Consider the following 57,671-nt stretch of genomic DNA (forward strand, 5'->3'; position numbering starts at 1 on the left):
GTCTTCAGGAAGGCGTTGAACGCCTTCTCGGAGAGCATGTGCACCTCGTCGATGATATAGACCTTGTAGCGGGCCGAACTCGGCGAGTAGCGGATGCCGTCGATGATCTGGCGAACGTCCTCCACGCCCGTATGGGACGCCGCATCCATTTCGAGCACGTCCACATGGCGCGATTCCATAATGGCCGCGCAATGGCGCCCGAGGGCCGGCATATGGATGGTGGGACCGGAGGTGCTGCCGTCCGTCGGCTCGTAGTTCAAGCCGCGGGCGAGAATGCGCGCGGTGGTCGTCTTGCCGACGCCGCGCACGCCGGTGAGCATCCAGGCCTGGGGAATGCGCCCGGTGGCGAAGGCATTGGAGAGCGTGCGCACCATCGCCTCCTGCCCGATGAGATCCTCGAAGCGGAGCGGACGGTATTTGCGGGCGAGCACGCGATAGGCGGGCGACGGCGAACTCGCTGCCACCGGTGCCAAGCCCGGCAGGGCGAGGCCTTCTTGCGGTGCCTCGTCGGGCTCGGAAGGGGCCTTCGGCAGATCGGTCATCGCACCCGTTCGGTCTTCGGCCGCGCCGCGAGCGCGCGACCACGGCGACCGGCCGCCGGATTTATGGAGGAAGGTGGGAGGCTGGACGAAGACCCGCCCGATTCTCGTTAGGGCTGCTTCCTTCCGGACCTGACCCGGTTGGCGAGTGGAACGTCCAACGCCAACCTCCCACCGCCTATATCGGGGAAAGACGAGGCCGATGCAAGGCGCCCGGCGCGATAACCGCAGCTATCGCGCAACGCCCTTCTGTGATGCGGCCGGCTCGGGTAGAAGGATACGGCCCTGTCGCCGCGAGGCAGGGACTCTCAAGGACCTTGCCATGACAAACGTCACGCCGCCCTCCGACAGCACTGCCGCGCCGGAGCGCTCCGCCCGCACGGGCTTTGCGCAGAACCGCCTCGAACGCCATTCGGAGGGACGCGAGCATGCTGAGAGCGTGGCCGCCTTGCGGGCGAGCCCCGAGGCCGTGACCTTCGTGCTGGCTGGCGAGGTGCCGATCCTGAAGTCTGGAAGCGTCAGCCTGAATACGCGCTTCAGCATGGCCGAAGCGGCAGACCTGGGGGCGACCGGCGAGAGCATCTTCCTGGGCACGCTCGACGGGGTGCCGCTCTTCACGACGCAACTGCCGCGCGATGCGGCCGGGGTGGTCGAGGGCAGGCCGCATCTCCAGGCCGTTGATCTCCGATCCATTGCGACGCAGGGGCTCATTCCGGCCGACGAATTGGGCCCGCTCGGCGAGGCAAAGGCCATTCTCCACTGGCACACGCGGCATCGCTTCTGCGCCAATTGCGGCGCGCCGACGCGCGTCGAGGCGTCCGGCTGGCGACGCATCTGCGACCAATGCGGCGCGCAGCATTTTCCGCGCACGGACCCCGTGGTCATCATGCTCGCGGTCAGGGGAGAGCGCTGCCTGCTCGGGCGCCAGCCGCGCTTTGCTACGAACATGTATTCCTGCCTGGCGGGCTTCGTCGAGCCGGGCGAGACCATCGAGGATGCGGTCAGGCGCGAGATCAAGGAAGAGGCGGGGCTTGCGGTCGGCCGCGTGCGCTATCTCGCCTCGCAGCCCTGGCCCTTTCCCGCGTCGCTCATGATCGGGTGCCTGGCGGAAGGCCTGCATGAGGCGATCACCATCGACCAGCACGAACTGGAGGACGCGCGCTGGTTCACGCGGGAGGAGGTCGCCCTCATGCTCGCGGACACCCATCCGCAGGGCCTGGGCACGCCCAAGCCCTTCGCCATCGCCCATCACCTCATCCGCGCCTTCGTGAATGAGGGCGAGGGGTTCTGAGACGGGGGAATGAGAGCACCGCGGCTCGGCAGAGCAGGGCCGAGCTCAACTTTGCCCGATCTGCTCTGCTTATTTGCAGGACGTCAGACAGGGATGCGGGCCGAACCGCTCCAAGCCGCTGTCGTGGCGGGCGCGACGCGATCCGCGATCGTGCTCCTCGTCATCGAACAGCGCGAGATCCTCGGCCTGCGGCCAGACGAGGGCAAGCTCCGTGGCCCGCGTCGGCGTGTCGCCCGATCTGATGCCGCCGACGCCCGCCCCGAGCGCCCGGGCAAAGACCACGGCCGCAACGTTCCTGTGGAACACCCACAAACCGATATCGCTGATCCCGCGGCGGGCCAAGCCACGCGCCATCCGCCCCATGAGTGCGGTGCCGATCCCGCGGTATCTCAGTCGCTGGGCGACATAGATGGCGTAGACCTCACCAGCCGCGCCGAGGGCCGCATCACGTGCCGGGCCGCAGGCGCCGAAGCCGATGAGCGCACCATCGCGCTCGGCGATGAGCAGGGCTCCGTCACGCGCACTGGTCTCGAGCCAATCGCATTCGGCGCGCGCCTGATGGAGCCCGCGGAGCTCGCCGTCATCCATCAGCCCGAGATAGGTCTCGCGCCAGCTGACGTCGTAGAAGCTTGCGATATCGGCCATATCGCGCTCGTCTGCGCGTCGAATTATGAGCGTCATCGGCCTTCCCTCTCGTCATTGGCATAGCCTGACGCGAGACAAAGGCCACAAAAGGGCGACAGTGGCATGAAGGCGCGAATTCTTGCCCGCGCCTTGCTGCTTTTTAGCCGGAAACTCAGTTTGGCCGGCTTCGATGTTAACGAATTCAGATAATTCGTCAGCAAAACTTCTGGAAGTGTTAAAGCCGAGCTGGCTACTCGGCCGCTTCGCGCAGCGTTGCCCGGAAGGGGTGTGCCGGGAAGACGCCGAGGATGCGCAGCTCCTTGGAAAAGAACTCCAGCTCCTCGAGCGCGAGCTTCAAGCTTGCGTCTTCCGGATGGCCCTCCACCTCCGCGTAGAACTGGGTGGCGGAGAACTGGCCGTCGACCATGTAGCTCTCGAGCTTGGTCATGTTGACGCCGTTGGTGGCGAAGCCGCCCATGGCCTTGTAGAGCGCCGCCGGCACGTTGCGCACGCGGAACACGAAACTGGTCACCGTCGGCCCGTTGCCGGCAGTGGCCCAGGCGGCCTCGCGAGCGAGGATGACGAAGCGTGTGGTGTTGTGGCTCTCGTCCTCCACGTCCTCCATCAGGACATCGAGACCGTAGATGGACGCCGCCAAGCGCGGCGCGAGCGAGGCCAGAGCAGGGTCGTTCCATTCCGCCACCTGCCGGGCCGAGCCGGCGGTATCCGCCGCAACGACACCTTTCAGGCCGAGCTTGCGGATGATTCGCCGGCATTGGCCGAGCGCATGCACATGGCTGTGCACCGTCTTGACGGTAGCGAGTGTGGCGCCTTTGGGGGCCAGCAGCTGGAAATGGATCGGCAGGAAATATTCCCCGACGATATGCAGCCCCGAGGTCGGCAGAAGATGGTGGATGTCAGCCACCCGGCCGGCGATGGTATTGTCGATCGGGATCATGCCGAGCCCGGCCGTGCCATCGGCGATCGCCGCGAACGCATCCTCGAAGGTAGCGCAAGGCAGGGGCTGCCAGTCCGGATAAGCATCTTGGCAGGCGATGTGGGAATTGGCGCCCGGTTCGCCTTGATATGCAATCACCGCGGGCAGGGACATCACCGGCTCTCCTCAAACCATCTCGAATCGAATGCCTTGGATTTGCTCCAGGGCCTCGGATAAAATCTTCGCGCCGTCCGCGCGGCCGAAAACCGCTCTGCTGATGGCCTCGCTCTTTTGCCCTATGCGCCGCAAAGCGGCAAAAGGTAGCAAAGCGAAAGGCGCTTATACGAGTTGCCAACCCGGCTTCAAAGCAGGTAATCAAGCGCGATCGCATGTCCGCGGGCATGCACAGACCCTTATGCCGCCACCTCGTCCGCCTTGGCAGGATCGGAGCAGCCGTTTCGATGATGGATTCCTTCGAGCTCAACAAAATCGCCGGTGCTGTCCTCGGCACCCTCGTTTTCGCCATGGGCCTCGGCATCGTCGCGGACGAGATCTTCAAGTCGCATGCGCCGGCCATCCCGGGATATGACCTGCCCGCCGCACAGGAAGCTGCACCGGGCGGTGCGGCACCTGCGGCACCTCAGGTCGAGCCCATAGCCGTTCGGCTGCAGACCGCCGATCCGGCGCGCGGCGAGAAGGCAGTGGCGAAATGTGCGGCCTGCCATAACTTCGTGGAGGGCGCAGGCGCCAAGATCGGCCCCGACCTTTACAATGTCGTCGACCGCCCGAAGGGATCCTTCCCGGGCTTCAGTTATTCCTCGGCCATGAAGGAACACGCTGCGAAGGGCGAGAAGTGGACCTACGAGGAGATCGACCACTTCATCGCCAATCCGCGCGCTTACATGAAGGGCACGATCATGAGCTTCGCCGGTGTTGCGAAGCCTGAGGAGCGCGCCGACATCATCGCCTATCTGCGCACGCTCTCGCACAGTCCGGCACCGCTGCCCACGCCCTGAGGCGCCGGTCAGTCGCAGACGAGCACGCCTGCTTCCCGGGCGGCCGCGACGAACGCCTCGCGGGCCGCCTGAGTGGTCGTCGGATTGAGTTTCGCCTTGGCAAAGCCGCAGGCTTTCCACGCCCGCCAGAAGGCTTCGGGCGGGCGCCCCTGGTCGTTCAGGATGCTTGATGACGGCCAGTGCCGGCCGAGCATGGAGTAGGCCTGTTCCACGTTACAAATCGGCCCGTCCGAGATACTCACAATCACAGGTCGTGTGAAATGAAGTATGTCGGTCAAATCGCGTCCCCCTCGCGGCGAAGCCTAAGCCGGCACCGCCGTGAGGTAAAGACTGATCGGCCGATCTAGCCGAAGCTTGGACCGCGCTCGCGTTCGACGCGGTCCACCCCAAGATCGTGACCTACTGTGCCGGCGGTGCCCCGCTCTGGGACATGAGCGGCGTGATGCGCCTGAGGCTCACCCGGCGGTTGGCCAACTCCGGCCCGTCCGTCTGCACCTTGAGATACTGCTCGCCATAGCCCTGCGTGACGAGGTTTTCGGGTGGGATGTTGTAGGTCTCGGTGAGCGCCAGCGCCACCGACTCAGCGCGACGGTCCGACAGGGCGAGATTATCGGTATCCGAGCCCACCGCATCCGTATGGCCTTCCACCAGGAAGACCTCGTTCGGATTGCGTCGAATCGCAGCGTCGAGAGCACGCGCGATGGCGTCGAGCCGGCCGACCTCGGAGGGGCCGATCTCGGCAGAGCCGAAGGCGAAGTTGATGGTGTCGACGTCGACACGGCGCATCTTCTCGCGCAGCCGCTGATTGTAGCGGATCTCGTCGAGACTGTAGGCACGCTCCACCCGCTCGACCGGTGGCGCCATCAGGGTTTCCTCGATAATTTCCGGCTCCACCTCCTCCGCCTCGACGATATAGCGCTCACGCGGAATGCCGAGCACAAGCGGCGGCAAGCTCACCACAGGTGGCGGATAAAAGCCGGGGCCCCGGTCCCGCCGCGCCGGTCGGCGGCTGTTGTCGATGATGATGACATCCCGCCCATCAGTGGTGCGGCGAATGCGGCGCATCAGATTGCCGTCCTCGTCCTCCATGGTGATGATTCGGCTGCCGTCCGGCCGCACGACCGTGACGGTGCGCTCGCCGCCGCGACCCGTCACCACGTCCACGTCGCGCGCGCCGCGGCGCAAACGCCCGAGTTCGTCGTGACGGATGACCTCGCGGCCGCCCTCCCGGATGATGACCCGGTTGTCGCCCTCGCGGATGATGGTGCGCCCGTCACGCTCCTCGATGCGGCGCTGATCGCGCCAGTCCCGGCTCATGTCGCGGCCGGGCGCGCCGCCGAGATCCGGACGATCGCCTCGCTCTGAACCGGGCGGCATGCCGGGACGCAGCTGCTGCCCGCCCGTTGCCGGACCGCCGGGCGGAGGCACTGCCTGTCCCGGAAGGGGCTGACGGGGAGGGACCGGCCGTCCGGGCGGAACGGCCCCATCGGGAGCGACCTGCCGCTCCGGCGGCAGAGGCCGGCCGCTCGGCGCCGGCCGGTCGCCGCGTTCAGGGCGCGGTGGTTGCTGGAGGCCGGGCCGATCGTCCATAGACGGCATGGGCCGCCCGGGGGGACCAGAATCCGGCGCTTGCCCCGGAACCGGGCGGAGACCTTGCCCCGGCAGGGGTTGGCCGGGAACGGGCTGGCCGGGAACGCGCTGATTTGGTGAGGATTGGTCGGGCGCAGTGCGGCCGGGAGCCGGTCGCGGCGCTTCTGTCCGAGGCGGGCGGCCCGGCCCGTCCTGAGGAGCGTTTGGCCTCGGCTGGCCGCGCCGCGCATCGGGCGGCGCCTCGGGGCGTCCGGGGACCGCGCGCGGGCCGCCCGGAGCGGGTGCTACGTCGCGCGGCCCAACGGAACGCGGCATTTCCGAGCGAGACGGGCGCCCCGGCGCGTCCTCGGGAGCGTTCGGTCTCGGCTGACCTCGCCGCACATCAGGTGGGGCCTCAGGGCGTCCGGGCCCGCCGCGCGGGCCCTCGGGAAGGCCCTCGGGACGGCGCATCTGCGGCCGCGGCATGTCTTGCCGCTGCATTTCCTGGCGCTGCATCTGTTGGCGCGGCGGCTCGCCGCGCGGCATGCCGGCCGGCGGTCCCGGGCGCGGCATGTCCGGCCTCTGGGCGTCTGGACGGCCTCCCTGAGGGGGGCCACCGTCGGGCCGTCCCCGCGCGCCGGGCTGCTCCCGCTGCCCACCGTCCTGACGACCGCCCTCGGGACGACCGCCGTCGGGGCGCCGCCGACCCGGCGGACCGTCTTGCTCGTCGCTGCCGGGCCCGGCCTGGGCGAGAATGAGGAGCCGCTCATCCTGCCGGCTTGTGAGATCGAGCGGCGCTGCCGTGGCGCTCAGGATCGGCATGGTCATCACCGTGCCGGCGAGCAAAGCTAGACGGTTCATCCGCATCAGTCGTCCTTCATCTTGGCAGCCACCATTTTCAGCGGTGGAGTTCCTGGTCGATGAAGATCAACGTGCGATTATGACGATAATAAGATTTCGCATTGCAGCGTAAAATGAACGGCTATTCATATTGCAGAATTTGGGAATATTCCAAGAGCCTGCGCTATTGACCAAATCAGAATATTTTCTGGCCAAGATGTAGTTCATGGCAGCAGCCTAAACTTCGCAGTGTCTCAGAAGCCGGGACTGCCAGCCTGGCGGCGGCGGTCGCGAAAGCTGCCGGTCCAACGAAAATGCCCATGGCGCACACGCGTCATGGGCATTTTCTCGATTCGGGGACAGCGGCGGTTGGAGGCCGCCAGCCCTACTCCGCCGGCACGTAGATCGCAGCGCCCTTGGCCTTGAACTCCTCGGCCTTTTGAGCGAGCCCGGCCTGGCGTTCCTCCTCGGAACCGGCGGCCGCCATGGCGCCGGCCTCGGCGCGCAGGTCCTGCGTGATTTTCATGGAGCAGAACTTCGGCCCACACATGGAGCAGAAATGCGCCACCTTGTGCGCGTCCTTCGGCAGCGTCTCGTCATGGAAGGCGCGTGCCGTGTCCGGATCGAGCCCCAGATTGAACTGGTCCTGCCAGCGGAACTCGAAGCGCGCCCGCGACAGGGCGTCGTCCCGGAGCTTCGCTGCCGGATGGCCTTTGGCGAGGTCGGCCGCATGCGCGGCGATTCGGTAGGTAATGACGCCGGTCTTCACGTCGTCGCGGTTCGGTAGCCCGAGATGCTCCTTCGGCGTGACGTAGCAGAGCATTGCCGTGCCGAACCAGCCGATCATCGCCGCCCCGATGGCCGAGGTGATGTGATCGTAGCCCGGCGCGATGTCCGTGGTCAACGGCCCGAGCGTATAGAAGGGCGCCTCGCCGCAGACCTTGAGCTGCTTGTCCATATTGGCTTTGATCTTGTGCATCGGCACATGGCCGGGGCCCTCGATCATGACCTGGCACCCCTTGTCCCAGGCGATTTTGGTAAGTTCGCCGAGGGTATCGAGCTCGGCGAACTGCGCCGCGTCGTTCGCGTCGGCGATGGAGCCGGGGCGCAGCCCGTCGCCGAGCGAGAACGACACATCATATTTGCGCATGATGTCGCAGATCTCGTCGAAGCGCTCGTAGAGGAAACTCTCCCTGTGATGCGACAGGCACCAGCGCGCCATGATCGAGCCGCCGCGCGACACGATGCCGGTGACGCGCTTGGCCGTGAGCGGCACATAGGCGAGGCGCACGCCCGCATGGATGGTGAAATAGTCGACGCCCTGCTCAGCCTGCTCGATGAGCGTATCCTTGAAGACCTCCCAGTCGAGCTTGGCCGGGTCGCCGTCGACCTTTTCCAGCGCCTGATAGATCGGCACCGTGCCGATCGGCACCGGCGCATTGCGCATGATCCACGAGCGGATGTTGTGGATGTTGCGGCCGGTGGAGAGGTCCATGACGGTGTCGGCGCCCCAGCGGATCGCCCAGACGAGCTTCTCCACCTCGTCGGCCGCCGAGGACGTGACGGCGGAATTACCGATATTGGCGTTGATTTTCACCAGGAAGTTGCGGCCGATGATGGTCGGCTCGAGCTCCGGGTGATTGATATTGGCCGGGATGATGGCGCGCCCCCGTGCCACCTCGTCGCGCACGAATTCCGGCGTGATGAAGGCTGGAATCTCCGCGCCGAAATCCTCCCCGTCGGCGCGGCGCTCCTCGGCGCCGGCCAGCATCGCGGCGCGGCCGAGATTCTCGCGATGCGCCACATAGATCATCTCTTCGGTGATGATGCCGGCGCGCGCGCATTCGAGCTGTGTCACCGGCCGCCCGGGGGCGCCGGCGAGCACGCGGCGGTCGGCCGGGCAGGCCGGCACGAGCTTTTCGGGTGAGATATTGCCATTGTCCTCGGGCTTCACCGGACGGGCGGCAACCGCCTCGAAACCGCGAGAGGCGATCCATGAGGCGCGCACCTGCGGCAGTCCCGCGGCGAGGTCGATGACAGTATCTGGATCGGTGAAGGGGCCGGACGTATCGTAGACGCGAAAAGGCGGCTCGCCCGCGGAGGGATCGAGGGCAATTTCGCGGAACGGCACGCGGATGTCAGGCCGGTTTTCCGGGCTCGCATAGACCTTGCCGGAACCGGCGATGGCCCCGGTCGTCACTTCGGCCGGCGTCGCGCTCACCGGCTTTGCCGGGCCGGCGGGCTTTTGATGCACAGTCATGGATCTCCTCCTTTTCGGTTCAGGAGATCCGGGTGGCAGCGATATGAGGGGATTGCGTTACGCAGGTTTCCGTCCCTTCGCCGGCATGACCCGGATCAGGTCCTAAGGGTCACCGCGGTGCTCGGGCGAGCCGGCGGAATCTCAGCCCCCTCACGGGGCCCCCCTCGGAACGCTGCGATGGTGGGCAACTTTGCCGGCGAAGTCAATCGATTCCGCCATCCAGGGGAAGTTGAGCTCCCTCGCGGGCCGTGGCCAACCGGCCGGCATCCATCTGGACCTTTGCGACTTTGCAACAGTCACTGCGAAAGAGACGAAGAGACTATTTCAGAGTTGCAGAGATGACGGGCCGTCATTATGGCTTCACATCGGCGTGTGAATACTATGCTAGGTGCTCTTGGCGTGAGGGGGGTTGGTAGCACGTGTGTACGACTGCCTGCCGGCAGTCTACCTCCGGGAGCCGCAAGATGATGAATAGAGGTTTTTTGTGCAGCATCACGCTCGCTGCTATGGCCAGCGTGAGTCATTTACTGCCAGCGCAAGCCGCCGATCTGCCGATGCAGAAAGGCGCACCGGCGGACTACGTTCGTATCTGCTCAGCACAGGGCGCGGGCTTTTTCTATATCCCGGGCTCGGACGTCTGCCTGAAGATCGGCGGGCGGGTGCGTGCCGAATATCGCTATTTCGAGCCGCAGTGGAGCGCGCCGGGCAACGGGCGCTACAGTGACGCGACGGGTTTCCGCGCCCGCGGGCAGCTCGACGTGGACGCCCGCACCTCGACCGAATACGGCGTGGTCAGGGCTTTTGCGCGCTACCGCATCACGCGCAGTACCGGCGCCTACAACACGCAGCCGGGACCGCAGGGCTCCCAGGTTTCGGTCGATCTCAACCGGGCCTTCGTCCAGTTCGCCGGGCTCACGGCGGGCGTGACGGAGTCGTTCTTCGACTTCTACGCCGACACATTCAACTTCAGCGACGGCATCCTCGGTGGCTACGGCTCCTATGTCGAATCGGCGCAGGTCCTCGCCTATACCGCTTCCTTTGGCAACGGCTTCTCCGCAACGCTCTCGCTGGAAGACCGCAACCAGCGTCTCGTCAACGCGAGCTTTGCCAATGGCGGCATCGATCCGGCCGGCGAGCGCATGCCGGATGTGATCGGCGCGCTGCTCTATGACCAGTTTCAGAAGGGCTGGGGCAAGGTGCAGCTCTCGGGCGCGGTGCACCAGCTGAACTCCGGCCAGATCACCGGCTTCGGCAACCGGGTGGACGCCGTCTATGGCTATGCCGTCCAACTCGGCACCGCGATCAACCTGCCCATGCTCGCTTCCGGTGACCAGCTCTGGCTGCAGGCCGCCTACAGCGACGGCGCCCTCAGCTATCTCGGGATCAACACCAGCACGGTCCGCCTTGGCCCGGTCGCTGCAGTCTTCACGGATGGCGCGCTGGCAGGGGGCGACATCAAGACGACGCGCGGGTGGGGCGCCACCGGCGCCTTCCTGCATTACTGGACGCCGTCGGTCCGTCAAAGCGTGACGGCGAATTATACCGTGGTCGACTACGACGCCTCTGTGACCCAGCTCTTCTCCGGCTTGAGGGACACGCGGGTCCTGCAGGTCGGCTCCAACCTGATCTGGTCGCCGGTGAAGGCCATGGATATCGGCGTCGAGGTTATGTACTACCGGCTCGATCCGACAGGCCGGTCGGCGGTCTCGGTCGGCGGTGTTCCGGTCGCCTACAGCGGCAGTGCCGATGCCTTCGAGGGCCGGCTGCGTCTACAGCGCGATTTCTGAGAACCGGGCTCGGCTGGTGCGCGCCTTGCCGGTGCGCGCCTTGCGGGTGTCTCTCGCCTGTGGAGGGTATAGGTGGTCCGAGCCCGTCAGCCCGGCACGAAACGGCGCAGGAAACCAGTCAGATCGTCGGTCATGAAGTCGATGTGAGGGGCGACGATCGGCGCCTGCTCGTGGGCTTCGCGGAAGGGATCGGCCGTCTTCGGCAGCACGAGCACCGTCGCCATGCCGAGCGCATGCGGCACGACAAGGTTCTTCGCCAGATCCTCGAACATGATGGCGGTCGCCGGATCGACCTTGTGCTGGTCCAGAAAGCGCTCATAGGTGCTCTGCTCGGGCTTCGGCACGAAGCCCGAGGCAACGATGTCGAAGACCGCCTCGAAATGGTCGAGAATACCGAGCTTCAGCGCAACCGCCTCCGCATGCCCGCGTGAGCCGTTCGTCAGGATGAGCTTGCGCCCGGGAAGATCGGCAATGGCAGAGCCCAGGTCGGGATCGGGCAGAAGCTCGGAATAATCGATGGCATGGGCGAATTCGAGGAAGTCGTGCGGATCGATGCCGTATTCCTCCATCAGCCCGCGCAGGGTCGTGCCGTAGCGATGGTAGTAATATTTCTGCAGCGCGCGCGCCGAGATCCCGTCCAGCCCGCAGAGCTCGGCCAGAAACAAGGTGATGCGCTGGTCGACCTGCGGCCAGAGCTTGGCGTCATGCGGGTAGAGTGTGTTGTCGAGATCGAAGATCCAGGTATCGACATGCGCGAGGGAGGGCTTGGGCAGGCCCTTGGGCAAAGCCTCCAGCCCGGCCTCGGGCGGCGGCTGCTCCGGGAGAGCCATGCCGTCCGTGGGCTTCGGCAGAAAAGTCTCGTTCATGATGGCTCCGTTCCCCCACCAGGAGGAACAGTTGAATCTGGGCGATCCGCCAAGCTTCGGCAAGAGGGAAGGGCGTAACCAAACGGCCAATAGCTCAGCCGGAACGGGTATTTTTAAGGAACTCAAAACCTTGTCGCGGCGAAAAACGCCCGCGATGCGCAGAAAGCGTGGCTGTTCCTGCATAGCCGGGAACCGGAGCGGCTCGGCGTTATTCCATGCCCGCTATGTTGTTTGGTTCATTGTCGAGGAATGGATATGACCCAAGTTGATCAAGAGAACGGCCTGACGCGCATATCGCGGCTGGCGGAGGCTGAAGCCGAAGCCACGATCGAAGGGCTGAATGCCACCCTGTCGGCCAAGCGCATCGATGCCATGCGGATCGTCTCGATCATTCTCGAGCCGGCGCGCTTCGACCCGTCGGGGCGGCTCGTCAAGCCGTTCTATCGAATCTTGTACCGGCCCTGAGGCGCCCGCCGCTCAGCGGCGGATCAGCGTGCCCGCGCCATGGTCCGTGTAGAGTTCGAGGAGAACGGCATGCGACACCTTGCCGTCGAGAATGACAACGCCCTCGACCCCCTGCTCGAGCGCATAGATGCAGGTCTCGACCTTCGGGATCATCCCGCCGGTGATCGTGCCGTCGGCGATGAGGCGCCGGCATTCCTCGATTGAGAGCTCGGGCAGGAGCTTCTTGTCCTTGTCGAGCACACCGGGAACGTCCGTGAGCAGCAGCAGGCGCTTGGCGCGCATGGCGCCGGCGATGGCGCCGGCGAAGGTGTCGGCATTGACGTTGTAGGTGGCCCCGTCCGTGCCCACGGCGACCGGCGCGAGCACGGGGATGATCTCCTGGCCGAGCACCGCATCGAGAACGGTGCGATCGACGCGCTCCGGCTCGCCGACGAAGCCGAGATCCACAACCTTCTCGATATTCGAGCCGGGATCGACGACCGTGCGCGTCACCTTGCGCGCGATCACCATATTGCCGTCCTTGCCGCACAGGCCGATCGCCTTGCCGCCTTCGGCGGAGATGGTGCCGACGATCTGCTTGTTGATGGAGCCGGCGAGCACCATCTCGACGATCTCGACGGTCGCCTTGTCGGTGATCCTGAGACCCGCGGCGAATTCCGACTTGACGCCGAGCCGTTCCAGCATCTGGCCGATCTGCGGCCCGCCGCCATGCACGACGATCGGCTTCACGCCCGATTGCTCGAGCAGCACGATGTCCTCGGCGAAATCCTCGGCTGCCGCCGGATCGCCCATGGCGTGGCCGCCGTATTTCACGACCACGATCTCCTGGTCGTAGCGCTGCATGTGCGGCAGGGCCTGCACCAGCACCTCGGCGCGGGTGTGCACGTCGGGCAGATCGGATTTGGAGGAAGTCGTGGACATGTCGCGCGAAAGCCTCGGCGGAGAATGACTGCGCTTTTCTAGCGAACGTCGGCGGTTTTGTCGCCCCTTACGCGCGCCGCGGCACGAGCGCCGCGATCGCCAGGAAGAGCCAGCCGATCATGAGAAGCGTGCCGCCGGTCGGCGCCGCCATGGGGAGCGGCGAGATGCCGGCAAGGGCCCGCACCGCGAGATCGCCGCTGAAGCCGACGAGCCCGATGGCAATCAGGACACCGGCCAGGCGCAAGGCCGAGGCGCGCCCGAAACCCATGTGATCGGCAAGTGCCACCCCAATGAGCAACGGCCCGTGAAACAGAAGGAAATTCGCCGCCACATCGAGCGAGCCGGGACCCGTCACATGGGCAGCGGCCGCGGCGCCCACGACGCCGCAGAGCCCGGCAATCGCGCCGAGAAAGAAGAGCAGCCGATCGATGAAGGCGACCGCGGCACGGGGCTCCAGGGAGGTTTCGTTCGGCATGCGGGTCTCGGCTGTTCCGTCGGGATGGGCTAGGCCCCGTAGGGCGGCTCGGTATAGCCCTTCGGCGACTGCGTGAAAATTTCGACGCCGTCCTCGGTGACGCCGACGGTATGTTCGAACTGCGCCGAGAGCGAGCGGTCGCGTGTGACGGCCGTCCAGCCGTCGGCGAGAATCTTCACGCCCGCCTTGCCGGCATTCAGCATGGGTTCGATGGTGAAGATCATGCCCGGCTCGAGCACCACGCCCGTGCCCGGCTCTCCATAATGGAGCACCTGCGGTGCGTCGTGGAAGACCTGCCCCAGGCCATGGCCGCAGAAGTCCTCGACGATGGAGAAGCGTTCGCGCAGCGCCACGTGCTCGATCGTATGGCCGACGTCGCCGAGTGTGTTTCCGGGGCGCACCTGGGCGATGCCCGCCATCATGGCGTCGTAGGTGGTGTGGACCAGGCGTTGCGCCTTCACGGAAACCTCGCCGACGAGATACATGCGGCTCGAATCGCCGTACCAGCCGTCGAGAATGGGTGTGACGTCGATGTTCAGGATGTCACCTTCGGCGAGGAGCTTCTCGGAAGGAATGCCGTGGGTCACCACATGGTTGACCGAGATGCAGGTGGCGTGCCGATAGCCCTTGTAGCCGATGGTGGCAGGGGTCGCGCCGGCGGCGCGCATGAAATCTTCGCAGAGCCTGTCGAGCTCCGCCGTCGAAACCCCCGGCCGCACCGCCGATGCGATGAAGTCGAGCGTCTCGGCCGCGAGCCGGCCGGCGCGGCGCATGCCCGCGAAGGCCTCCTCGTCGTGCAGCGGAACAGGGCGCCCGGTCACATCGACCTGGGCGGAGTAGCGAAGCGTCACGTCATGTCCTCTTGCCGGCCTGGCGCCCAAGATGTCGCCGAAGATGCCCGCCCCTGAATAGCGGGCGCGCCGTTCCCGTCAACCAATGCGTTGCCGCCGATCGTCGCAGCACCTGCTGATCAGCAAGGCGACTATGCAGCATTAGGGCTTCACAAGGAGTGCCGAGCCGCTTTATGTGCCTTGTTGCCATTTGAGCGGGGTCAGCCGTGCGCTTCCGTTTCCGTCCCGACAATTTCATCATCGCGCTTGTCACAGTCGTCGTGATCGCGTCCTTCCTGCCGGCGCGCGGTGAGGTCGTCGATTATCTGGAATATGTGACCGACGCGGCGATTGCGCTGCTCTTCTTCCTGCATGGCGCCCGGCTGTCGCGCGACGCGGTGATCGCCGGCATCGGGCACTGGCGGCTGCATATCGTCATCCTGGCGACGACCTTCGTACTGTTTCCGGTGATCGGCCTGGCGCTCGCGCCGTTGTCGCCGAACCTGCTCACGCCGACGCTCTATGCCGGCATTCTCTTCCTGTGCACCCTGCCGTCGACCGTGCAGTCGTCGATCGCCTTCACCTCGATCGCGCGCGGCAATGTCCCGGCAGCGATCTGCTCGGCCTCGGCGTCCAATATCATCGGCATGTTTCTCACGCCGGCCCTCGTCGGCTTGCTGCTGCACGCCAAGGGCGGCGGCGGCTTCTCGGCCGATGCCGTCGGTGCGATCGTGCTGCAGCTCCTCGTGCCTTTCGTCGCGGGGCAGGTGCTGCAGCCCTTCATCGGTGCTTTCGTGCGCCGGCACAATCGCGTGCTCAGCTTCACCGACCGCGGCTCGATTCTGCTCGTCGTCTATGGCGCCTTCAGCAAGGCGGTCGTGGCCGGGCTCTGGCAGACGCTCGATTTCACCACCATTGCCACCATGGTCGTGGTCGACCTCGTGCTGCTCGCGACCGTTCTCCTCGTCACGACCTATGGCAGCCGCCTGCTCGGCTTCTCGCGCGAAGACGAGATCACCATCGTCTTTTGCGGCTCGAAGAAGAGCTTGGTGAGCGGCATTCCCATGGCGAATATCATCTTTCCGGCGCAGGCGGTGGGCGCAATCGTGCTGCCGCTGATGCTCTATCATCAGGTGCAATTGATGGTCTGTGCTTGGCTTGCGCAGCGCTATGCGGCGCGCAAGGCACCAGGCGACGACACCCCCGGCGACGGCTCCGCCAAGGCAGCCGCGGCGAAGGCGGCAGCCGCCTGACGCCGTTGACTTTCGCCAGGCGATCCGCCATAAGCCGCTCTCGGATTGGCGGCGCTCGCAACGGGCGCCGCTTGCCGTCTTGGACGGCCTTGTCGCCTCGGCGGCAGCCGACAGCAAACATCATCAGGGTCGTCGCCGGCATGGCCGGAACGACGTTCGGGTGCGAGGCCGAGAGCCGGCTGCGCCCATGCGGAACCGGAGATCGGGCGGTGAAGAGGACCTATCAACCGAGCAAGCTCGTGCGCAAGCGTCGCCACGGCTTTCGCGCGCGCATTGCGACCAAGGGCGGACGCAAGGTGATCGCTGCACGTCGCGCACGGGGTCGCAAGCGCCTGTCGGCCTGACATCAAGGACTGGACCGGCATGTGCGACGTCCCTGCGGCGGGGCCCGGGCGACGTACTGCCACGCTGCCACGCCTCAAGAAACGCTCCGAATTTCAGGCGGCGAGCCGCGGCCGCCGTTTCCATACGGAGCGCATGAGCGTTCAGTGCATCGATCGTCCAAGCGGCGACGGGCTCTCAGGGCCTGTTGGGCCGCGTTTCGGCCTCACGGTGACCAAGAAGACCGGAGGGGCTGTGGAGCGCAACCGCATCAGACGGCGGCTGCGCGAGGCTCTGCGCCAGCTGCGCCCGGAATGGCCGCCGGTGGCTATCGACATCGTGGTCGTTGCCAGGCGCGACGTTCTGTCGGCGCCTTTCGACGCACTTGCGGTTGATCTCAGGCGCGCTATGGCCACATGTGCGACATCGCGGAAGCGGCTTGGCCAGGGTTCCGCCAGGAAGCCCGCAACCGCAACGGATCCTTCATGACCGGCGACAACAAAAACCTCATTCTCGCGATCGCTCTGTCGGTCGCCGTCCTGGTCGGCTGGAACTACTTCTTCGGCATGCCGCAGGTTCAGCAGCAGCGGCAGAGTGCTTCTCAGTCCCAGCAGGCTACTCCCCAGCCGCAAGGTGCGCCGCAGACGGCTCCCGGTCAGCCTGCACCGGGCGGCACCAATGTCCCGGGCCAGCCCGCTCAACCGGCCACACCGATGAGCCGCGAGCAGGCGCTGGCGGCCAGCCCCCGCGTCATCATCGACACGCCCAAGATCGCCGGCTCCATCGCCCTGCGCGGCGGGCGCATCGACGACGTTTCGCTCAAGGCCTATCACGAGACGGTCAACCCTCGCAGCCCCAATATCGTGCTCCTTTCGCCCTCCGGCAGCCCGCATCCCTATTATGCGGAGTTCGGCTGGGTGCCCGGCGGGCAGGGCGGTCCGAAGCTGCCCGATTCGCAGACGCTTTGGACGGCCGACAATGCGCGGCTGACGCCGCAGACCCCCGTCACGCTCACCTTCGACAACGGGCAGGGGCTCATCTTCCGGCGGACGATCTCGGTCGACGACAACGCCATGTTCACCGTCAAGGACGACGTCGAGAACAAGGCCTCGGCGCCGGTCACGCTCTATCCTTACGGGCTCATTTCGCGGCACGGCATGCCGCATACGGAAAACTCCCATATCCTGCATGAGGGCCTCGTCGGCGTGCTCGGCGACCAGGGCCTGCAGGAAGTCGGCTATGCCCAGCTTGCCAAGGAGCCGGCCCTGCCGGGCGGCGGCACCGGGCTCGAGTTCAAGGGCGCGATCGGTGGCTTCGTCGGCATCACCGACAAATATTGGGCGACCGCCGTCATTCCGGACCAGGCGCAGCCCTATGAGGGACGCTTTTCCGAACGGCAGGTCGGCGATCAGCCGAGCTTTCAGGCCGACGTCCTGACCGGTGCTGAGGCGATCCAGCCCGGCGCGTCCGCTTCCTCGACGCTGCACCTCTTCGCCGGTGCCAAGGAAGTGGCGGCTATCCAGGGCTATGAGGCGAAGCTCGGCATCAAGCTCTTCGACCGCATGATCGACTGGGGGTGGTTCTACTTCATCACCCAGCCGATGTTTAAGCTGCTCGACTTCTTCTACAAGCTGCTCGGCAATTTCGGCCTCGCGATCCTCACGGTCACGGTTTTCGTCAAGCTGGTCTTCTTCCCGCTCGCCAATCGTTCCTATGCGTCCATGGCCAAGATGAAGGCCGTGCAGCCGGAGATGGTGGCGATCCGCGAGCGCTATGCCGACGACAAGGTGAAGCAGCAGCAAGCCTTGATGGAGCTCTACAAGAAGGAAAAGATCAATCCGATCGCCGGCTGCTGGCCGCTGCTCATTCAGATCCCGGTGTTCTTCTCCCTCTACAAGGTGCTGAACATCACCATCGAGATGCGGCATGCACCGTTCTTCGGATGGATCCAGGATCTTTCGGCGCCGGATCCGACGACGGTCTTCAACCTCTTCGGGCTCATCCCCTGGGATCCCTCCACGGTGCCGGTGTTTGGCCATTTCCTGATGCTCGGCGTGTGGCCGCTCATTATGGGCGTCACGATGTTCGTCCAGATGAAAATGAATCCGACGCCGCCCGATCCCGTGCAGCAGATGATGTTTTCCTGGATGCCGGTGATCTTCACCTTCATGCTGGCGTCCTTCCCGGCCGGGCTCGTGATCTACTGGTCGTGGAACAACCTTCTGTCTGTGCTCCAGCAAGGCTGGATCATGCGCCGCAACGGCGTGAAGATTGAGCTCTGGAGCAATCTGCGGTCGATGCTCCTGGGGAAGGCGAAGGCCTGACGGTGGGCCGCGCCATTCGGCCGCAGCAGCCATGGTGCGCTGGACGTCCTTGTCCAGCGCGGGCGCCGGCCAGCATCACCAAGCTTTGATTCCACCACCCATGCGGCAGTCTATCTGCCGTTGCGGATAAGCTTATAGTTCGCACGCAGGGCACCGTTTCTAAAACGGGGTACCCGCGCGATGCGCCCCATGCTGAGAACCTTGGCTGTTCTGGTGGCAGCTCTGACCACCGTAACCCCTGCGCTTGCGCAGGCGACGTTCCGGATCGATCCCGCCCGCACCCGCATTGCTTTTGTTATTGATGCCATCGGGTTTCCCCAGACCCGGGGAGAATTTCGCCAGTTTATGGGCCGCCTCCTGGTCGATTTCGATCGGCCGCAGCGCAGCCGCGTCACGTTCGAGGTGTCTGCCGCTTCGCTCGACACGAAGTCGCCCGGCCTCGACGACTACATCCGCAGCTCCGCCTTCCTGAATGTGGGGCAGTACCCCAACATCAGCTTCTCCTCGGTCGCGGTCGAGAAGCTCGACGAGCAGACGGTCCGGGTCGCCGGCGATCTCACCATGCTCGGCGTGACGCGTCCCGCCCTGTTCACGGTCGTAGTCGATCGCACTGCCGGCCGGCGCGGTGCGATCGGTTTTCGGGCCCAAGGCACGATCCGACGCTCGCAGTTCGGCATGATTTCCGGCCAGCCGCTCATCTCCGATAATGTGACCATCACGGTCTCAACAGAGGCCTTGCCGCAGTGACCGCGCTCGATCAGGCAGGCCCCCGTCGGGGCAAGATGATGCGCTGGAGCCCTGCCGGACGTTTGCTGCACTGGGGCATGGCGGTGCTCATCATCGGGCTCGTGGTGGTCGGGCTGGTGATGACGCGCGGTCGTTTCGACCTGGGCACGACCTTTGCCCTTTACCAGTCGCACAAGTCCTACGGCCTTCTCGTTCTGCCACTGTTGGCCTGGCGCCTTCTGTGGCGCTGGCGGACGATCGCTCCACCGGCACCGCCGACCATGGCCGCGATCGAGCGACGGCTCGCCCGCGCCGCGCATGTGCTGTTCTATCTGATGATGGCGGCATTGCCCTTGTCCGGCTGGATTATGGCATCGGCCTCGCCGCTGAGGTTGCCCACGCGTCCCTTCAACGCCTTCACATTGCCGGATCTCGTTCAGCCCGATCCCGCGCTCTTTGAAAAGCTCCGCCTCCTCCACGAGGTCATCGCCTATGGCCTCGTTGCTCTGCTCGTGCTGCATGTCGCCGCGGCCTTGAAGCACCATATCCTGGACAAGGACGACATTCTCAGCCGCATGGGCTTCTGACATAATGGGCTTCTGACATAGCCAGCGGTGGCGCTTGCGGATTTTTGGCTGAAGCTCGATAAGAAGCGCATGACCATCGCAACCACCAGCCAGGCATCCGAGCTCCTCGAGGCGGGCCGCAAGCTCTTTGCCGGTCCTGCTGAATTCATTTGGGCGGCGGCTTCGCAGGAGGGCCTGCCGCCCATCGGCGGGCTTGAGATCGCCTTTGCCGGGCGGTCCAATGTCGGCAAATCGAGCTTGGTCAACGCGCTCACCGGTCGCAAGACGCTGGCGCGCACGTCGCATACCCCTGGACGCACGCAGCAGTTGAACTTTTTCGAGATCGGCGCCGGTCCGGCTTTCACCCTGGTCGACATGCCGGGTTACGGCTATGCCGCTGCCGGCAAGGAGAAGGTCGCCGCCTGGACGCGGCTCATCTACAGCTACCTGCGCGGCCGCGTTAGCCTCGGCCGCGTCTATGTGCTTATCGATTCCCGGCACGGCATCAAGAGCAACGACACAGACGTGCTCGACATGCTCGACAGCGCCGCGGTGTCCTATCAGATCGTCCTGACCAAGGTGGACGAGCCGACCGCTGCCGAACTCGCTCAATGCGTCGCCGCAACCGAGGCGGCGATCGCCAAGCGTCCGGCGGCCTTCCCAGTGGTCATTCCCACATCGAGCCGAACCGGCGCGGGCATTCCGGAGCTCCGCCAGGCGATCGCCGATCTCATCGCAGAACGGGCCGGCCATGGGTGACGTCCTGCGCCCCGACCTCTGTGTGGTCGGCGCCGGGCCGGGTGGCTTCACCGCGGCCGCGACGGCGGCGCTCGGCGGTGCGCCAGTCGTGCTCATCGCTACGGAGCGCCTGGATGGCCCCTGGCGGAGCGCCGGCTCGGCCGCCGCCGCGGCCTTGAGCGCTGCCGGGGCCCATGTGCGGGCTGTCCGCGACACCACTTTCCTCGGCATCGGCGCCGGCAAGGGGCGCATCAACCAGCCGCGGGTTCACGCCCATGTCCAGCGGGTCGTGGCGGGGATTGCAGCCGAAGAATCGCCTTATCGGCTCGCCGCTCTCGGCGTCCAGGTGATCAACGACGAGCCACGTTTTATCGATCCACGCAGCCTTGTCGTCGGCGGCACGACGATCGCTGCTCGGCGTTTCCTCATCGCTACAGGCTCCGAGCCGGTCATTCCGGATATTCCGGGCCTCGCCGATATCGAGGTGCTCACCGACGACACGATCCTCGACACCATCCATAACCCCGAGCGGCTGGTGATCATAGGCGCCGGCCGCACCGGCATGACGCTCGCGCAGGCCCAGCGCCGGCTCGGTGCCGAGGTCGTCCTCATCGACCGTGGCCCCGCCTTGCGGCGCGAGGACCCCGAGATTGCCGCCTTCGCGGTGGCTGGCCTCAAGCGCGAGGGCGTCGTCATCCACGAGCATACGACGATCCGCCGGGTGACGGCGGCGGGCAATGTGATCCGCATCGAAATCGAGGCGGGCGAGAATGCGACCAAGACGGACGCCGTTCAAACGATCGAGGCGACGCATGTCTGCGTCGCCGTAGGGCGCCGGCAGATCCTTGAGGGGCTCGATCTCGCCGCCGGCGGCATTACGGCGAACGAGACCGGCATCGTGACCGCCCGTGGCTCCAAGACGAGCAACCGCCGCGTTTACGCGCTCGGCGCGAGCGCTGGTCGCGACGCCGACAGTCATTTCGCCGCCCATCTCGCCAAGGACGAAGCCCGCCGGATCGTTCGCCGAGTGCTTTTGGGCGCGCGAGCGCCGCAACCGGCGGCCATTCCGCGGCTGACGATGACCGATCCGGAGATCGCCGCCGTCGGTCTTAGCGAAGCCGAAGCACGGGCCAGAATGCGCAAGATCCGCATCCTGCGCGCGCCCTTCGCCCAGAACGAGCGCGCCGAGGCCGATCGCGTTGCGGCGGGCGAGATCAAGGCCGTCGTCAGCCGGGGCGGGCGCATCCTCGGCTGTGCCATCGCCGGTCCTTGCGCGGGCGATCTCATCCTGCCCTGGGCTCTCGCTATCAACCAGGGCCTGAACATCGTCCAGTTGGCTGGCCTCGAGATGCCGTCCTCGGTCTATTCGGCGGCTTCACGCGATGCCGCGTTGAGTTTCTTTGCGGCTGAGACCCGCAGCCGCTGGCGGCAGGGGCTCGCGGGCATCCTGCGCCTCTTCGGGTAGGGGAGGCGGGGCATGGAGGCCTATCGACCTCAGCCGCCGCGCCCCCCGAACGCTGACGGCGGGGGCGCCGCTACGCCGGCCTCCGGCCGGCGGGTGCTGTTCGGGCTATCGGCGCGGCTGCTTGTTCTCACGGTGCTGTTCGGCATGTTCGCCGAAATCATGATCTATGTGCCCTCGATCGCGAGCTTCCGCATGGCTTGGCTCAGCGACCGCCTGGCGACAGCCCAGGTTGCAGGCCTCGTGCTGGAGGCGGCGCCCGAGGGCGGCATCAACCGCAAGCTCGAGGAAAAGCTGCTCGCCGGCGTCGGCGCGCAGGCGATCGCCGTGAAGGTTGGCGGCGCACGGCATCTGCTCGCGCTGGCCGACACACCGGCCGAAGTGGCCGAGACGATCGATCTGCGCGATCCGACCTGGGCGACTTTGATCGGCGATGCCTTCCGCACCCTGCTCGTGGTCGACAATCAACCGGTGCGGGTGGTGGGCGCCGGCATGGGCTCGGCCGCCTTCGTCGAGATGATCATCGACCAGCGGCCGCTGCGTGCCGCGATGATTTCCTTCTCCAAGCGCATCTTGCTCGTTTCGCTGCTCATCTCGACCATCACCGCGGGTCTCGTCTATCTTGCGCTGCAGCTGCTCATCGTCCGCCCGGTCCGGCGGTTCTCCGCCAATGTGGCCGCCTTCGCCTCCGATCCCGAGGATGCAAGCCGCATCATCGTGCCGTCCGGGCGCAACGACGAGATCGGCGTGGCCGAGCGGGCGCTGGCGGAAATGGAGCATGGCCTCGCCGACGTGCTTCGGCAGAAGAAGCATCTCGCCGCACTGGGGCTTGCGGTCAGCAAGATCAACCACGACCTGCGCAACATGCTGGCTGCGGCCCAGCTCCTCTCGGACAGACTTGCGCAACTTGCCGATCCGAGCATCGCGCGCTTCGCGCCGCGTCTGGTTGCGACGCTTGGCCGCGCGATCGACTTCTGCCAGGCGACCCTCGCCTATGGTGGCGCAGCCGAGCCGGTCCCGGAGCGCCGGCGCTTCCTGCTTGCGCCGCTCGTGGAGGAAATGCGCGATCTCCTCATCGCAGAGGACGACGCCGTCACCTTCGACATCGAGATTGCCCCCGATCTCATGGTCGATGCCGATCCGGAGCATCTGTCGCGGATACTGCTTAACCTCTGCCGCAACGCCATTCAGGCCTTGGCGCACGCGCCCGAGCGTCCGGGCGGGCAGGGGCAATTGAGGGTACGGGCGGTGCGCCAGAACGGTGGGCAGGATGCCGCAGGACGACGTCCGGGCGTTGTCATCGATGTCATCGACAACGGGCCGGGCGTGACCGAACAGGCGCGGGGCAAGCTGTTCGAGGCCTTCCAGGGCACGACGCGGCCGGGCGGTTCGGGGCTCGGCCTCGCGATCGCGGCTGAACTCGCCCATCTCCACGGCGGCGAGATCACGCTTGAGGAGGCCCCCGACGGGGCGCATTTCCGCATATCCATTCCCGACCGCGCCGCGTGAGCCACGACCAGCTCCGTTCCGCATTAACCCGACGGAATTCGCGGATAAGCGGAAGAAGGGGCTTGCCAAGCGGCCTTCGAGGATCTAATTCAGCCACCTCGCCCGTTGGATGGAGCCTTCCTTCATCGGTTTGCGATGCGCGCCGGTAGCTCAGCTGGATAGAGCACCAGACTACGAATCTGGGGGTCGAGAGTTCGAATCTTTCCCGGCGCGCCAATCAGCACTTCTGCCGGAGTGCTTAGACCGGTTGCTGTTGCTCGACGACCGATCCGCAGCTTCGCTGCAGAATTATTTCCAACTTTAGATGCCACTGGATCTCGTCGGTGGCCGAGGCGGGTCGGCAGTCTTGCTCTGTCGGCCAGGGCCGCCGCTGCAATGCGGCACCAGCACGTGCGGCCACACTCAGTAGGATTATCGCTGGCAACGGCCTCATTTGCTGCGAGAGAGGGCTCGGGTGGCGAAACGGAGAGACCGCCAGGCAGGGGCGAGGCCAGCCTTCAGCCAGCGGCACAGCCTGGGAAACCGTGCGCCTATTCGGCGCGCAGGGCCGGTGATACGCCAAGAAGCGCTATAGAGAATCGAATCGAGGCGGTATTCTGCGTCGGTTGCCCGTTGCTCTAAGGCCGCAAGCTTGGGCGAAGCTACATCCTTGTATTGGTGCTCTTCCAACGACCGTCTACAAGCCTCGAAACAACGGGGATGGACGAGGTCGAGCGCTGGACCGCCACCTTGCTCCGCCGATACGGCACGTAAATGCTCCATCAGGTCCTGGCGATCGCGCCGAACGAATACCAACGTGTTCTGCGCGTACCACCACGCGATGCGCTGATCATACCAGACCTGCGGCCGCAGGACGTCGAACACCGCATATCCATGCGCATCGAATAGCGCGGCCCAGTATGAGGGCCAACGCTGGTTGGCATCCGCGGTGCCGCTTTGTCCGGGAATGGCGGCACTGAACACGATCACGTCGGACAACTGGCAGAGATTGGCGACGAGGCTGTCTGCTGCCGAAGGTGGCAGGTGCTGCGCCATCTCGAAGGAGGTCGCAAGGTCGAAGCGCTCTGTGACACCGAAAGACGTAGCGAGATCGGTGCTGCGAAACTCATTCCGCTCCAGCAGCATCGCGCCGTCATCGGCGGAGCCGCCATCCAATCCCAATACACGCGACACGCCCGCAACCTTGAACTGGCGTAACCAGACACCGGTCCCGCAGCCGAGGTCGACCACTGAAGCCACATGTGGAAACAGCCTTAAGATGAGCGTGACCACAATTGATGCCGAGCGCGACGAGCCTTCAAAGTGGCCTGTCGGGAGGGCGCGCTGGTGAGTTCTGCGCGGCGCCGGCATTGTCTGCTGCAGCATGGCTGCCTCTTGAACGAAACGAATGGGCTAAAGTTGGTCGAAAGGCAGATCACTTACTCCGGCGGTGAAGGTTCGCAGATGGGTCGAGAGACCAGCGTCTTTTCGGATACGCGATCCGCGCATGAAGCCGACCTGTTGTGCCAAAGGTGAGCAATTCTCCAGTAGCCCGACGCCATCGACCATAACGAGCCTCGGGACGCACCTACGAAACCCGGAGGTCTTCTCGGTCAGAGCAGCCGTGTTCCAATCCGGCAACGCTCGCCTTGATGCAAGTGGTGAGGTTTTCTCGACATTCGTTCTATGCCACATTTCGCAACGATACGAACTCCAACGTGTTTCTGCGTGCCTACATCGGGATCTTGCTCATGCGACTCTGCTACGCCTCTGCGGAGCGACTAGCCGTTGCATGCTGGTATGCATCCTATTAAGAGCAGAAAGCATCTGAGACAACGCAACAATTTTCAAGATTGAGGGGCCAGGTGTCAGGCGCGACAATCGTTCCGGCCATCTCGGTGGCGATTTGCACGCATAATCGGTTCGACGATCTGCGTAATGCGCTTGAGGCACTTGCACGCCAAACTCTCCCGGCGATTGCCTTCGAGGTGCTGATCGTCGACAACAGCTCCGATCATGCTGCGCGTGATGCGTTTCGTGCGGTCCAGAACTTTCCCGCCAACGCTCACTGGTACGACTCCTCGCCGCCCGGCTTGTCGCGTGCGCGGAACCTCGCCTTGGAAAAGGCGAAGGCTCCGGTTGTCGCTTTCCTGGATGATGACGCGACACCTTGCCGCGGTTGGCTGGAGGCGCTGGCGGCCACCTTCGTAAGGCATCCGGATGCGGCGGCCGTCGCGGGACCGATCGAAGCCAAATGGCCGAACGAACGTCCGGACTGGTTGCCGCCGAGACAAGAGGGTGCGTTGACGGTGCTCGACCTCGGTCCTGAGGACCGGCCCCTCCTCGCGCACGAATATGGCTACGGCGCGAATCTGGCCGTCCGGCGCGACCTGGCGATTGCATGTGGAGCTTTTGACGAACAATTGGGCCGAAACGGCGGCATGTCGCTTCTTTCGGGCGAAGAGGTGGCCCTACAGGATCGCCTCCGTGCAGCAGGGCACGTCATCTCTTATGCGGCGGAAGCGCGCGTTCTCCATCGGATGCGCCCGGAGCGCCTCACGCGAAACTGGTTCCGCTCCCGAATGGCATGGCAGGCTGTATCGGAAAACCTGCAGCATGGAGGCCTACCTTGGCCCGATTGGTCGAGGAGCGCGCTTCAGCAGGCGGCGCGGTCGCTTGGTATAGGAAAAGCCTTGGAGGCTCTTCTGGCGCCCAGGGATGGCGAAGAATTCAGCGACCAACTGGATGTCATTCAGCATTTGATCGCTCTTCTTCTCTCCGCCGGATCGATGCCGGACAAGCGCTTGGAAGCCTTGTTCTCGAAGGTCACCATCGATGCAGAGGAAGAGGCTGCGGCGAAGAAGGATACCTATCGGCCGGCGGCAGCTTTCCCGGCAAACACGCAAATCGTCTTTGCGGAGTTTGCCGATTGCAACAGCCATCTCCTCGACCTCTACGGCGATCTTCCACACGTCGCTTCTATAGAACTGCCCGGGCGCGCCTGGGGCGGTGATCCCCGCGCCGCGCTGTCCTATATCGAGGCCTCGCTGCCACCTCGGGCCCGTGCGGTCTTCCTCATCAGCCTCGACCCGTTCTCGTTCAACCCGGCCGGTGGTGAGGCGCTTGCAGAGGCGATCGGCCGCTGGGGAATTCCGACCTTTGCCATCCAGCATCGGCCGCCGCAGACGGCTGAAGAGCACCAGAGTTTGGCGAAGGTCGCCGGATGTTTGACGCGAGTGATTGCCTTGTCCGAAGAAGTCGCCACACGACTGACCTCGGACCATCAGTTGACGAATGTCGCGGCACTTCCGCACCATCCCTCGACCTTCCGCCATATACTGCCGGGGCACGGTGAACGCGCGCGCGCCTCCATCGGCGCAGGGCCGGACCATACAGTGTTCGGGATGGTCGGCGAGGCGCAGAACGGGCGGGGCCTCAAGCTCCTGCTGTCAGCGCTCGACCATCTGTCCAGCACGGTTCGGCAGTCCGTGTTCTTTTGGATGGCCGGTAAGGCGATCGGGTTCGATCCCGAGGTGATCAGTGCAGGATTCGCCAAGCGGAAAATACACGCGCGCGTCGATCTAAGACAGATTAAGAGCACGGGCGAACATTCGGTGCTGACGAGCGCCGAATATGCAGACGCAATTTCTGCGATCGACTTTGGCTTGCTGCTTCAAGAGCCGCAACGCGGTATTGCTGGCGGTGTGCTTTCAGACTACGTCTGGCAGGGGAAGCGTGTCATCGCCACGCGCGATAGCTTCATCGGCGGGAAAGTGGCTCGCCATGGGCTCGGTTTGACGCTCGAAACGGAAAGGCCCAAGGCGCTCGCCGCGCTCATCGGCCAAGCCGTCGAGCTTCATATAAGCGGAGCGCCGCTCGGTGGCGGTTTCGAAGCCTATCGCCAAGCCCATTCACCGACGGCGACGCTAAAGGCCCTGCAAAGTCTGCTCGAGACGGCGCTCTCAAGGCAAGTGCCGACGTAAGGCGCACGGATCCGGACTCTCTTGATCAGCGAGCGTTCGGCTGGGGGGCAAGTTCATGGGGCCTGTGATCAACGGCCGCCGCCGCCCTACCCGTCTGCAGACGCTCGGAAGGTCGCGGGAGGGTGGAGAGCGGAAGTCAGGCACTTGCCGGCAACCGGACATTGGTGTGGGTTCGCCGGGACGCATCCCGTTGCCAGCGCTGCCGCAGCAGTGACTTACAAACGTCGGCGGGAAAGGCGTGTTTATGCCGGTGCGCTTATCGTAACGAACTGTTGTTACTGTTGCTTTTTTGTCATTGGCAGCGGCAGACGAATCTCCCCATGATTGCAACTCTGGGATGGCTATGTCTTTGCGTGGGGCTGAGATGGATGCGGGCGTGAACGGCGGCGTTTCGAAGGTTAGGCCTCGAACGCAGGGCAGGCTTCTCGCAGGCGTCAGCGGCGCCGCGCTCGCCCTGTCGCTGTCCCTGCCGGCCGCGGCGCAGACCTCCTGGACCGGCACGACCAGCACCGACTGGACCGATCCAACCAACTGGTCCACCGGCGTCGTGCCCACCAATCTCGACTTCACAAGCATCGAGGCGACATCGCCCAATCCGACAGTCCTGGGTGTCAACGGCGCCGCCACTGGCTCAACCGCAGGCCTTTATGTCAGCAGGGTCGGTGGCGCTGGGACACTTACGATCCAGAGCGGAAGCGTGCTCACGACCACCGGTACCGTTCAAATAGGTACATACAGCCAGAGCGGAACCGTCACCGTTACCGGAGCCGGATCGCATTTCGATTCTACATCGACCGCGGGCAACCTTTTTGTCGGGAACGCAGGCACCGGGACCCTTAACATCGAGAACGGCGGGCTGGTCACGGCCCGTGGTGGCGTGCGTGTGGCGAACTCAGGTGCTGGCACGGTGAACATCAACAGCGGCGGCACGCTGGAGACGACGACCCTCACGCGCGGTTTTGCGGGCAACTGGCAGGTCAATGTCGACAACGGCACGCTGCGAGCTTTGGGCGACAATGCGACATGGGTCGCGTCGGGCTTCACCGGCACGCAGCTCAATATCGCCGCGGGCGGGCTGACGCTCGACAGCAACGGCTTTGCAGTGACAGTGGCTAGCCCGTTCAGCGGCGTCGGCGGCGTGACGAAAGTCGGCGCGGGCACCGTCACCTTCAACACGGCTCAGACCTATACCGGCGAAACGGTGGTCCAGTCCGGCACGCTGGCGCTCACGGGTGCGGGCTCCCTCGCTACCTCTGGCCGCGTGCTGGTTGGCGGTGTTTTTGATATCTCCGGCATCACGGCAGCCGGCACGAGCGTTCAGCACCTCGCGGGCAGCGGGACTGTCGAGCTCGGCGCCAAGAACCTCACAGTCACGAACGCCAACGATTTCTTCGCCGGAACGATCCAGGGTACCGGTGGTCTGACGGTGAGCAGCGGCACCCAGATCCTGAGCGGCGCCAATACCTATACCGGCGGAACGGTGCTGGCAGCTGGGAGCATGCTCCAGATCGGCGCCGGCGGTACCTCGGGCTCAATCGTCGGCGACGTTGCGAATGACGGCACCCTTTCCTTCAACCGCTCGGACGACCTCACCTTCGCGGGCGCCGTCTCTGGTTCCGGCGACCTGACCAAGCGGGGCGGCGGCACTCTCACCCTCACCGGGGACAGCACCTATACCGGAGGCACGACCATCTCCGGCGGCGTCCTGCAGATCGGGGATGGCGGCATCACGGGCTCGATCACCGGCGACGTCGTCAACAATAGCACGCTCGCCTTCAACCGCTCTGACAATATCGCCTTCGCCGGCACCATCTCCGGTTCGGGCGGTGTTCAGAAGCTGGGCGCCGGATGGCTCGTCCTGACGGGCGTCAACAGCTATAGCGGCGGCACCCTGATCTCCAGCGGCACCTTGCTGCTCGGCGACGGCGGCACAACGGGCTCGATCACGGGCAATGTCGTCAATAATGACATATTGGGGTTCAACCGCTCGGATGCCGTGACCTTCGGCGGCACGATCTCCGGCACCGGCGTGCTGCTTCAGATCGGCACGGGCACCACGACCCTGACCGGGACCAACACCTATAGCGGCGGCACATTGATCAGCCAGGGCACGCTGATCGGCTCCGCGACGAGTTTCGGCAGTGGCGGGATCGGCAATTTTGGCGCTCTCGTCATCGACCAGCCGACGGACGCGACCTTCGGCAACGCTATCAACGAGACCGGCTCGTTCACCAAGCGGGGCGCCGGCAGTCTGAACCTGACCGGCGGTGGCACGCTCAGCGGCGCGACCACTGTCGAGGCTGGCAGGCTTTCGGTCAATGGCTCGCTGGCCAACTCGGCCGTCACGGTGCTGAGCGGCGCGACTCTCGGCGGCTCCGGCACAGTCGGCGCCACCACGATCCAGTCCGGGGCGACGATCGCACCCGGAAACTCAATCGGCACGCTGACGGTCAACGGCAATCTCGTGCTCGCGCCGGGCTCGACCTATGAGGTCGAAATCGCCGGTGGCGGCGCTTCTGATCGGATTGCGACTACGGGTTCGGCCACGGTCACCGGCAGCCAGGTCGGGGTCACCGCGCTCGACCCGCAGACGAGCTACATCAACGGCCAGCGCTACACGATCATCACCGCCGCCGGCGGGGTCAACGGCACGGTCGCAGGCGCCGTCTCGCGCTCGGCCTTCCTCGACCTCGCCGTCGAGCACCTGCCCAACCAGGTCGACCTCGTAATCGCGGTCAAGGGCAGCGATCCTGGGCCAGGTCCGGCGCCGACGCCGACCCCGCCGCCGGCCGTGTTCCAGACCGTGGCGCAGACGGGCAACCAATTCTCCACGGCGCTGGCGTTGAACACGCTGCCTCAGGTCGGCGGGACGCTGGCGCTCTACAACAGCCTGCTGATGCTGGACGCAGGCTCGGCCCGCCAGGCCTTCAACGCCTTGTCCGGCGAGATCTATGCGAGCGCCCAGGGCGTGATGCTCGACGACAGCCGCTATATCCGCGAGGCGGTCGGCGACCGCCTGCGCCAGGGGCTCACCCCGGAGGCGGGCCCGCTCGCGGCGCTCGCCCCGGCCGGGCCGGCGCTCGCCTATGCGCCCGCACCGGTGATCAAGGGCCCGCTCGGCAAGGACGAGGCGCAGGTGCCGGCGGTGCTCGCCCCGGCCTATGCGCTCTGGGGCGAGGGCTTTGGCGCCTGGGGACGGCGCGGCAGCGACGGCAATGCATCCGGCCTCGACACCTCCGTCGGCGGCTTCGTGCTCGGCGCCGATGCGCCGGTGGGCGAGGCCTTCCGGGTGGGCGTCGCCGGCGGCTACAGCCGCACCTCCATCGACGGCAACGCGGGCTCCTCGGCCGATCTCGACACCTATTATGCGGCGCTCTACGGCGGCGGCCAGTGGGGCCCGCTCGGGGTGCGGCTCGGCGCAGCCTATAGCTGGCACGATCTCGATGCGACGCGCGCCGTCGTCTTCCCCGGCTTCGGCGAGACGCTGAAAGGGAGCCAGGATGCCAATACCACCCAGGCCTTCGGCGAGATCGGCTATCGCCTAGCACTCGGCGGCGTCGCGCTCGAGCCCTTCGCGGGCCTGGCTTACGTGAACCTCGAGACGGATGCCTTCACGGAAGCGGGCGGCGCGGCCGGGCTCACCGGCTTCAGCGGCAGCGAGGCCGTGACCTTCACGAGCCTCGGCGTCCGCGCGGCGCAGCGCTTCGCGCTCGGCGCCACGACGGCGCTGACGCTGCGCGGCACGCTCGGCTGGCAGCACGCCTTCGGCGACACCACGCCGACCGCGTCCTTCCTCTTTTCCGGCGGCAGCCTGCCCTTCACCGTGGCCGGCCTGCCGGTCGCCGCGGATGCGCTCGTCGTGAAGGCCGGCGCCGATCTCGACATCGGCACGGACGTCACCCTCGGCGTCGCCTATTCCGCCCAGTTCGCCCAGGACGCCCAGGACCAGCAGCTCAAGGGCGTGCTCAACGTGAGGTTCTGAGGGGCCTCACGTAGGGCCCCCCTGACGCGGAACCACTGACAAAGCCGCGTGACCGTCCGAAAAGCGTCGCCGGAAGCGCCGGCGCCTATTCACCCCCGCGCCCGACAGGGCTTTCCGGTCGAGGCGGTCGTGCCCTGGCGGGATGTGGAGCGGGGCATCCGGCCGGATGCGTTCACAACTGAAAAGCCGCCTCGCGCATGAACTGCTCTAAGGCCCCAGCCCTCCGATTGTCGCCTGGCCTCCAACCAGGCGAGAGCGGGGATGAGCGACAATCCCAGCCCATTTCGACCCGCAGACTGCATGGGTGGGAAGCGAGCCTGCGGCGATCGGATACCGCGAAGAACGCCGCCTGACCATCATCGATCCGGCGCACGCCGGCAGCGCGTCCCTGCGACGGCGGCCGACACACTTGTTCCTTTGCTTCGACCCGGTTCCGTGATCCGCGTGGGCAACGGCATCTCGGTGGCGGTGAGGGCAAAGGCAAGTCACAGAGCCCGCCTGCACAGTTCGTGCTCTGGTTGCAACAACTCCAGAGAATCTATCGATCGCGTGGGCGCACCGCACCAGGAATTCTTCTTATTAGAGTATGCAAGATGTGCGTCGAGTGCGACGCGCGTTGCGCGGCCGGCAACACCACCACCGGCCGGCCGGTCGAGGGGGACGAGGATGTCGAAGCGCGCATCGTGGCTCGGGGGTCTGCTGTCGTCCACCTGTTTTACGAGCATCGCCCTTGTGCGGGCGAGCACAGCGGGAGGAACGCCGGCGCGCGGTTCTTCGGGCCATGGCTCCCATGGACGAGCGGCACGCCGGCCATGGCATGGCCGGATGGCTGGACCCCGCGCCTTCCGGCTCGGCTGTGCGCTGGTCCCGGTTCTCACCGCCGCGGCCGTGGCCATGGCGCCTGGACCGGCGCAGGCCCAGACCACGATCGCAACAACGGACGCCAACAACGTTTCCGCTGTCGCGACAGCGGCCGGTGATCTCACAACCGCGATTCAGAACAATGGGAACATCGGCAACGCCCTTGACGCCTATCGAAATGCCCTCGCGGGCCTGTCGCCGGCTTTCAAGAACCAGATCGACACCAACGCCACGGCTTCGGGCCATCTAACGATATCGCCCGGACAGGCGGCGGTCATCTTTGCGACGCCGGGCGCGAACCCCGGCGCCTCGTTGACCTATACCGTCCCACCGTCGGCGGACAACGGCGGCGCCGTCTACGTCGACACTGGCGGGGCGTTATACATCGGGTCTGACGCCGCAGATGACGGGGGCGCAACGTCCTCGGTCGTCTTCTCTGGGAATTTTGCCAACGGCTTCGGCGGCGCGATCTCCAACGACCAGGGCACGGTGAATATCGCCGACAGCAGCTTCCAGGGTAATTCGGCGGGCCAGATCGGCGGCGCGATCTTCAACGGCTCCACCGGCGCGGTGACGATCACGGACGCCAACTTCCAAGGCAACTCGGCCGCCCAAGGCGGCGCGATCGACAACGACGGCACGGTGGCAATCGCCGACAGCAGCTTCAGCGGCAACTCGGCCATCCGAGGCGGCGCGATCTACAACTCCGGCACAGTGACGATCGCCGACAGCAGCTTCCAGAATAGCTCGGCCCAGAACCACGATGGCGGCGCAATCTTCAACGACGGCGGCGCGGTCACGATCGCCGGCAGCAGCTTCCAGAATAGCTCGGCCCAGAACGGCAACGGCGGCGCAATCAACAATCAGTTCGGGACGGTGACGATCGCCGACAGCAGCTTCCAGAATAGCTCGGTCCAGAACGGCAACGGCGGCGCGATCTACAACCACTCCAGCTCGGCCACCATCGCCGGCAGCAGCTTCAGCGGCAACTCGACCACCGGAGAGGGCGGCGCAATCTTCAACGACGGCGGCGCGGTCACGATTGCCGGCAGCAGCTTCGAGAATAACTCGGCCGACGACGACGGAGGCGCGATTTTCAGCCGCGGCGGGAGCGTGGCGATCTCCGACACCAGCTTCCAAGGCAACTCGGCCCAGAACGGCGACGGCGGCGCGATCGACAATGAGGAGGGCGGCACGGTGAGGATCGCCGGCAGCAGCTTCCAAGGCAACTCGGCCCAGAACGGCTTCGGCGGCGCGATCTTAAACGTCGATGGTACAATGACCATCACCAACAGCAGCTTCCAAGGCAACTCGGCTGGGCAGAACGGCGGTGCGATCCTTAACGTCAACGGCACTCTCCATCTGAACGTCTCGGCGAACGGCACGAGCCAATTTTCCGGCAACACGGCCGTCGGTCAGGCCAATTCCATTTATCTCTGGGGTTTGGGAGACTTGAGCACACTCGCCGTCGATATCGGCGACGGCGGCGTGCTCGACATGCGTGATCCGATGGGGGGAGATGCGGGGCTGTCCGGCTTTAGTTCCGGCACCATAAGCATCGCGCAGACCGGTGCGGGCCCGTGGAAGCTCGGCGGAGCGAACATGTTCAGGTCCGTGGACGCCAACAGCAGCACGAGCTTCACGGTGTCCGGCGGCACGCTCTATCTTTACAGTGCGGGCGAGGTGCCGGACGGGACGCAAGCCAACCCGTCCGCCACGGTCGGAGCCGGCAGCATCGAGCTCGACGGCGCCAGTTCCACATTCGCGCTTGGTTCGGGCGCGACGCTGGTCGCGGGCGGCGCCAACAGCATCACCACGGACGGCACGATCGAGATCGCCGACGGCGCCACCATCCGTGGCGGCACGGCGGCGGACAAGGCGCCGGACGCGCTCGTCACGCCCGGCGGCGCGACCTCGCTGACCCTGACGGCAGGGGGCATGAACCAGGTGGCCCTCGACGGCACCGTGACCGTTGCGGCGATCGAGGCCGGCGACAGCTTCACCCTCGAGGCCAATCTCGCCGATGCGAGCGGCAGCACCGGCGGCTTGACGAAGACCGGCGCCGGCAGTGTGGTCCTGAGCGGGACCAACACCTACACCGGCGCCACGACGATCGATGCGGGCACGCTGAAAGGCGGCGCAGCCAGTAGTTTCAGCCAGGCGAGCGCAACCGTGGTCAACACTGGCGGCACCCTTGATCTCGGCGGTTTCGCGCAGGCGATCGACAGCGTGTCGCTCGCCGGCGGCACCCTCCAGAACGGCGCGCTCGCCGGGGCGATCACTTCGACCGGCGGCACAGTGGCGGACCTCAGCGGCAGCGCCAGCCTGACCACGTTATCAAGCCTCACAACCGTGCAGGGCACCAACAGCTACACCGGGCCGACGACGGTGGCGGGCGGCATGCTGGTGGTTGGCGATGATGCCCATGCCGGCGCCTCGCTCGTCAGCGCCGTCACGGTGAACAGCGACGGCACCCTTGGCGGCGTCGGCACGATCGGCGGGCTCGCTGTGGCATCGGGCGGCATCGTGGCGCCGGGCAATTCCATCGGCACGCTCACCGTCAATGGCAATGCGAGCTTCGCGGCGGGCTCGATCTATCAGGTCGAGATCAATCCGGCCGGCCAGAGCGACCTCTTGGCCGTCACCGGCACGGCGAGCCTTGCCGGCGGCACGGTCGCGCTGACGAAGGCGCCCGGCCTTTATGCGCCGGGCACGCGCTACACCATTCTCACCGCCAATGGCGGGGTGAGCGGCGCCTTCGCCGGCCTGACACAGGACATGCCCTTCCTCGATCTGGCGCTCGGCTATGATCCGAACGACGTCTATCTCGACGTCGTTCGCAACACCGTGCCCTTCCCGGCGGTCGGCATCACGCGCAACGAGGTCGCGACCGCCGGCGCGGTCGAGGCGCTGGGGCAGGGCAATCTCGTCTATGACGCGGTGGTCGGCCAGCCCACAGTGGCCGGTGCCCGCCAGGCCTTCAATGCCTTGTCCGGCGAGATCTATGCGAGCGCCCAGGGCGTGATGCTCGACGACAGCCGCTATATTCGCGAGGCGGTCGGCGACCGTCTGCGTCAGGGATTGACGCCGCAGGTGGGGGCACTCGCTGCGCTCGCCCCGACCGGGCCGGCGCTCGCCTATGCGCCCGCGCCGGTGATCAAGGGCCCGCTCGGCAAGGACGAGGCGCAGGTGCCGGCGGTGCTCGCCCCGGCCTATGCGCTCTGGGGCGAGGGCTTTGGCGCTTGGGGGCGGCGCGGCAGCGACGGCAATGCAGCCGGCCTCGACACCTCCGTCGGCGGCTTCGTGCTCGGCGCCGATGCGCCGGTGGGCGAGGCCTTCCGGGTGGGCGTGGCCGGCGGCTACAGCCGCACCTCCATCGACGGCAGCGCCGGCTCCTCCGCCGATCTCGACACCTATTATGCGGCGCTCTACGGCGGCGGCCAGTGGGGCCCGCTCGGGATCAGGCTCGGCGCAGCCTATAGCTGGCACGATCTCGATGCGACGCGGGCCGTGCTCTTCCCCGGCTTCGGCGAGACGTTGAAAGGGAGCCAGGATGCCAATACCACCCAGGCCTTCGGCGAGATCGGCTATCGCCTGGCGCTCGGCGGCGTGGCGCTCGAGCCCTTCGCGGGCCTGGCTTACGTCAACCTCGAGACGGATGCCTTCACGGAGCAGGGCGGGGCGGCCGGGCTCACCGGCCTCAGCGGCAGCGAGGCGGTGACCTTCACGAGCCTCGGCGTCCGCGCGGCGCAGCGCTTCGCGCTCGGCGCCACGACGGCGCTGACGCTGCGCGGCACGCTCGGCTGGCAGCATGCCTTTGGCGATACGTCCCCGACCGCGGCGCTCGCCTTCACCGGCGCGAGCCTCCCCTTCACGGTGGCCGGCGTGCCGATCGCCGAAGATGCGCTGGTCGTGAAGGCCGGCGCCGATCTCGACATCGGCACGGACGTCACCCTCGGCGTCGCCTATTCCGCGCAATTCGCCCAGGACGCCCAGGACCAGCAGCTCAAGGGCGTGTTCAACGTCAGGTTCTGAGGGCGGTCAGAATGCGCAAGGGGAAGCGGGCCGTGTGCGCCCGCTTCACCCTGGGCCACGCCCACCTCCAGCCGGGAGTGTGCACGACGGCCCGCTGATCCCTGGCGAAGCTCGGCTCGCGTATCCGCCCCGCGAGCACCGGCATAAGATCGATATCCCGTGGCAGGGTAGACGGGCATTGCATTTTCTGTAGGATCGTAGAGGTCGGTATCACACCACCGGAGGCGATAATGCTTTTGCTTCGCCGTGCTGCTCTACGCATTGCTGCTCGTGCATCCCTCCGGCCATTGCTCGCGCTCGCCTGCGCCGGCCTTCTGCTGACCTCCTTCGGTTCGTTCCAGAGCTTTGCCGCAAGTCAGCAGGCCGTTGTTTCCGTTGCAATCGCCGACTTCGACAATGACGATACGGCCGGTGAGGACAGCACACGAACCACGGAGCACGCGGCCCGTGTCGACGCCTTTGCCGGGCTTTTGCGCGACCGTCTCACGGCGCAGGGCAAGTACAAGATCGTTTCGCTGACCTGCCCGGCTTCGCCGTGCTCGGCCGGAAAGGTTTCTGCCGACGATCTGCTGCAGGCAGCACGGCAGGCCGGCGCCCGCATCCTGATCTATGGCGGCGTCCATAAGACGAGCACGCTCGTGCAGTGGGCGCTCATGCAGGCCGTGGATTTGCAGCAGGGAAAGCTCATTCTCGATCGCCGGTTCAGCTTTCGCGGGGATACCGACGAGGCCTTTCGCAGGGCGGCTGCCTTCATGGCGGGCTATATGGATGACGTGAAAGTCGCGTCGAATCCCTGATCCGGAGATCGGCTGTCGGCGAGTGGCAAGCCCGCCGCAGGTGAGGGGCCTCGGCTCAGGCGAGTTCTTTCATCAAGCGGTAGAGCTGCGATTTGGCCTCGAAGCCGACGCCCGGGCTCTCGGGAAGCGCGACATAGCCGTCTTGAACGGCGATATTATCGGCAAAGCCGCCGAAGGGCTGGAAAACATCCGGATAGGATTCATTGCCGCCGAGATGCAGGCCGGCCGCGATGTTCAGCGACATTTGATGCCCACCATGCGGAACGACGCGGCGGGTGGACCAGCCGAGTTCCTTCATCACATCCAGCGTGCGCAGATATTCGACGAGGCCGTAGGAGAGCGCGCAGTCGAACTGCAGGAAATCGCGATCCGGACGCATGCCGCCGTAGCGCAGCAGGTTGCGCGCGTCCTGGTGTGAGAAAAGATTCTCACCCGTCGCCATCGGGCCTTCGTAATGCGCGGCGAGCTCGGCCTGCAGGGCATAGTCCAAGGGATCGCCCGCCTCCTCGTACCAGAAGAGGCCATAGGGCCTGAGCGCCTTGGCATAGGCGATGGCCGTATCGAGATCGAAGCGGCCGTTGGCGTCGACGGCGAGATGCCGGCCTTCGCCGACCACGGTGAGAACGGCGTCGATGCGGCGGAGATCCTCTTCGAGCGATGCCGCCCCGATCTTCATTTTCACGACCTTGTAGCCGCGGTCGAGATAGCTTCTCATCTCGTCCTTGAGCTTCGCATGGTCCTTGCCGGGATAGTAGTAGCCGCCCGCCGCATAGACCCAGACCTTTTCGTCGGCCATCCCGTTGCGGTAGCGGTCGGCGAGGAGCCGCCACAGGGGAACGCCGGCGATCTTGGCGATCGCGTCCCATACGGCCATGTCGATCGTCCCGACGGCGACCGAGCGCTCACCGTGGCCGCCGGGCTTCTCGTTCGTCATCAGGGTCTTCCAGATGGCGAAGGGGTCGAGATTGTCGTTGTCGCGATCGATCAGCGTCTCAGGATCGGCGTCCAGCACGCGCGCGATGAAGCGGTCACGCATCAAGGCGCCCTGGCCGTAGCGGCCATTGGAGTTGAAGCCGTAGCCGACGACCGGCTTGCCGTCGCGCATGACATCGGTGACCACCGCGACGACCGAGCACGTCATCTTGGAAAAGTCGATATAGGCATTGGCGATCGGCGAGGCGATCGAGACCGTCTTTTCGCGGATGTCGACGATGCGCATGGCGTCTCCTCAAAGCTCCAGCGCGGCTGCCACCGCCTTGCCGCAGGTCTCCGTATCGGCCTTGCCGCCGAGATCACGGGTTCTCGTCGCCTCATTCTTGAGCGTCGTCTCGATCGCCGCGACGATTGCCCGGCCGGCCTCCTCATAGCCGAGATGGTCCAGCATCATGGCGGCCGTCCAGATCTGCCCGATCGGATTGGCGACGCCCTTGCCGGCGATATCGGGCGCAGAGCCGTGCACCGGCTCGAAGAGCGAGGGAAAGCGCCCCTCGGGATTGATATTCGCCGACGGCGCAATGCCGATTGTGCCAGTGCAGGCGGGGCCGAGGTCCGACAGGATATCGCCGAAGAGATTGGATGCGACGACAACGTCGAAGCGATCCGGATTGAGCACGAAATGCGCGGTCAGGATGTCGATGTGATACTTGTCCCAGGTGACATCTGGATAATGCGCGGCCATTTCTTCGACGCGCTCGTCCCAATAGGGCATGGTAATGGAGATGCCGTTCGACTTGGTGGCCGAGGTTAGGTGCCGACGGGGCCGCTTCCGCGCCAATTCGAAAGCATAACGCAGGATCCGGTCGACGCCGACGCGGGACATCACCGTCTCCTGCACGACGATCTCGCGGTCGGTGCCGGGGAACATCTTGCCGCCGATGGAGGAATACTCGCCCTCCGTGTTCTCGCGCACGACGAAGAAGTCGATATCGCCGGGCTTGCGATTGGCAAGCGGTGCCGGCACGCCGGGCATCAGGCGGACGGGCCTCAGATTGACATACTGGTCGAACTCGCGCCGGAACTGCAGGAGCGATCCCCACAGCGAGACATGATCGGGCACCGTCGCCGGCCAGCCGACCGCGCCGAAGAAGATGGCATCATGCCTTTCGATCCTGGCCTTCCAGTCGTCGGGCATCATCTGCCCATGCTTGGCATAGTAGTCGCAGGAGGCGAAATCGAAATGGTCGAAGGCGAGATCGATGCCGAAGCGTGCTGCAGCGACCTTGAGCACCCGGAGGCCTTCGGGCACCACTTCCTTGCCGATGCCATCGCCCGCGATGACGGCAATCCTGTGCTTCTGCGCTGGCATGATATGTCCTCGACTTGTATGACCGTGGATGCGGTGAAGACCGCCGGATGTGAAGCCATCTTGTTGCACGTCGGGGCGATCCGCAGCAACCGCCGGGCGATCTCGTCCGCCGCGCCGGTCTCTGTTCTGGGGCATTACGGGAGGCGACCGCGGTTGTGCTGGGCGCGTGCGAAGGGGGCTCATCCCCCGAGATATTCGATCTCCTTGCGCAAGCGATCGGTATCCAGACCCATTCCGAGCAAAACCGAAACGAGTACCCGCGCTTTCGGGCCGCTCAGGTCGCCGGCAAAGATGACGCCTCCTTCGGCCAAGCTCTTCCCGCCGCCGCTGCCGTAGATCGGCTTGACGCGTCCGCGCTGGCAGCGGCTCGTCATGACAACGGGGATGCCGCTCTTGACCGCGTCGATGGCGGCGGCAGTGACCGCCGGCGTTGCATTGCCGCGGCCGAAGCCCTCTATCACGATGGCCCTCGCGCCGTTCTCGGCCGCGAAGCGGATGAAGCGGTCGCTCGAGCCCATCACCAGCTTGATCAGCTCCACGCCCTGCTCCACCGCCTCGGCACGATAATTGCGGCGCAGGACGGGCCTGCGGTGAACGATGATGCGGTCACCGTCGACCTCGCCCAATTTGCCATGTTCGGCCGAGATGAAAGTGTCTACCCGCGAGGTATGGGATTTCGTGACGTCGCGTGCGGCATGGAATTCTTGCTCGAAGCAGACGACCGCGCCGAGCCCTGATGCATTCTGCGAAGCAGCAAGTCGAATGGCGTTGGCGATATTGCGGGGTCCGTCCGGATTGGGTTCATCGGCAGCATATTGCGCGCCGGTGAACACGATCGGCTTGTCGGATTGCACGAGGAGGTCGGCCATATAGGCGCTTTCCTCCATCGTATCCGTGCCGTGGGTGACGACCACGCCGTCACAAGCCGGGTCTTGCAGCACCTCGCCGATGCGCCGCGCCAGCGCAAAGCCCAAGGGTAGATCTATGGCATAGCTGCCGACGTTGCAGAATTCTTCGATGGTCACAGTAATCCCGTCGAGCGGGTCGTGAAGCCCGGCGCGCAATTCGGCGCCGGTGACACTGGCGGTGACATGACCGCTTGCGGGTTCAAGCTTGGACGCGATGGTTCCCCCTGTTGTGATCAGACAGACATTGCGCATTGTGGTCCCTCGCTGCAGGCTTCAAGCTGCATAAGTTGGTCAGACCAACAAATCAAGAAGCTACGCATTTTAGGCAGTTAATGCTCGAAAATTGGACATTCTTTCGTGTTGACGGTCAGGCCAAATTGTTCCCTAATAATGAAAGCGCCATTTGGTCTGTCCAAGTGGCGAATGGAGAGTGGCGCGCCAAGGCGCTACCAATGGGGAACGGCAATGTCTGGCAAATTCACCAGAATTCAGTTGGGGCCGACGCGTCGGCAGTTCCTGCAGACGACCGCGGCCGCGGGTGGTGCGGCGATGGTGCCTTCGCTGGGCGGGATGGGGCAGGCTCGCGCGCAAGGTGCGGCGAACACTTTGGTTATTGCCGCTCCGGCGACGCCGCAGGGTCTGGATATCGAATTCGACGTGAGCCTCGGTTCCATCGACTCTCTTGGCGCGCTTTACGAATACATGCTGGCCTACGATAAGATCGAGGATCCCAACGCGCCAGGCGTCCTGCGTGAGGACACCTCGGTGCACACCGACAAGCCGAACAATCTCGCCTTGCGCGGCAGGCTTGCCGAGAAATGGGAGATGGCCCCGGACGGACGCAAGGCAACCTTCAAGCTTCGTGAAGGCGTCGTGTCCAACTGGGGTAACCGGTTTACGTCCAAGGACGTGAAATGGACTTGGGACCGCAAGTTCAACCTCAAAGGCCAGGGCCTGTTTCAAACCGCCGTCCTTGGCCTGAAGTCGCCCGATCAGATCAAGGTCGAAGGCGATTACGTGGTCTCGTTCAACCTGGACCAGCCGAATCCGCTTCTGCTCAAGCAGCAGTGCAATCTCGCCAATCCGATCTATGACGCCACCAAATGTGCGCAAGTGGGCGGCACGGATGACCCCTGGGCGGTCAATTTCCTGAAGAACGACAGTGCCGGCTTCGGCCCCTATCGGCTCTCGCAACTCGTACGCGGCCAGCAGGCCGTCTTCGAAGCGCGCGACGATTACTGGGACGAAAAGCCCTTCATGAAGCGCGTGATCATGCGCGAGGTGCCCCAGTCGTCGAGCCGCTTCTCGCTGCTGCAGGGCGGTGCTGTGGATATCGCGCAATTCCTTCAGCCGCGTGAGCTCGAAGCGCTGAAAAAGCAGCAGAACGTGGCTGTCGATGCTGTGGATTCATCCTACATGATCTGGCTGGAGCTCAATGCCAAGATCGCGCCCTTCGACAATGTCGACGTGCGCCGCGCTGTGAACCTCGCTATTCCGCGCGATGAGATTATCCGCACGATCTACTATGGGTATGCGGATCAGCAAAAGGCGCCGATGCCCTACATCTATCCGATGGCCGATGAGAGCTTCTTCACCTATGGCTATGACCTCGCCAAGGCGAAGCAAATGCTGGAAAAGGCAGGCGCATCGAAGCTGTCGACGACCCTATCCTACAACGCCGGCGACCCGACGCAGGAGCCTATAGCGCTGCTCATTCAGACCTCGCTCCGGCAAATCGGCATCGACGTAACCCTCGAGAAGCTGCCGGCCGGCGTGTTCTACGAGAATGTGACCAAGCGCGCCAAGCCGATGATTTTCTATCTCGACTCGCCTTGGACGCCGGATCCCGGCTATTCCACATATCTCTATTTCAACTCTGAAAGTTATGTGAATTATTCAAACTACAATAATCCTGAGGTCGATCAGCTGATCAAGGATGGCCTTGCTACCTTGGACGACAACGTCCGCAAGGAGAAATACACGGCTGTCCAGAAGACCTTGATGGACGAGGCGCCCTGGGGCTTCATTGCCTATCCGCAATATACATTGGCGCGGAAGGCCGGGCTGAAAGGCTTCACCTATTACACGTCCAATAACCTGCGGTTCCAGGACTTCTCGCGGGGTTGATTATGCCCGCCTTCCGCGGGGCTCAGCCCCGCGGGAGATCAATCGATGTCGGAAGGGCGGCGATGTTGTCGAAGCTTGGCCTTGTTGCAAGGCTGGCGGTCATCCGGCCGAGATTTGCAATCGGCTATCTGATCGTCATTGCCATTACGCTGCTCGCGATTCTGGCGCCGGTCATCGCCCCTTATTCCCCCACCGAGGCGGACTCGGCGAATTTTCTTCAGCCGCCGAGCGCCGCCCATCTCTTCGGCACCGACAATGTCGGCATGGATATCTTCAGCCGGGCGATCTATGCGCCGCGCATCGATCTCACGATCGCGGTTCTCGGAACCCTGCTGTCGGCGCTGACCGGCGGCTCGCTGGGTGCGGTCGTCGGCTTCTACAGCACCGGGCGCGGCATCCGCGTCTGGCTTTCTTTCGCCGTCATGCGCGCGGCCGACGTTCTGCAGGCCTTCCCGGTCTTCGTCTTTGCGATCGCCCTGGTGGCGAGCCTCGGCCAAAGCATCCAGACGGTCGTGCTCGCGATCGCCTTCGTGAATGCCCCGATCTACTTGCGGCTCATGCGCTCGCAGGTGCTGAGCATCCGCGCGATGCGCTATGTCGAGGCCTCTCAGGTCAATGGCCTCTCCGATATGCAGACGATCCTTCGCCATATCGTCCCGAATGCCATGGCGCCGGTGCTCGCACAGCTGTCGGTCAATATCGGCTGGGGGATTCTGTTGACGTCCGCGCTGTCCTTCGTCGGCGCGGGCGTGCGCGCTCCGACGCCGGAATGGGGCAGCATGATCGCCATGGGCTTCCAGAATGTCGTCACGGGGCAATGGTGGCCCTCGATGTTCCCGGGCGCCATGCTGGCGATCACCGTTTTCGGCTTCTCGCTGGTGGGGGCGTCGATCGAGGTTCTCGCCGACCCTGCCAAGCGGCGCGAGCTCTTGAGCGAAGTGCGCGAGCGGCGCCTCGGTCACCCTGCGCCGGCGGAGCCCGCCTGATGCGCATCGTCGCCTATCTCGCAAAGCGGCTCGTCTTCGTCATTCCGCAACTGCTCGGCATCGTATTGGTCAGTTTCTTGCTGGTTAAAAGCATTCCGGGCGACCCGGCCGTGCTGATGCTTGGGCCGACGGCCACACCATCGGCCATCGCCGCCCTGCGGCAGCAGCTCGGGCTCGATCAGCCGCTCTACATGCAATTCCTGATCTATGTCGGCAATTTGCTTCACGGCGATCTCGGCACATCCTGGCAAACGACACGACCGGTGCTGGAAGACCTGCTGCAGCGCTTCCCGGCGACGCTCGAGCTCGTCACCTTTTCCCTCCTTCTGGCGATCATCATCGGCGTCACCTTGGGGGTCTATGCCGCACGCAAGCCCAACGGGTGGGTGGCGCGGCTCTCGGATCTCTACGGGCTTAGTGCCGGCGCGCTGCCCGATTTCTGGTTTGCGCTGGTCCTGATCTTCGTCTTCTACACACTGCTCGGCTGGGCCCCGGCCCCGCTCGGGCGCATCGACATGGTGGTCCTTCCGCCGGCGCCGATAACGGGCGCATTGACGGTCGACGCCCTGCTCGCCGGCGACCTCGAGGCCTTCTGGTCGGCATGCGCCCATCTCGTTCTGCCCGTGCTCACGCTCGGCCTGCTCAATGCCGGGCCGATCCTGAAGATGACGCAGGCGACGATGGAGAAGATGCTGGAGGCCGACTTCAGCCGTTACGAAGTGCTCTGCGGCGTTCCGCAGAACCTGGTGGTGCGCCACGCCTTGCGCAACGCCCTTCCGTCGATCGTCACCATCATCAGCGTCCTTTATGGTTTCCTGATCGGCGGCGCCGTTCTCGTCGAGATCATCTTTTCCTGGGGCGGCGCGGGACAATATGCAGTGCAGGGCGTGTTGAACTCCGACATCTACCCTGTGCTCGGCTTCGTTCTGTTCTCGGCGATTTTTTCACTCATCGTCTATATCGCGGTCGACCTTCTCTACGTCCTGCTCGACCCGCGTATCAGCCATTAGTGCGAGGATGTCCTTGGTCACAGCAGAAGTCACCACGCATCCACGCAGCGCCGCCAGCGAGGCAGGCCGGCCGCTCATCGAGATTCGGAATCTGCGTGTGACTTTTCCCTCCGGCAGCCGGGAGCCGAAGGAGGTCCTGAAAGGCGTCGATCTCGCGGTTCAGCCGGGCGAGATCCTCGGCCTGGTCGGCGAAAGCGGCGCCGGAAAGACGACGCTCGCGCGCTCGATCTTGGGCGTGCCGCCGGGGCCGGGGCGCATCAGCGGTGGCGAAGTGCATTTTCAGGGCCGGCAGATCCTCGCCCTGCCGGAAGCTGCGCTGCGGCGCCTGCGTGGGCGCCATCTGTCGGTTGTCGTGCCCAATCCTCGCGCCGAGCTCAACCCTCTGCTCGCCGTCGGTGATCAGATCGCGTCGATGGCGAAGATCCACCTGCAGGTGAGCGGCACGGAAGCACGGAGGATGGCGCTGCAGATGCTGCGCGATGTCCAGATCCCGGACCCCGAACGGCGGATGGCGGCCTATCCGCACGAACTGTCCGGCGGAATGGCGCAACGTGTCGTCATCGCCATGGCGCTCATTTGCAATCCGGCATTCGTGATCTCCGACGATGCCACCAGCGGGCTCGACGTCACCGTTCAGGCGCAGATCCTGGCATTGCTCACCAAACTCGCCGCCGACCACGGCAGCGCGATGCTCTTCATTACGCGCGATGTCGGCATCACCGCGCATTTCTGCGATCGCATAGCCGTGCTCTTCGCAGGCGAGATCGTGGAGGTCGCCTCGCGCGAGCAGCTGTTCCTGCAGCCCGCCCATCCCTATACGCTGATGCTGCTCGCCGCCTTCTCGCATAGCCCTAAGTTGCGCGACAGCTGGAGCGTGCAGGAGACCGGCCGGCGGCGCGAGCCGAGCGCCGGCTGCCAATATGCCAACCGCTGCCCGATCGCCCAGCCCGTGTGCCGGACGCAGAAGCCGCCCCTCGTCGAGATCGAAGCCGGGCATTTCGCGCGCTGTCTTTTCCCCGTGAGGCACGCATGAGCGCGATCCTGACCATCGAGAATCTCTACAAGCGGTTCCCGATCGCCGGGTCCAAGCAGGTCGTCCAGGCGATCAACGGCGTCAGCCTGTCGATCGAGCCGGGCGAGACATTGGGCCTCGTCGGGGAGAGCGGCTCCGGCAAGACGACGGTCGGGCGGTGCATCGCCGGGCTCATTGAGCCGAGCGGCGGCACTATCTGCTTTCACGGCACGGATCTGGCTGAACGCAAGCAGCATCGCCAGGCGCTTCTCGGAAAGATCCAGTTCGTGTTCCAGGAGCCGAACGAATCGCTCGATCCCCGCATGAAGATCGGCGAGACGATCGGCGAGCCCCTGCTGCCGCTAAAACTCGATCGCGAGACGCGGCGGCGCAAGACCGTGGATGCGCTGAACCTCGTACGGCTCGATCCCGAGCTTCTCGATGCCTATCCCTCCGAACTCGCCTCCGGCCAGCAGCAGCGCGTGGGGATAGCGCGCGCCATGGTGACGGGGCCGGAACTGGTCGTGCTGGACGAGCCCACCTCGGCGCTCGATCCGACCGCGCGCGCCGAGATCATCGATCTGTTGCGGCGGATCCAGGCCGAGCGCAATACGGCCTATCTTTTCATATCGCACGACCTGTCGACGGTGCGCTTCATCAGCCATCGCGTCGCCGTGATGTATCTCGGCATGATCGTGGAGCAGGGAAGCGCCGAGACGGTCTTCAACCGTCCGCAGCATCCTTATTCGAGCGGATTGCTGTCGTCGGTCATGCTTCCGCATCCCCATCTGAAGATCGAGAGCAGCGTCAGCCTGAAAGGCGAAATACCGAGCCCCATCAATCTGCCCAAGGGCTGCTTTCTCGCCTCGCGCTGCCCCTTCGTCATCGACCGCTGCCGACGCGAGATGCCGCCGGCCGAAATCGTTGGCGAGCGCCATTCCGTCCACTGCTTCCGCCATGCGGACGTCGCCGCGTCGGTGCCGGCATCCGACACCTTCAACGTCTTCATGCGGGAAGCCGAACGCATACTCGGCCGGGCGGCACCAGACAGCCCCGCGGCTCCGCCTCAATAGTTTCCAACCCAAGCACGACGGGAACAGCAACATGTCAGGACGTCTCTCAGGCAAGAAAGCTCTGGTCACCGGTGGGGCAAGGGGAATCGGCGGGGCGATTGCGACAGCCTTCGCGCGCGAGGGCGCCGACGTCGCCGTGCTCGATCTCAAGCTCGATGCGGCCCAGGCGCGGGCTTCGGCCTTGAAGGAGTTCGGCGGGACGACCTTTGCAGTCGCCGCCGATGTCAGCGACGAAGCGCAGGTCAAGGCCGCGGTTGCAGACGTCGAAGCTGCGCTCGGTCGCATCGATATCCTCGTCAACAACGCCGGCATCGACACGACATCCGTGGTCGCCGAGATGAGCACGGCGATGTGGGATGAGATGATGGCCGTCAATCTGCGCAGCGTGTTCCTTTGCACGCGCGCTGTGCTCAAGCCGATGATCGCCCGCAAGTCCGGACGCATCATCAATATCGCGTCCCAACTCGGCCATAAGGGTGCACCCGAGATGGCTCATTACGCGGCCGCCAAGGCCGGCGTCATCGGCTTCACGCGTTCACTCGCCTATGAAGTCGCGCGCGACGGCATCACCGTCAACGCCATTTGTCCCGGCCCGATCGAGACCGATCTGTACAAGGCGCTTCCGGAAGACTGGAAGAAGCGAAAGCTGGGCGAGCTGCCAATCGGCCGCGCCGGAAGCGTCGATGAAATCGCGCCGACGGCCGTGCTGCTCGCCTCCGACGAGGGGGCTTATTACGTGGGCGCGACGATGAACCCGAACGGCGGTGACGTGATGATCTGACCGTGGTCAGTCCGGTGAATGGTTCCATCCCGATGCATGTTGTTCTAGCTACAGGCCAGCAACTTTGCTGCGGGGGGCGCCATGACCAAACATGATGTGCAGGACGCTCGAGGGAAAGCGGTCTTTCCCCTGCCGGAGCAGCGGGAGCGTCGCGAGCCGGGCGGTGCGGTCGCCCAGGCGACCGTCGCCGCCTTGCAGGCCATGATCCGCGATGGCCAACTGCGCCCGGGCGACGTCTTGCCGCCGCAACGCACCCTGGCCCGGGACCTCAAGGTCAGCCGGGCGACATTGCGCGAGGCGCTATCGATCCTTGCGACCATTGGCGAGATCGTAGCGCGGGAAGGGGGGAGGGGCTTCGTCTGCGCCGATCCCTCCGACGTGGGGGCCAGGCCGTCATGGCGATTTGCGGCGCGGTATTCGCTCCGCGAGGTCTATCAATTTCGATATGTCGTGGAGAGTTATGCGGCGGAACTGGCCGCCGTCGGGCATACGGAGCAGGAGATCGTCGATCTGAAGGATTGCGCACTCGCCTTCCGCAAGGCGGCCCGCGCCAGCGATCTTGCCGCCTATGCGCAGGCGGATTTCGATTTTCACAACCTCATCATGCGCATTTCGCGCAATAATCTCCTGGTGGACATGCACCAGACCTTCGCGAGCGTGCTGCTCGAAAGCCAGCGGCTGCCGACGGAGCGGCCCGGCAATCTGCTGGTCGCCGTCCAGGAGCACGACCGTATCGTGGAAGCCATCTCCATGGCCGATCCCGATGGCGCGAACTACTACATGCGAAAGCATATCAGCATGGCGGGAAGCCGGGCCGGGCTGCCACCGTCAGAACTGCCTTAGCCTTGGACACCCCTGCGGCCCAGGGACATCGAGCAAGAGAGGACAGAGAAATGGCGAAAGAAATATTCGTATCCTATGGGGTGGATGTCGATGCCGTCGCCGGCTGGCTCGGCTCTTATGGCGGCGAGGATAGTCCTTGCGACATATCCCGCGGCACTTTCGCTGGGAAGGTTGGAAGTCTGCGCCTGCTTCGCATGTTCGAGAAGTGGGGCATCAAGACTACGTGGTTCATCCCCGGCCATTCCATCGAGAGCTTCTGGGACGAGATGAAGCAGGTCGCGGATGCCGGCCACGAGATCGGCATGCACGGCTACAGCCACGAAAACCCGATCGCCATGTCGCCCGAGCAGGAAGAAGCGATCTTCGACAAATGCGTCGATCTCATCACCAAGCTCTCGGGCAAAGGGCCTCGCGGTTATGTCGCGCCCTGGTGGGAGTTCGGCTCCAAGACCAATGAGCTTCTGAAGCAGAAGGGCGTCTTCTACGATCATTCGCTGATGCATAACGACCATCATCCCTATTACGTCACCGTCGGCGATGAATGGACGAAGATCGACTATTCGAAGCACCCGTCTGCCTGGATGAAGCCTTACACGCAGGGTGAGGAGACCGATCTCATCGAAATTCCGGCCTCCTGGTATCTCGATGATCTTCCGCCGATGATGTTCATCAAGGCCTCGCCCAACAGCCATGGGTTCGTCAACCCGCGCGACATAGAACAGATGTGGCGCGACCAGTTCGACTGGGTCTACGAAAACTATGACTACGCCGTCTTTCCGCTCACCATTCATCCCGACGTGTCTGGCAAGCCGCATGTGTTGAAGATGCACGAGAGGATCTTCGATTATCTCAAGGGATTCGATGGCGTGAAATTCGCGACGATGGAGGAGATCGCGACCGATTTCGCCAAGCGCTATCCGCGCAGCGGCGCCGCGCGGCCGAAATCCTGAGGCTCAGCTGCCCCGTTGGGCGGTCCGCTTGAGGGAGCGGGCCGTCGCCGCGGGCGACAGGATCAAATCGGCCTGAGATCGCAAGTTGACGTTCGCCGAGCCGATGACGGGAGACCCGGCATGAAGGAAAAGGCGCAGACCGTGCTCGACTTCCAATCCGTATCCAAGCGATACGGAGCGACGGTCGCGCTCGACGACGTCTCCTTCGCGTTGCAGGCGGGCGAGGTCTGCGGCCTGCTCGGTGAGAACGGCGCGGGCAAATCAACGCTCGTGAAGATCCTGAGTGGCGTGGTAACGCCCGATTCCGGCAGCATTCACCTGCGCGGCAATCCCTTCCGGCCGCAAGGCATTCTTGATGCTCGCGCGGCCGGGGTGGCGACGGCCTTTCAGGAACTCAGCCTGATCCCGACACTCTCGGTGGCCGCCAATCTCTTTCTGCCTCGTCCCAGGCTCAACAGGCTGGGCCTCGTGTCGACCCGCAGCATCGAAGGTGAGGCGGGTGACATCCTCCGCAGCTATGGGATTGCCGACATCGCGCCGTCGGCTCTCGTCGAGCACCTGCCACTCGGCCTGAGGCAGAAGGTCGAGATCGTCAGAGCCCTTCGCCATCGCCCGGCCGTTCTCGTCCTCGACGAGGCGACTGCCGCCCTGTCCGACCGCGAATGGCTCTTTGGGCTCGTCGATGACGTCGTCCGCGGCGGAACCTCGGTCCTCTACATCAGCCATAAGCTCGACGAGATACGCCGGTTGTGCCGACGCTGCGTTATCCTGCGCAACGGCAAGAAGGTGCTGGAGAGCGACGTTGCCGCGATGAGCGACGCGGCGATTTTCAGCAGCATGGCTGGACGCTCGGCGGTCGAGGCCTTCGTGCGCGCGCCATCGGCGGTGCGGCCGAATGCGAAACCGGTGCTCGAGGTCAGCCGTCTCAAGGGGCCGGGCGTCGATGACGTGAGCTTCTCCCTGGCGCCGGGTGAGATCCTGGGCGTCGCAGGGCTCGAGGGTCATGGACAGTCCAGCCTGTTCAAGTCGCTGGTCGGCCTGTCGCCATTGGGCGAGGGCACGATCGCTGTGAATGGCACACCGGTCACGATCCGTTCGCCGCGGACGGCACGCCGGCTGGGGGTGACGCTCGTTCCCGAGGAGCGCAAATCGGAGGGGTTGTTCCACGACTTGACGACCCAAGCGAATATCTCGCTGCCCGTCATCAACGAAGCGAGTCCACTCAACCTCGTCAATCGGTCGAGGGAGCGGCGGGTTGTCGAGGCTGTGCTTCCGGCGGTGAACTTGTCCCAACGCTATCTGCCGCTCAACATCGGCGCTCTGTCCGGCGGCAACCAGCAGAAGGCGGTGCTGGCGCGCGCCTTGCTCACCGGCGCCAAATGCCTGCTGCTGTTCGATCCGACGAGGGGCGTCGACGTCGGCGCCAAGCAGAACATCTATGCCATGATGCGTGCCTTCGTGCGGGACGGCGGCGCGATCCTTTTCTACTCGACGGAGCTCGACGAGATCGTCCAGCTCTGCGACCGTTGTCTGGTTCTTTATCGGCATGCGATCGCCGGCGAATTGGATCTCGAGGTCTTGTCGCAGGACCGCATCCTGTCGCTTGCCTCCGGATATCGCAACGAGGCGCGGCTTTCTGCCGTCGAGGAGGCATAGCGATGGCGAGCCTGGTGGCCTGGAGGGAGAGACGGACTTTGGGTGGCGGCGCCATGGCCGCCACCGGGCTGCTGCTGGTCATGTTCGCGGTCTACGCGCTGCACGAACCCTCCGCGCTTTCCATGTTCGGGATGAGCAATCTCCTCAACAATATGATCGTCCTTGCGCTGGCCGCCGCCGGTCTGACGCTGGTCGTGCTTTGCGGAGAGCTCGACTTGTCCGGCCCCGGCATCATCGCCATCGCCAATGTCGTCGTTGCGACCACGAGCGCCGGCAGTCTGGGGCCGCTGGGCAGCTTTGTGGCCGTTCTCGCCATCGGCCTGGTCGTCGGCGGCCTCAACGGCGTCCTGGTCGCCTATCTCCGCCTGCAGTCGCTCGCCGTGACATTGGGCACCTTGATCGCCTGCCAGGGCATCGCACTGCTCATTCTGCCGGCGCCCGGGGGCGAGGTGGTCGAAGAGATCGCCTATGGCATTACCGGCGATCTCTTCGGTGTGCCCGTGCCTGCAATCCTCTTGGCGCTCGCGCTCGCATTCTGGCTCCTGCTCAAACAGTCCCGCCTGGGCATTGCGCTCTATGCTGTCGGAACGGACGAGGCGGCCGCGCGCCTCTCGGGCCTGAACGTCAGGGCAACCAAGCTCCTCGCCTTCATTCTCGCCGGCCTCTTCTACGCGCTCGCGGGCTTCGTCTTCAGCGCCGAGATCGGTTCGGGCGATCCCAGAATCAGCGATTCATTTCTGCTGTTCATGTTTGCCGCCGTCGCCATCGGCGGGACCTCTCTCATGGGTGGACGCGGAGGCATCGTCGGCACGCTGGCCGGCGCCGCTATTCTCACCGTTTTGCAGAAAATGTTGTTCGCGCTTGGTGTCGCCGACTTCTACACCAACATTTTCAACGGGATCATGATGATACTGGCAATCCTCTTCGGCCAGCTCTCGGCGCTTCTGGCGCGCGGCCCCCGCGGGAGGCAGGCCCGATGACGGACGAGAAGATCACGACGCCCGCCATCGCGCAGGATCTCGCCGAGGCCGCCGCCATCAGGCGTGGCGTCATCGCACCCGAGCTCGTGCCGGCGCTGATGGTGTTCGCCGCGACTGCGCTCCTCGTCATCGGCATGAAGATCGCCAATCCGAGCTTCGGCTCCTTCGAGCAGCTGACCGCCATCCTGGTGACGGCCATCTTCCTCGTGGTCGCCTCATTCGGCCAAGGGCTCGTCATCCTCCTCGGCGGGATAGACTTGTCTCTCGGGGTGGTTATCGGCATCGGCGGCATGATGATCGCGGACCTGACCCGCGGCAGCAACGACGCGCTGCTCTATGCCATTCCTCTGACGCTCCTGAGTTGCCTCGGCATTGGACTGATCAATGGCGTGGGCGTCGCCATCGCCAAAATGCCGCCCTTCATCGTGACGCTCGCCTCGGGCATCACTTTCTTCGGAGTCGCCCTCGGTTTTACGGCGGGCAATTCGCAGCAGGCGGTCGCACCGGCCCTGCAGCAGTTCATGAGCGGCCGGCTGTTCGGCATTCCCTATCCGATCTTCTTTACCGCTCTGTTCGTCCTCCTTGCCTGGCTCTTCCAGAACCGCAGCGCCGAGGGCCGCAAGCTCTACGCGATCGGCAGCAGCCCGGGCGCTGCCCGGGTGCTCGGCCTTCCCATCGCCGCCCTGACGATCGTCGTGTATGCGATCAGCGGCTTGTGTGCCGGCATTACCGGAATTCTTCTTGCGGGTTATTCGTCGAGCGCTACCCTCGATATGGGTAATGCGCTCCTGATGCCCAGCATCGCAGCAGTCGTGATCGGGGGGGCGCGTGTGACCGGTGGCTCCGGCATTTACCTCGGCACCTTCGCGGGAGCACTTTTCCTGAGCACGCTATCGACGGTCATCACGACGCTCAGCCTGTCCCAGGGATTTCGCGATCTGGTGCAGGGCGGAATTATCATCATCGCTTTGCTGCTCCAACAGGGGCGGTTGAACCTGCGAGGCCGCTGATCGGCGGGCGCTTTACGCACAGAAAAAGGAGAGGGAGCATGACAATGACTTCGTATCGATCGCCTCGCGGGTGGGTGGCTGCCGCTGCCGCGGCCTTGCTCGGATTGGGGGCTTCCGCCGCACAGGCGCAGGAGCCCTTCAAGGTGTTCCTCAACATGAGCTACAGCGGCAATACCTGGCAGGCCGGTGCCGCCAACGGCATAAAGGCGCTGGCCGCGACCCCGCCCTATGACAAGACGGTGGAGTTCAAGACCATCATCTCGGGCACCGACGTCCAGAAGCAGATCTCGGACCTGCAAAGCATGATCGCCGCCGGCGCGAATGCCATCCTGCTCTATCCGCTGTCGCCCACCGCCCTCAACCGTGTGATCAAGCAGGCCTGCGACAAGGGCGTCGTGGTCTTCACCTACGACAGCACGGTAACGGAGCCCTGCGCTCATAATGTCAGCAATATTACGGCTCGCTACGGCGCCAACACGGCGCAGTGGATGGTCAATCAGATGGGCGGCAAGGGCGAGCTGATCTTCAACCACGGCGTCGCCGGCACGACCGTGACCAGCACCTATGACAAGCAGGCCTATGGCGTCTTCAAGAAATATCCGGGCATCAAGATCGTCGGTGATTTCTACGGCAACTGGAACGATGCCACGTCCCAGGAAGAGGTGGCCAAGATCTTGGCTGCCCATCCGAATGTCGATGCCATCTGGACGGTCGACGGAACTTACGGGTCGCTGCAGGCCGTCATCAATAATCGGCCGGACCGGCTGGTCGTCATTGCCGGGCAGTCCAACAACGGCTACCGCCTGATGATCGCCGACCCCGCCATGCAGGCAAAGGGGCTCAAGGGCGTATCGTCCAGCGCCGGCCCGGCCGTCGGCCCCTATGCCTTCAAGCTCATGATGGAGGTCTTGACGGGCAAGAAGAAGCTCACCGGCAACAATATCGAATATCCGCTGCCTTGGGTCGAGGCTAAGGATGTGAAAATATGCACCGGTGAGACATTCACCGACGGCTGCAATACATTCCCGGCCGACAAGGTGCCGCCGCTCTTCATCGACACCGCCCTCGACGGCAAGCTGGTGCCGGAAGTAAGCCTCAAATCCGTGCAGGAGGGGACGCCGACCTCCGGCGCCACAATCACGGAGCTGCCGGCGGTGACCTATGCCGACAGTCTGCCCGGCATCAACTGCAGCAAATGCGAGGCGCCGAAGGACTGGCTCGAGCCCAACAAGGTGCAGCCGATCCCGGTGCCCTGATGGTCGCCTGTTCTGCCTGAAACGCCGCGGCCTCGATCCGTCGAGGCCGCCCCTTGCCGAGGATGAGGCCATGTGTTCGCTGTGCGGTGTTCTCGGAGCGAGCGACCATTGGACTGACGCTGTGGCCCGTCCTGGCGTCTATACGCGCAACGCCCAAGGCAGCGATCGTCGCCGCGAGCGCGCCAATCGCGTCAGGGTCGCGAACCGCGTGCTCGCGCCCTTCGGCATGCGGATCGCGGACTGGCAGGGATCATCCTTCGTGATTTCCACCCGCACCGGCAAGACCGCGATCATCGACGATCTCGGTCATCTCTGGCCGGCGGCCGAGCGTCTCTCCGGCAGGGCCTGTGATCCGCTCGATCCGGAACTGATCGAACGCATGGAAGTCATGCGATGATCGAGTTCCCAGCCTTCACGCCGGTCAACCTTCTCACGGGCTTTCTCGGCTCCGGCAAGACGACGCTTCTCAAACGCATGCTGAGCGACCCAGCCCTCGGCGATACGGCCGTTCTGATCAATGAATTCGGCGAGGTCGGCCTCGACCATCACTTGGTCGAGCGGATCGACGAGACCATGGTCCTGCTGCAGTCGGGCTGCCTGTGCTGCACCGTGCGCGGCGAATTGGCCGATGCCATCCGCGATTTGCACGCGAAGCGTGGGCGCGGCCTCGTGCCGCCGTTCCGGCGGCTGGTGATCGAAAGCACCGGGCTTGCGGATCCTTTCCCGGTGCTCTCCACCATCAAGGCAGATCCGGTGCTGCGGCACCATTTCAAGCCGGGCAATGTGATCACCACCGTCGATGCGGTCAACGGTGCCACCGAGCTCGATACCTATATCGAGTCCAATCGGCAGGTCGCGATCGCCGACCGGCTCGTGGTGACCAAGGCCGATCTCGCCACGGAGGATGAGATCGGATTGCTCGTCGACCGGCTGCGGCGCATCAATCCAGACGCGATGCTGGTGCAATCACAAGACGATCTGGACGTCGCAGATTTGCTGGAACCCCGGTCGGCGACCCGCGGCAGCCTCCTTCAGTCGGAAAGTGGCTTCTTCTGCGAGGAACCTGCGGATCTCGCGACCGCCGACGGGCGAGTGCACCGCTCGGCGATCGCTTCATGTGTCCTGACGCTCGACGAGGCTGTCGACTGGACGGCCTTCGGTATTTGGCTGACGATGTTGCTCAATCGGCACGGCGAGCGCGTGCTCCGGGTGAAGGGCATTCTGAATATCGCCGGCGAGGCGCGGCCGGTTGCGATCCATGGCGTGCAGCATCTGGTGCATACACCCGTTCATATGGACGCCTGGCCGACCGACGACCGCCGCTCGCGCATCGTCTTCATCGTCGACGGGCTTGATCTCGACCTTCTGAAACGCTCCTTCGCCGCCTTCGCGCTCGCCTCCCCCTCTGACATCCGCATGGTCTCCTGAGGCCGTCCGCCTTCATGAAACGCCTGCGTCCTGCTCGCCCTATGCGGCACGATGCGCTGCTTACGGTCTCCGGCAATTGTTCGGTGCTGGTTCCCCGGTGAAGCGGGCGGCGATCCATGCGGTCGCCATATCCGCGCTTCGGTGGCCGGTGAAGGCGTGGATGACGCCGGGCATGATCAGGTAATTCACCGCCACCCGGTTCGCGCATAGACCGCCTGCAAAGGCGAGGGTGACATCCGGATCGACCACTTTGTCCGCTGTCCCTTGGGCGAGGAACACGGGCACGCCGCCCGAGGAAGCGCGCGGGGTGTTTTGCGCCATCAGCCTGCGCCAGGGCTGCACCTCGGTGAGATCGTTCACTTTGAGGAAGGCGGATTGCAGCGGCCGTTCCGCCAAGCGCAAGCCGATCACCTCGACCAGCGACTCGACGCAGTCATTGGCAACACGGTTCATGGTCGCCATCATGTCCGGATCGACGACATTGTCGAGCCGCGCCCCGTAAACCCGCGACCAGGACCAGAACGCCATCGAGGTCAGGATCTTGCCGCCCGGCGTGTTGATGTCGTCATTGAAGAGGGTGGCGAGCTCGGTCGCAGGTGCTGCGGCCGCAAGTCCCATGAGCTCGAGCTCGGGAGCATAGCTGCGCGTCAGCTGGCCCGCAAAAAGGACGGCATGGCCGCCTTGGGAATGGCCCCAAAGGGCAAAGCGAGCGCCCGCCGCCGATCCGACCAGTGCCCGCGCGGCGCGCACCGAGTCGAGGACGGCCCGGCCTTCGCTCACGCCGACGAGATAGGGATGCGGCCCCGGCGTGCCGAGGCCTGGATAGTCGGTCGCCGTCACGATGAAGCCGCGCCGCAGGAGATCCCGCAGTCCGGGAATGCTGCCGAAGACATTCGGCCGCAGCGACGGCGCGCAACGCGTGACGACGCCGGACGTGGGATGCGCCCAGGCAACGATGCCGGGGGCTTGCGGCGACGTCGCGTCGGAGGGCACGACCACCACTCCCGATACCGTGATTGGCTCCCCCTTGAGCCCGGTCGAGCGATAGAGAATGCGGTAGGCCGTCGAACCAAAGGGCGCATTCGCCATCGGCTCGGCCTGAATGAGCGCGCCTGCCCTTTGAGCTGGCGCAGCGCTCGCTGATGCGGCGAAGATGATGCCTAGACCGGCCGCAAGTAAAAGGTCCGAGAACCCGGAACGGAGATGCTTGATCAGGTGGAGCATGTTGCCTTCCATCGTGATGGAAGGCAGATCTTAGCCGAGCTTCACGCCAAGGTCGCGTCTAGACGCAATCCTGCTCGCCGATGACGTCGTCCGCCGAAGAAATACGCGCCAAGACATGGACAGCACCGCGCACGCGGCTTGTCTTCACCCGCCGCTGATGGCGGTGAGGATGAAGACATCGGCGCCGGGGCGCAGCGGGCTTGCGAGCGTCGCGCGCCGGCCGTCGACGAAGACGTTGATGTGGCGGCGGATCGCCGGCGTTGAATCGCAGATCCGGTCGCGCATCCCCGGCCAGCGCTCGTCGAGCGCATCGACGAGTTCCTCCACGCTGCCGACCGACAGTTCAAGCCGCCGCTCGGCATCGGGGAAGAGGCCGGCGAAGAGTGTCGGGAGTCTCACCAGCACCGGCCGCCTTTCCTCGCTCTGCATCGCTTTACTCGCTGTCAGTCGTCGATGACGAGCGTCTCGACCGAGGCGATGGTCGGCAGATGCTGGGCGACGCAGGTCCAGCTCTCGCCCTCGTTGGTGCTCGCATAGAGTGAGCCCGAGCCCGTACCGAAATAAACGCCGGCCGGCTCGAGGCTGTCTGTGGCGAGCGCCTGGCGCAGCACGCCGAAGAAGGCGCTCTGCTGCGGCAATCCTTCCCGCCGGTCGCCCCAGGTCTCGCCGCCGTCGCCGGTGCACCAGACAGCGGCCTTGGCTTCCGGCATGTAGCGCCCGGCGATGTCGCCGTTGAGCGGGATGAGGTAGAGCCGCTCCGGATCGCGCGGGTGGACCGCCGCCGGAAAGCCGAAGCTCGAGGGAAGCCCCGCCTCGATGCTCTGCCAGCTGCGCCCGCCGTTGTCGCTGCGATACATGCCGCAGTGGTTCTGCTGGTAGAGCCGGTTTGGCTTGCCCGGTGCCATCACGAGGCAATGCACGCATTGTCCGTGCTCGGGATAGCGCTGGTCCTCGGGCATGAAGTCGGCCCGTGTGCCGCGGTTGCGCGCTTCCCAGGTCTCACCGCCGTCAGACGTTTGGAACACGCCGGCGGCCGAGATGCCGACCCAGATCTGCCGTTCGTCCTCTGGATGGAGCACGAGCGAATGCAGGATCAGACCGGCGCCGCCCTCGTTCCATTCCGGCCGCGAGGGGTGCTTCTGCAGCCCTTCGAGATGCGTCCAGGT

The 57,671-nt window shown here is 64.9% G+C and carries 50 protein-coding genes, 1 tRNA gene, 1 other RNA gene and 1 riboswitch (2 of these 53 running past the window's edge); of the genes, 34 read left to right on the forward strand and 18 right to left on the reverse strand.

Annotated elements, in window-relative coordinates; translation table 11 throughout:
• Both ACFQU1_RS13650 and ffs read right to left on the reverse strand, forming a co-directional pair.
• On the reverse strand, positions 1 to 542 hold the 5' portion of the coding sequence (locus ACFQU1_RS13650) for a DNA polymerase III subunit gamma/tau (RefSeq protein ID WP_378133368.1). Its footprint begins 1,321 nt before the window's first position; the window shows 542 of its 1,863 coding nt (coding positions 1-542); it begins with the start codon at positions 540 to 542; the stop codon falls past the left edge of the window.
• Between the two features lie 71 nt (positions 543 to 613).
• Positions 614 to 713: signal recognition particle sRNA small type (ffs, locus tag ACFQU1_RS13655), an RNA gene on the reverse strand.
• A gap of 148 nt (positions 714 to 861) precedes the next feature.
• On the opposite strand from ffs, the gene nudC reads away from it, so the two are divergent.
• Positions 862 to 1,830 (forward strand): NAD(+) diphosphatase, encoded by a 969-nt coding sequence (gene nudC, locus ACFQU1_RS13660; protein WP_378133370.1) that lies wholly within the window; start codon positions 862 to 864, stop codon positions 1,828 to 1,830.
• Positions 1,831 to 1,899: 69 nt separating this feature from the next.
• Here the strand turns inward: nudC and ACFQU1_RS13665 are convergent, their stop codons facing one another.
• A complete protein-coding gene (locus tag ACFQU1_RS13665; protein WP_378133372.1) occupies positions 1,900 to 2,511 on the reverse strand; it encodes a GNAT family N-acetyltransferase in 612 nt (203 codons plus the stop codon).
• 193 nt (positions 2,512 to 2,704) lie between these two features.
• Entirely contained in the window at positions 2,705 to 3,565 is an 861-nt protein-coding gene (locus tag ACFQU1_RS13670) for a prephenate dehydratase (RefSeq protein WP_378133374.1), read from the reverse strand.
• Positions 3,566 to 3,852: 287 nt separating this feature from the next.
• Between ACFQU1_RS13670 and ACFQU1_RS13675 the strand changes: the two genes are divergently transcribed.
• The gene (locus ACFQU1_RS13675; RefSeq protein ID WP_378133376.1) at positions 3,853 to 4,407 is read left to right on the forward strand and encodes a c-type cytochrome; all 555 of its coding nucleotides are present in this window, start codon (positions 3,853 to 3,855) and stop codon (positions 4,405 to 4,407) included.
• An 8-nt stretch (positions 4,408 to 4,415) separates the two neighbouring features.
• Here ACFQU1_RS13675 and ACFQU1_RS13680 read toward each other — a convergent pair whose 3' ends face one another.
• Together ACFQU1_RS13680 and ACFQU1_RS13685 are read right to left on the reverse strand one after the other, a co-directional pair.
• The gene (locus tag ACFQU1_RS13680) at positions 4,416 to 4,685 is read right to left on the reverse strand and encodes a DUF982 domain-containing protein (RefSeq protein WP_378133378.1); all 270 of its coding nucleotides are present in this window, start codon (positions 4,683 to 4,685) and stop codon (positions 4,416 to 4,418) included.
• 121 nt (positions 4,686 to 4,806) lie between these two features.
• On the reverse strand, positions 4,807 to 5,835 hold the full coding sequence (locus tag ACFQU1_RS13685; protein ID WP_378133380.1) for an OmpA family protein: 1,029 nt from the start codon (positions 5,833 to 5,835) through the stop codon (positions 4,807 to 4,809).
• 630 nt (positions 5,836 to 6,465) lie between these two features.
• On the opposite strand from ACFQU1_RS13685, the gene ACFQU1_RS13690 reads away from it, so the two are divergent.
• On the forward strand, positions 6,466 to 6,828 hold the full coding sequence (locus ACFQU1_RS13690) for a hypothetical protein (RefSeq protein ID WP_378133382.1): 363 nt from the start codon (positions 6,466 to 6,468) through the stop codon (positions 6,826 to 6,828).
• Positions 6,829 to 7,201: 373 nt separating this feature from the next.
• On the opposite strand, the gene thiC is transcribed toward ACFQU1_RS13690, so the two are convergent.
• On the reverse strand, positions 7,202 to 9,076 hold the full coding sequence (gene thiC / locus ACFQU1_RS13695; protein ID WP_378133384.1) for a phosphomethylpyrimidine synthase ThiC: 1,875 nt from the start codon (positions 9,074 to 9,076) through the stop codon (positions 7,202 to 7,204).
• Positions 9,077 to 9,131: 55 nt separating this feature from the next.
• Positions 9,132 to 9,251, reverse strand: a riboswitch (TPP riboswitch).
• A gap of 379 nt (positions 9,252 to 9,630) precedes the next feature.
• Here thiC and ACFQU1_RS13700 point away from each other — a divergent pair.
• Positions 9,631 to 10,863, forward strand: a complete 1,233-nt coding sequence (locus tag ACFQU1_RS13700; protein WP_378133386.1) for a porin — start codon at positions 9,631 to 9,633, stop codon at positions 10,861 to 10,863.
• 86 nt (positions 10,864 to 10,949) lie between these two features.
• Here ACFQU1_RS13700 and ACFQU1_RS13705 read toward each other — a convergent pair whose 3' ends face one another.
• Positions 10,950 to 11,729, reverse strand: coding sequence for a pyrimidine 5'-nucleotidase (locus tag ACFQU1_RS13705; protein ID WP_378133388.1), 780 nt, complete (start codon positions 11,727 to 11,729; stop codon positions 10,950 to 10,952).
• A gap of 31 nt (positions 11,730 to 11,760) precedes the next feature.
• Between ACFQU1_RS13705 and ACFQU1_RS13710 the strand changes: the two genes are divergently transcribed.
• Positions 11,761 to 11,988, forward strand: a complete 228-nt coding sequence (locus ACFQU1_RS13710; protein ID WP_378133390.1) for a hypothetical protein — start codon at positions 11,761 to 11,763, stop codon at positions 11,986 to 11,988.
• Positions 11,985 to 12,194 (forward strand): hypothetical protein, encoded by a 210-nt coding sequence (locus tag ACFQU1_RS13715; RefSeq protein ID WP_378133392.1) that lies wholly within the window; start codon positions 11,985 to 11,987, stop codon positions 12,192 to 12,194. The genes ACFQU1_RS13710 and ACFQU1_RS13715 overlap by 4 nt, the downstream gene beginning before the upstream one ends.
• Before the next feature lie 12 nt (positions 12,195 to 12,206).
• Here ACFQU1_RS13715 and argB read toward each other — a convergent pair whose 3' ends face one another.
• The 3 genes from argB to map all read right to left on the reverse strand — a co-directional run bounded on the left by argB (position 12,207) and on the right by map (position 14,441).
• Positions 12,207 to 13,115: an acetylglutamate kinase gene (gene argB, locus ACFQU1_RS13720; protein WP_378133394.1), complete on the reverse strand. Its 909-nt coding sequence runs from the start codon at positions 13,113 to 13,115 to the stop codon at positions 12,207 to 12,209.
• Between the two features lie 67 nt (positions 13,116 to 13,182).
• A complete protein-coding gene (locus tag ACFQU1_RS13725) occupies positions 13,183 to 13,590 on the reverse strand; it encodes a DUF423 domain-containing protein (RefSeq protein ID WP_378133396.1) in 408 nt (135 codons plus the stop codon).
• 29 nt (positions 13,591 to 13,619) lie between these two features.
• The gene (gene map / locus ACFQU1_RS13730; RefSeq protein WP_378133398.1) at positions 13,620 to 14,441 is read right to left on the reverse strand and encodes a type I methionyl aminopeptidase; all 822 of its coding nucleotides are present in this window, start codon (positions 14,439 to 14,441) and stop codon (positions 13,620 to 13,622) included.
• Between the two features lie 206 nt (positions 14,442 to 14,647).
• Between map and ACFQU1_RS13735 the strand changes: the two genes are divergently transcribed.
• The 10 genes from ACFQU1_RS13735 to ACFQU1_RS13780 all read left to right on the forward strand — a co-directional run bounded on the left by ACFQU1_RS13735 (position 14,648) and on the right by ACFQU1_RS13780 (position 23,535).
• On the forward strand, positions 14,648 to 15,673 hold the full coding sequence (locus ACFQU1_RS13735; protein ID WP_378133400.1) for a bile acid:sodium symporter family protein: 1,026 nt from the start codon (positions 14,648 to 14,650) through the stop codon (positions 15,671 to 15,673).
• A 209-nt stretch (positions 15,674 to 15,882) separates the two neighbouring features.
• Positions 15,883 to 16,017 carry a 50S ribosomal protein L34 gene (gene rpmH, locus ACFQU1_RS13740; protein ID WP_099056420.1) on the forward strand — a complete coding sequence of 45 codons (135 nt, stop codon included), beginning with the start codon at positions 15,883 to 15,885 and terminating at the stop codon, positions 16,015 to 16,017.
• Between the two features lie 19 nt (positions 16,018 to 16,036).
• Positions 16,037 to 16,483, forward strand: a complete 447-nt coding sequence (gene rnpA / locus ACFQU1_RS13745) for a ribonuclease P protein component (protein ID WP_378133403.1) — start codon at positions 16,037 to 16,039, stop codon at positions 16,481 to 16,483.
• Entirely contained in the window at positions 16,480 to 18,318 is a 1,839-nt protein-coding gene (yidC, locus tag ACFQU1_RS13750; protein ID WP_378133405.1) for a membrane protein insertase YidC, read from the forward strand. Before rnpA ends, yidC begins: the two co-directional genes overlap by 4 nt.
• 180 nt (positions 18,319 to 18,498) lie before the next feature.
• Complete coding sequence (locus ACFQU1_RS13755) at positions 18,499 to 19,065, forward strand: YceI family protein (RefSeq protein ID WP_378133407.1); 567 nt, start codon at positions 18,499 to 18,501, stop codon at positions 19,063 to 19,065.
• Positions 19,062 to 19,631, forward strand: a complete 570-nt coding sequence (locus tag ACFQU1_RS13760) for a cytochrome b (protein ID WP_378133409.1) — start codon at positions 19,062 to 19,064, stop codon at positions 19,629 to 19,631. Before ACFQU1_RS13755 ends, ACFQU1_RS13760 begins: the two co-directional genes overlap by 4 nt.
• A gap of 69 nt (positions 19,632 to 19,700) precedes the next feature.
• The gene (yihA, locus tag ACFQU1_RS13765; protein WP_378133411.1) at positions 19,701 to 20,369 is read left to right on the forward strand and encodes a ribosome biogenesis GTP-binding protein YihA/YsxC; all 669 of its coding nucleotides are present in this window, start codon (positions 19,701 to 19,703) and stop codon (positions 20,367 to 20,369) included.
• On the forward strand, positions 20,362 to 21,813 hold the full coding sequence (locus ACFQU1_RS13770; RefSeq protein WP_378133413.1) for an FAD-dependent oxidoreductase: 1,452 nt from the start codon (positions 20,362 to 20,364) through the stop codon (positions 21,811 to 21,813). Before yihA ends, ACFQU1_RS13770 begins: the two co-directional genes overlap by 8 nt.
• Positions 21,814 to 21,825: 12 nt before the next feature.
• Positions 21,826 to 23,319 (forward strand): ATP-binding protein, encoded by a 1,494-nt coding sequence (locus ACFQU1_RS13775; RefSeq protein WP_378133415.1) that lies wholly within the window; start codon positions 21,826 to 21,828, stop codon positions 23,317 to 23,319.
• Between the two features lie 139 nt (positions 23,320 to 23,458).
• Positions 23,459 to 23,535: transfer RNA gene (locus tag ACFQU1_RS13780), tRNA-Arg, on the forward strand.
• Positions 23,536 to 23,748: 213 nt separating this feature from the next.
• Here the strand turns inward: ACFQU1_RS13780 and ACFQU1_RS13785 are convergent.
• Complete coding sequence (locus ACFQU1_RS13785) at positions 23,749 to 24,684, reverse strand: methyltransferase domain-containing protein (protein WP_378133417.1); 936 nt, start codon at positions 24,682 to 24,684, stop codon at positions 23,749 to 23,751.
• Between the two features lie 479 nt (positions 24,685 to 25,163).
• Between ACFQU1_RS13785 and ACFQU1_RS13790 the strand changes: the two genes are divergently transcribed.
• From ACFQU1_RS13790 to ACFQU1_RS13805, 4 genes are all read left to right on the forward strand, one after another.
• Complete coding sequence (locus ACFQU1_RS13790; RefSeq protein WP_378133419.1) at positions 25,164 to 27,281, forward strand: glycosyltransferase; 2,118 nt, start codon at positions 25,164 to 25,166, stop codon at positions 27,279 to 27,281.
• A gap of 376 nt (positions 27,282 to 27,657) precedes the next feature.
• On the forward strand, positions 27,658 to 31,263 hold the full coding sequence (locus ACFQU1_RS13795) for an autotransporter domain-containing protein (protein WP_378133421.1): 3,606 nt from the start codon (positions 27,658 to 27,660) through the stop codon (positions 31,261 to 31,263).
• 825 nt (positions 31,264 to 32,088) lie between these two features.
• Positions 32,089 to 36,159, forward strand: coding sequence for an autotransporter domain-containing protein (locus ACFQU1_RS13800; RefSeq protein ID WP_378133423.1), 4,071 nt, complete (start codon positions 32,089 to 32,091; stop codon positions 36,157 to 36,159).
• A 230-nt stretch (positions 36,160 to 36,389) separates the two neighbouring features.
• On the forward strand, positions 36,390 to 36,956 hold the full coding sequence (locus ACFQU1_RS13805) for a DUF2380 domain-containing protein (protein WP_378133425.1): 567 nt from the start codon (positions 36,390 to 36,392) through the stop codon (positions 36,954 to 36,956).
• Between the two features lie 55 nt (positions 36,957 to 37,011).
• Here the strand turns inward: ACFQU1_RS13805 and ACFQU1_RS13810 are convergent, their stop codons facing one another.
• The 3 genes from ACFQU1_RS13810 to ACFQU1_RS13820 form a co-directional block, all read right to left on the reverse strand.
• Positions 37,012 to 38,175, reverse strand: coding sequence for a mandelate racemase/muconate lactonizing enzyme family protein (locus ACFQU1_RS13810; protein WP_378133427.1), 1,164 nt, complete (start codon positions 38,173 to 38,175; stop codon positions 37,012 to 37,014).
• 9 nt (positions 38,176 to 38,184) lie between these two features.
• Positions 38,185 to 39,261 carry a tartrate dehydrogenase gene (locus tag ACFQU1_RS13815; RefSeq protein ID WP_378133429.1) on the reverse strand — a complete coding sequence of 359 codons (1,077 nt, stop codon included), beginning with the start codon at positions 39,259 to 39,261 and terminating at the stop codon, positions 38,185 to 38,187.
• A 179-nt stretch (positions 39,262 to 39,440) separates the two neighbouring features.
• Positions 39,441 to 40,421 (reverse strand): asparaginase, encoded by a 981-nt coding sequence (locus ACFQU1_RS13820; RefSeq protein ID WP_378133431.1) that lies wholly within the window; start codon positions 40,419 to 40,421, stop codon positions 39,441 to 39,443.
• A gap of 213 nt (positions 40,422 to 40,634) precedes the next feature.
• Here ACFQU1_RS13820 and ACFQU1_RS13825 point away from each other — a divergent pair, with 213 nt between their 5' ends.
• From ACFQU1_RS13825 to ACFQU1_RS13890, 14 genes are all read left to right on the forward strand, one after another.
• On the forward strand, positions 40,635 to 42,296 hold the full coding sequence (locus ACFQU1_RS13825) for an ABC transporter substrate-binding protein (RefSeq protein WP_378133433.1): 1,662 nt from the start codon (positions 40,635 to 40,637) through the stop codon (positions 42,294 to 42,296).
• Positions 42,297 to 42,358: 62 nt separating this feature from the next.
• Positions 42,359 to 43,282 (forward strand): ABC transporter permease, encoded by a 924-nt coding sequence (locus tag ACFQU1_RS13830; protein ID WP_378133435.1) that lies wholly within the window; start codon positions 42,359 to 42,361, stop codon positions 43,280 to 43,282.
• Entirely contained in the window at positions 43,282 to 44,292 is a 1,011-nt protein-coding gene (locus ACFQU1_RS13835; RefSeq protein ID WP_378133437.1) for an ABC transporter permease, read from the forward strand. Before ACFQU1_RS13830 ends, ACFQU1_RS13835 begins: the two co-directional genes overlap by 1 nt.
• A 13-nt stretch (positions 44,293 to 44,305) precedes the next feature.
• Complete coding sequence (locus ACFQU1_RS13840) at positions 44,306 to 45,325, forward strand: ABC transporter ATP-binding protein (protein WP_378133439.1); 1,020 nt, start codon at positions 44,306 to 44,308, stop codon at positions 45,323 to 45,325.
• Entirely contained in the window at positions 45,322 to 46,377 is a 1,056-nt protein-coding gene (locus ACFQU1_RS13845; protein WP_378133441.1) for an ABC transporter ATP-binding protein, read from the forward strand. Before ACFQU1_RS13840 ends, ACFQU1_RS13845 begins: the two co-directional genes overlap by 4 nt.
• A 31-nt stretch (positions 46,378 to 46,408) precedes the next feature.
• Positions 46,409 to 47,158, forward strand: coding sequence for an SDR family NAD(P)-dependent oxidoreductase (locus tag ACFQU1_RS13850; RefSeq protein ID WP_378133443.1), 750 nt, complete (start codon positions 46,409 to 46,411; stop codon positions 47,156 to 47,158).
• Between the two features lie 81 nt (positions 47,159 to 47,239).
• Complete coding sequence (locus ACFQU1_RS13855; RefSeq protein ID WP_378133445.1) at positions 47,240 to 48,001, forward strand: FadR/GntR family transcriptional regulator; 762 nt, start codon at positions 47,240 to 47,242, stop codon at positions 47,999 to 48,001.
• Positions 48,002 to 48,051: 50 nt separating this feature from the next.
• Positions 48,052 to 48,951 (forward strand): polysaccharide deacetylase, encoded by a 900-nt coding sequence (locus ACFQU1_RS13860; RefSeq protein ID WP_378133447.1) that lies wholly within the window; start codon positions 48,052 to 48,054, stop codon positions 48,949 to 48,951.
• Between the two features lie 120 nt (positions 48,952 to 49,071).
• On the forward strand, positions 49,072 to 50,607 hold the full coding sequence (locus ACFQU1_RS13865) for a sugar ABC transporter ATP-binding protein (RefSeq protein ID WP_378133449.1): 1,536 nt from the start codon (positions 49,072 to 49,074) through the stop codon (positions 50,605 to 50,607).
• 2 nt (positions 50,608 to 50,609) lie between these two features.
• Positions 50,610 to 51,587 (forward strand): ABC transporter permease, encoded by a 978-nt coding sequence (locus ACFQU1_RS13870; protein ID WP_378133451.1) that lies wholly within the window; start codon positions 50,610 to 50,612, stop codon positions 51,585 to 51,587.
• Positions 51,584 to 52,597: an ABC transporter permease gene (locus tag ACFQU1_RS13875; RefSeq protein ID WP_378133453.1), complete on the forward strand. Its 1,014-nt coding sequence runs from the start codon at positions 51,584 to 51,586 to the stop codon at positions 52,595 to 52,597. Before ACFQU1_RS13870 ends, ACFQU1_RS13875 begins: the two co-directional genes overlap by 4 nt.
• A 38-nt stretch (positions 52,598 to 52,635) precedes the next feature.
• On the forward strand, positions 52,636 to 53,853 hold the full coding sequence (locus ACFQU1_RS13880) for a sugar ABC transporter substrate-binding protein (RefSeq protein WP_378133455.1): 1,218 nt from the start codon (positions 52,636 to 52,638) through the stop codon (positions 53,851 to 53,853).
• Positions 53,854 to 53,923: 70 nt separating this feature from the next.
• Complete coding sequence (locus ACFQU1_RS13885) at positions 53,924 to 54,250, forward strand: hypothetical protein (protein ID WP_378133457.1); 327 nt, start codon at positions 53,924 to 53,926, stop codon at positions 54,248 to 54,250.
• A complete protein-coding gene (locus tag ACFQU1_RS13890; protein ID WP_378133458.1) occupies positions 54,247 to 55,281 on the forward strand; it encodes a CobW family GTP-binding protein in 1,035 nt (344 codons plus the stop codon). Before ACFQU1_RS13885 ends, ACFQU1_RS13890 begins: the two co-directional genes overlap by 4 nt.
• A gap of 60 nt (positions 55,282 to 55,341) precedes the next feature.
• Here the strand turns inward: ACFQU1_RS13890 and ACFQU1_RS13895 are convergent, their stop codons facing one another.
• From ACFQU1_RS13895 to ACFQU1_RS13905, 3 genes are all read right to left on the reverse strand, one after another.
• Entirely contained in the window at positions 55,342 to 56,505 is a 1,164-nt protein-coding gene (locus ACFQU1_RS13895; RefSeq protein WP_378133460.1) for a lipase family protein, read from the reverse strand.
• A 144-nt stretch (positions 56,506 to 56,649) separates the two neighbouring features.
• On the reverse strand, positions 56,650 to 56,934 hold the full coding sequence (locus ACFQU1_RS13900; RefSeq protein WP_378133462.1) for a MoaD/ThiS family protein: 285 nt from the start codon (positions 56,932 to 56,934) through the stop codon (positions 56,650 to 56,652).
• Between the two features lie 14 nt (positions 56,935 to 56,948).
• A protein-coding gene (locus tag ACFQU1_RS13905) for a WD40/YVTN/BNR-like repeat-containing protein (protein WP_378133464.1) crosses the window boundary here: on the reverse strand, positions 56,949 to 57,671 show its 3' portion. The gene runs 360 nt beyond the window's last position; 723 of the gene's 1,083 nt are visible here — the last part of the coding sequence; the start codon falls outside the window, past its right edge; it ends in the stop codon at positions 56,949 to 56,951.

It is taken from the genome of Chelatococcus sp. GCM10030263 (assembly GCF_042666455.1).
Taxonomy (GTDB): domain Bacteria; phylum Pseudomonadota; class Alphaproteobacteria; order Rhizobiales; family Beijerinckiaceae; genus Chelatococcus.

Coding starts and splice junctions, on each gene's coding strand:
- nudC (WP_378133370.1), top strand. CDS start 862: ATGACAAACGTCACGCCGCCCTCCGACAGCACTGCCGCGCCGGAGCGC.
- ACFQU1_RS13665 (WP_378133372.1), bottom strand. CDS start 2,511: ATGACGCTCATAATTCGACGCGCAGACGAGCGCGATATGGCCGATATC.
- ACFQU1_RS13670 (WP_378133374.1), bottom strand. CDS start 3,565: ATGTCCCTGCCCGCGGTGATTGCATATCAAGGCGAACCGGGCGCCAAT.
- ACFQU1_RS13675 (WP_378133376.1), top strand. CDS start 3,853: ATGATGGATTCCTTCGAGCTCAACAAAATCGCCGGTGCTGTCCTCGGC.
- thiC (WP_378133384.1), bottom strand. CDS start 9,076: ATGACTGTGCATCAAAAGCCCGCCGGCCCGGCAAAGCCGGTGAGCGCG.
- ACFQU1_RS13700 (WP_378133386.1), top strand. CDS start 9,631: ATGCAGAAAGGCGCACCGGCGGACTACGTTCGTATCTGCTCAGCACAG.
- ACFQU1_RS13705 (WP_378133388.1), bottom strand. CDS start 11,729: ATGAACGAGACTTTTCTGCCGAAGCCCACGGACGGCATGGCTCTCCCG.
- ACFQU1_RS13715 (WP_378133392.1), top strand. CDS start 11,985: ATGACCCAAGTTGATCAAGAGAACGGCCTGACGCGCATATCGCGGCTG.
- argB (WP_378133394.1), bottom strand. CDS start 13,115: ATGTCCACGACTTCCTCCAAATCCGATCTGCCCGACGTGCACACCCGC.
- ACFQU1_RS13725 (WP_378133396.1), bottom strand. CDS start 13,590: ATGCCGAACGAAACCTCCCTGGAGCCCCGTGCCGCGGTCGCCTTCATC.
- rnpA (WP_378133403.1), top strand. CDS start 16,037: ATGTGCGACGTCCCTGCGGCGGGGCCCGGGCGACGTACTGCCACGCTG.
- yidC (WP_378133405.1), top strand. CDS start 16,480: ATGACCGGCGACAACAAAAACCTCATTCTCGCGATCGCTCTGTCGGTC.
- ACFQU1_RS13755 (WP_378133407.1), top strand. CDS start 18,499: ATGCGCCCCATGCTGAGAACCTTGGCTGTTCTGGTGGCAGCTCTGACC.
- yihA (WP_378133411.1), top strand. CDS start 19,701: ATGACCATCGCAACCACCAGCCAGGCATCCGAGCTCCTCGAGGCGGGC.
- ACFQU1_RS13770 (WP_378133413.1), top strand. CDS start 20,362: ATGGGTGACGTCCTGCGCCCCGACCTCTGTGTGGTCGGCGCCGGGCCG.
- ACFQU1_RS13775 (WP_378133415.1), top strand. CDS start 21,826: ATGGAGGCCTATCGACCTCAGCCGCCGCGCCCCCCGAACGCTGACGGC.
- ACFQU1_RS13785 (WP_378133417.1), bottom strand. CDS start 24,684: ATGCTGCAGCAGACAATGCCGGCGCCGCGCAGAACTCACCAGCGCGCC.
- ACFQU1_RS13800 (WP_378133423.1), top strand. CDS start 32,089: ATGGCTGGACCCCGCGCCTTCCGGCTCGGCTGTGCGCTGGTCCCGGTT.
- ACFQU1_RS13805 (WP_378133425.1), top strand. CDS start 36,390: ATGCTTTTGCTTCGCCGTGCTGCTCTACGCATTGCTGCTCGTGCATCC.
- ACFQU1_RS13810 (WP_378133427.1), bottom strand. CDS start 38,175: ATGCGCATCGTCGACATCCGCGAAAAGACGGTCTCGATCGCCTCGCCG.
- ACFQU1_RS13815 (WP_378133429.1), bottom strand. CDS start 39,261: ATGCCAGCGCAGAAGCACAGGATTGCCGTCATCGCGGGCGATGGCATC.
- ACFQU1_RS13820 (WP_378133431.1), bottom strand. CDS start 40,421: ATGCGCAATGTCTGTCTGATCACAACAGGGGGAACCATCGCGTCCAAG.
- ACFQU1_RS13825 (WP_378133433.1), top strand. CDS start 40,635: ATGTCTGGCAAATTCACCAGAATTCAGTTGGGGCCGACGCGTCGGCAG.
- ACFQU1_RS13830 (WP_378133435.1), top strand. CDS start 42,359: ATGTTGTCGAAGCTTGGCCTTGTTGCAAGGCTGGCGGTCATCCGGCCG.
- ACFQU1_RS13835 (WP_378133437.1), top strand. CDS start 43,282: ATGCGCATCGTCGCCTATCTCGCAAAGCGGCTCGTCTTCGTCATTCCG.
- ACFQU1_RS13845 (WP_378133441.1), top strand. CDS start 45,322: ATGAGCGCGATCCTGACCATCGAGAATCTCTACAAGCGGTTCCCGATC.
- ACFQU1_RS13850 (WP_378133443.1), top strand. CDS start 46,409: ATGTCAGGACGTCTCTCAGGCAAGAAAGCTCTGGTCACCGGTGGGGCA.
- ACFQU1_RS13855 (WP_378133445.1), top strand. CDS start 47,240: ATGACCAAACATGATGTGCAGGACGCTCGAGGGAAAGCGGTCTTTCCC.
- ACFQU1_RS13860 (WP_378133447.1), top strand. CDS start 48,052: ATGGCGAAAGAAATATTCGTATCCTATGGGGTGGATGTCGATGCCGTC.
- ACFQU1_RS13865 (WP_378133449.1), top strand. CDS start 49,072: ATGAAGGAAAAGGCGCAGACCGTGCTCGACTTCCAATCCGTATCCAAG.
- ACFQU1_RS13870 (WP_378133451.1), top strand. CDS start 50,610: ATGGCGAGCCTGGTGGCCTGGAGGGAGAGACGGACTTTGGGTGGCGGC.
- ACFQU1_RS13875 (WP_378133453.1), top strand. CDS start 51,584: ATGACGGACGAGAAGATCACGACGCCCGCCATCGCGCAGGATCTCGCC.
- ACFQU1_RS13880 (WP_378133455.1), top strand. CDS start 52,636: ATGACAATGACTTCGTATCGATCGCCTCGCGGGTGGGTGGCTGCCGCT.
- ACFQU1_RS13885 (WP_378133457.1), top strand. CDS start 53,924: ATGTGTTCGCTGTGCGGTGTTCTCGGAGCGAGCGACCATTGGACTGAC.
- ACFQU1_RS13890 (WP_378133458.1), top strand. CDS start 54,247: ATGATCGAGTTCCCAGCCTTCACGCCGGTCAACCTTCTCACGGGCTTT.
- ACFQU1_RS13895 (WP_378133460.1), bottom strand. CDS start 56,505: ATGCTCCACCTGATCAAGCATCTCCGTTCCGGGTTCTCGGACCTTTTA.
- ACFQU1_RS13900 (WP_378133462.1), bottom strand. CDS start 56,934: ATGCAGAGCGAGGAAAGGCGGCCGGTGCTGGTGAGACTCCCGACACTC.